49 protein-coding genes and 1 tRNA gene (2 of these 50 only partly in view) are annotated in these 57,671 nt (G+C 69.0%); 31 read left to right on the forward strand and 19 right to left on the reverse strand.

Going from position 1 to position 57,671, the window contains the following annotated elements:
* The 6 genes from whiA to AC1DWH_RS00810 all read left to right on the forward strand — a co-directional run.
* Positions 1-536, forward strand: partial view of a DNA-binding protein WhiA gene (whiA, locus tag AC1DWH_RS00785; protein WP_477092065.1) — the 3' portion only. It extends 445 nt beyond the left edge of the window; 536 of the gene's 981 nt are visible here — the last part of the coding sequence; the start codon falls outside the window, past its left edge; the stop codon is at positions 534-536.
* A gap of 212 nt (positions 537-748) precedes the next feature.
* Positions 749-1,753, forward strand: coding sequence for a type I glyceraldehyde-3-phosphate dehydrogenase (gene gap, locus AC1DWH_RS00790; protein WP_456847442.1), 1,005 nt, complete (start codon positions 749-751; stop codon positions 1,751-1,753).
* 117 nt (positions 1,754-1,870) lie between these two features.
* Positions 1,871-3,070 carry a phosphoglycerate kinase gene (locus AC1DWH_RS00795; RefSeq protein WP_477092066.1) on the forward strand — a complete coding sequence of 400 codons (1,200 nt, stop codon included), beginning with the start codon at positions 1,871-1,873 and terminating at the stop codon, positions 3,068-3,070.
* Between the two features lie 2 nt (positions 3,071-3,072).
* Positions 3,073-3,867, forward strand: a complete 795-nt coding sequence (tpiA, locus tag AC1DWH_RS00800) for a triose-phosphate isomerase (RefSeq protein WP_477092067.1) — start codon at positions 3,073-3,075, stop codon at positions 3,865-3,867.
* Between the two features lie 157 nt (positions 3,868-4,024).
* The gene (gene secG / locus AC1DWH_RS00805; protein WP_456846816.1) at positions 4,025-4,267 is read left to right on the forward strand and encodes a preprotein translocase subunit SecG; all 243 of its coding nucleotides are present in this window, start codon (positions 4,025-4,027) and stop codon (positions 4,265-4,267) included.
* A gap of 11 nt (positions 4,268-4,278) precedes the next feature.
* Complete coding sequence (locus AC1DWH_RS00810) at positions 4,279-4,626, forward strand: RNA polymerase-binding protein RbpA (protein ID WP_370503994.1); 348 nt, start codon at positions 4,279-4,281, stop codon at positions 4,624-4,626.
* Positions 4,627-4,689: 63 nt separating this feature from the next.
* Here the strand turns inward: AC1DWH_RS00810 and pgl are convergent, their stop codons facing one another.
* The 5 genes from pgl to tkt all read right to left on the reverse strand — a co-directional run bounded on the left by pgl (position 4,690) and on the right by tkt (position 11,959).
* Positions 4,690-6,138 carry a 6-phosphogluconolactonase gene (pgl, locus tag AC1DWH_RS00815; RefSeq protein ID WP_477092068.1) on the reverse strand — a complete coding sequence of 483 codons (1,449 nt, stop codon included), beginning with the start codon at positions 6,136-6,138 and terminating at the stop codon, positions 4,690-4,692.
* The gene (locus AC1DWH_RS00820; RefSeq protein WP_477092069.1) at positions 6,135-7,052 is read right to left on the reverse strand and encodes a glucose-6-phosphate dehydrogenase assembly protein OpcA; all 918 of its coding nucleotides are present in this window, start codon (positions 7,050-7,052) and stop codon (positions 6,135-6,137) included. Before AC1DWH_RS00820 ends, pgl begins: the two co-directional genes overlap by 4 nt.
* On the reverse strand, positions 7,049-8,590 hold the full coding sequence (gene zwf, locus AC1DWH_RS00825; protein WP_477092070.1) for a glucose-6-phosphate dehydrogenase: 1,542 nt from the start codon (positions 8,588-8,590) through the stop codon (positions 7,049-7,051). Before zwf ends, AC1DWH_RS00820 begins: the two co-directional genes overlap by 4 nt.
* Positions 8,587-9,723, reverse strand: coding sequence for a transaldolase (gene tal, locus AC1DWH_RS00830; RefSeq protein WP_477092071.1), 1,137 nt, complete (start codon positions 9,721-9,723; stop codon positions 8,587-8,589). The genes zwf and tal overlap by 4 nt, the downstream gene beginning before the upstream one ends.
* A 61-nt stretch (positions 9,724-9,784) precedes the next feature.
* On the reverse strand, positions 9,785-11,959 hold the full coding sequence (tkt, locus tag AC1DWH_RS00835) for a transketolase (protein ID WP_477092072.1): 2,175 nt from the start codon (positions 11,957-11,959) through the stop codon (positions 9,785-9,787).
* 299 nt (positions 11,960-12,258) lie between these two features.
* Here tkt and AC1DWH_RS00840 point away from each other — a divergent pair, with 299 nt between their 5' ends.
* From AC1DWH_RS00840 to AC1DWH_RS00900, 13 genes are all read left to right on the forward strand, one after another.
* On the forward strand, positions 12,259-13,251 hold the full coding sequence (locus AC1DWH_RS00840) for a heme o synthase (protein WP_477092073.1): 993 nt from the start codon (positions 12,259-12,261) through the stop codon (positions 13,249-13,251).
* Between the two features lie 17 nt (positions 13,252-13,268).
* A complete protein-coding gene (locus AC1DWH_RS00845) occupies positions 13,269-14,210 on the forward strand; it encodes a site-specific tyrosine recombinase XerD (RefSeq protein WP_477092074.1) in 942 nt (313 codons plus the stop codon).
* 115 nt (positions 14,211-14,325) lie between these two features.
* Complete coding sequence (locus tag AC1DWH_RS00850) at positions 14,326-15,141, forward strand: ParA family protein (RefSeq protein ID WP_477092715.1); 816 nt, start codon at positions 14,326-14,328, stop codon at positions 15,139-15,141.
* Positions 15,125-16,027: a segregation and condensation protein A gene (locus AC1DWH_RS00855; RefSeq protein ID WP_477092716.1), complete on the forward strand. Its 903-nt coding sequence runs from the start codon at positions 15,125-15,127 to the stop codon at positions 16,025-16,027. The genes AC1DWH_RS00850 and AC1DWH_RS00855 overlap by 17 nt, the downstream gene beginning before the upstream one ends.
* Positions 16,027-16,722 carry an SMC-Scp complex subunit ScpB gene (gene scpB, locus AC1DWH_RS00860; protein ID WP_477092717.1) on the forward strand — a complete coding sequence of 232 codons (696 nt, stop codon included), beginning with the start codon at positions 16,027-16,029 and terminating at the stop codon, positions 16,720-16,722. The genes AC1DWH_RS00855 and scpB overlap by 1 nt, the downstream gene beginning before the upstream one ends.
* A complete protein-coding gene (locus AC1DWH_RS00865; protein WP_477092075.1) occupies positions 16,719-18,134 on the forward strand; it encodes a pseudouridine synthase in 1,416 nt (471 codons plus the stop codon). The genes scpB and AC1DWH_RS00865 overlap by 4 nt, the downstream gene beginning before the upstream one ends.
* Positions 18,131-19,240, forward strand: coding sequence for a prephenate dehydrogenase (locus AC1DWH_RS00870; protein ID WP_477092076.1), 1,110 nt, complete (start codon positions 18,131-18,133; stop codon positions 19,238-19,240). Before AC1DWH_RS00865 ends, AC1DWH_RS00870 begins: the two co-directional genes overlap by 4 nt.
* Complete coding sequence (gene cmk, locus AC1DWH_RS00875; protein WP_477092077.1) at positions 19,222-19,932, forward strand: (d)CMP kinase; 711 nt, start codon at positions 19,222-19,224, stop codon at positions 19,930-19,932. Before AC1DWH_RS00870 ends, cmk begins: the two co-directional genes overlap by 19 nt.
* Positions 19,929-20,612 (forward strand): lysophospholipid acyltransferase family protein, encoded by a 684-nt coding sequence (locus AC1DWH_RS00880; RefSeq protein ID WP_477092078.1) that lies wholly within the window; start codon positions 19,929-19,931, stop codon positions 20,610-20,612. The genes cmk and AC1DWH_RS00880 overlap by 4 nt, the downstream gene beginning before the upstream one ends.
* Positions 20,613-20,614: 2 nt before the next feature.
* On the forward strand, positions 20,615-21,415 hold the full coding sequence (locus tag AC1DWH_RS00885) for a class I SAM-dependent methyltransferase (protein ID WP_477092079.1): 801 nt from the start codon (positions 20,615-20,617) through the stop codon (positions 21,413-21,415).
* 56 nt (positions 21,416-21,471) lie between these two features.
* Positions 21,472-22,947 (forward strand): ribosome biogenesis GTPase Der, encoded by a 1,476-nt coding sequence (gene der, locus AC1DWH_RS00890; protein ID WP_456845665.1) that lies wholly within the window; start codon positions 21,472-21,474, stop codon positions 22,945-22,947.
* A complete protein-coding gene (locus AC1DWH_RS00895) occupies positions 22,944-23,978 on the forward strand; it encodes a hypothetical protein (RefSeq protein WP_477092080.1) in 1,035 nt (344 codons plus the stop codon). The genes der and AC1DWH_RS00895 overlap by 4 nt, the downstream gene beginning before the upstream one ends.
* A gap of 28 nt (positions 23,979-24,006) precedes the next feature.
* A tRNA-Pro gene (locus tag AC1DWH_RS00900) sits at positions 24,007-24,080 on the forward strand.
* A 533-nt stretch (positions 24,081-24,613) separates the two neighbouring features.
* On the opposite strand, the gene AC1DWH_RS00905 is transcribed toward AC1DWH_RS00900, so the two are convergent.
* Positions 24,614-24,913: a hypothetical protein gene (locus tag AC1DWH_RS00905; RefSeq protein ID WP_477092081.1), complete on the reverse strand. Its 300-nt coding sequence runs from the start codon at positions 24,911-24,913 to the stop codon at positions 24,614-24,616.
* Between the two features lie 57 nt (positions 24,914-24,970).
* The gene (locus AC1DWH_RS00910) at positions 24,971-25,435 is read right to left on the reverse strand and encodes a hypothetical protein (protein WP_477092082.1); all 465 of its coding nucleotides are present in this window, start codon (positions 25,433-25,435) and stop codon (positions 24,971-24,973) included.
* A gap of 137 nt (positions 25,436-25,572) precedes the next feature.
* On the opposite strand from AC1DWH_RS00910, the gene AC1DWH_RS00915 reads away from it, so the two are divergent.
* Entirely contained in the window at positions 25,573-26,706 is a 1,134-nt protein-coding gene (locus AC1DWH_RS00915; protein ID WP_477092083.1) for a hypothetical protein, read from the forward strand.
* Between the two features lie 876 nt (positions 26,707-27,582).
* On the opposite strand, the gene AC1DWH_RS00920 is transcribed toward AC1DWH_RS00915, so the two are convergent.
* Complete coding sequence (locus tag AC1DWH_RS00920) at positions 27,583-28,908, reverse strand: phospholipase D-like domain-containing protein (RefSeq protein WP_477092084.1); 1,326 nt, start codon at positions 28,906-28,908, stop codon at positions 27,583-27,585.
* Positions 28,901-32,296: an AAA domain-containing protein gene (locus AC1DWH_RS00925; RefSeq protein WP_477092085.1), complete on the reverse strand. Its 3,396-nt coding sequence runs from the start codon at positions 32,294-32,296 to the stop codon at positions 28,901-28,903. The genes AC1DWH_RS00920 and AC1DWH_RS00925 overlap by 8 nt, the downstream gene beginning before the upstream one ends.
* A gap of 942 nt (positions 32,297-33,238) precedes the next feature.
* On the opposite strand from AC1DWH_RS00925, the gene mobF reads away from it, so the two are divergent.
* Genes mobF through AC1DWH_RS00940 form a run of 3 tightly spaced genes read left to right on the forward strand, consistent with a single transcriptional unit; the run spans position 33,239 to position 37,214 of the window.
* Positions 33,239-35,746: a MobF family relaxase gene (gene mobF / locus AC1DWH_RS00930; RefSeq protein WP_477092086.1), complete on the forward strand. Its 2,508-nt coding sequence runs from the start codon at positions 33,239-33,241 to the stop codon at positions 35,744-35,746.
* Complete coding sequence (locus tag AC1DWH_RS00935; protein WP_477092087.1) at positions 35,743-36,822, forward strand: hypothetical protein; 1,080 nt, start codon at positions 35,743-35,745, stop codon at positions 36,820-36,822. Before mobF ends, AC1DWH_RS00935 begins: the two co-directional genes overlap by 4 nt.
* Positions 36,819-37,214, forward strand: coding sequence for a hypothetical protein (locus tag AC1DWH_RS00940; protein ID WP_477092088.1), 396 nt, complete (start codon positions 36,819-36,821; stop codon positions 37,212-37,214). Before AC1DWH_RS00935 ends, AC1DWH_RS00940 begins: the two co-directional genes overlap by 4 nt.
* A gap of 442 nt (positions 37,215-37,656) precedes the next feature.
* Here the strand turns inward: AC1DWH_RS00940 and AC1DWH_RS00945 are convergent, their stop codons facing one another.
* Complete coding sequence (locus AC1DWH_RS00945) at positions 37,657-38,310, reverse strand: hypothetical protein (protein WP_477092089.1); 654 nt, start codon at positions 38,308-38,310, stop codon at positions 37,657-37,659.
* Between the two features lie 360 nt (positions 38,311-38,670).
* Between AC1DWH_RS00945 and AC1DWH_RS00950 the strand changes: the two genes are divergently transcribed.
* From AC1DWH_RS00950 to AC1DWH_RS00960, 3 genes are all read left to right on the forward strand, one after another.
* On the forward strand, positions 38,671-39,129 hold the full coding sequence (locus AC1DWH_RS00950) for a macro domain-containing protein (protein WP_477092090.1): 459 nt from the start codon (positions 38,671-38,673) through the stop codon (positions 39,127-39,129).
* A 395-nt stretch (positions 39,130-39,524) separates the two neighbouring features.
* Positions 39,525-39,923 carry a hypothetical protein gene (locus AC1DWH_RS00955; protein WP_477092091.1) on the forward strand — a complete coding sequence of 133 codons (399 nt, stop codon included), beginning with the start codon at positions 39,525-39,527 and terminating at the stop codon, positions 39,921-39,923.
* A gap of 222 nt (positions 39,924-40,145) precedes the next feature.
* Positions 40,146-40,937 carry a hypothetical protein gene (locus AC1DWH_RS00960; protein WP_477092092.1) on the forward strand — a complete coding sequence of 264 codons (792 nt, stop codon included), beginning with the start codon at positions 40,146-40,148 and terminating at the stop codon, positions 40,935-40,937.
* A gap of 149 nt (positions 40,938-41,086) precedes the next feature.
* On the opposite strand, the gene AC1DWH_RS00965 is transcribed toward AC1DWH_RS00960, so the two are convergent.
* The 4 genes from AC1DWH_RS00965 to AC1DWH_RS00980 all read right to left on the reverse strand — a co-directional run bounded on the left by AC1DWH_RS00965 (position 41,087) and on the right by AC1DWH_RS00980 (position 43,208).
* A complete protein-coding gene (locus AC1DWH_RS00965) occupies positions 41,087-41,563 on the reverse strand; it encodes a hypothetical protein (protein ID WP_477092093.1) in 477 nt (158 codons plus the stop codon).
* 286 nt (positions 41,564-41,849) lie between these two features.
* The gene (locus AC1DWH_RS00970) at positions 41,850-42,296 is read right to left on the reverse strand and encodes a hypothetical protein (protein ID WP_477092094.1); all 447 of its coding nucleotides are present in this window, start codon (positions 42,294-42,296) and stop codon (positions 41,850-41,852) included.
* A 91-nt stretch (positions 42,297-42,387) separates the two neighbouring features.
* The gene (locus AC1DWH_RS00975; protein WP_477092095.1) at positions 42,388-42,534 is read right to left on the reverse strand and encodes a hypothetical protein; all 147 of its coding nucleotides are present in this window, start codon (positions 42,532-42,534) and stop codon (positions 42,388-42,390) included.
* A 38-nt stretch (positions 42,535-42,572) separates the two neighbouring features.
* Positions 42,573-43,208 (reverse strand): NYN domain-containing protein, encoded by a 636-nt coding sequence (locus AC1DWH_RS00980; protein WP_477092096.1) that lies wholly within the window; start codon positions 43,206-43,208, stop codon positions 42,573-42,575.
* Between the two features lie 384 nt (positions 43,209-43,592).
* On the opposite strand from AC1DWH_RS00980, the gene AC1DWH_RS00985 reads away from it, so the two are divergent.
* On the forward strand, positions 43,593-47,021 hold the full coding sequence (locus AC1DWH_RS00985) for a hypothetical protein (RefSeq protein WP_477092097.1): 3,429 nt from the start codon (positions 43,593-43,595) through the stop codon (positions 47,019-47,021).
* Positions 47,022-47,155: 134 nt separating this feature from the next.
* The gene (locus AC1DWH_RS00990; protein WP_477092098.1) at positions 47,156-47,473 is read left to right on the forward strand and encodes a hypothetical protein; all 318 of its coding nucleotides are present in this window, start codon (positions 47,156-47,158) and stop codon (positions 47,471-47,473) included.
* Between the two features lie 252 nt (positions 47,474-47,725).
* On the opposite strand, the gene AC1DWH_RS00995 is transcribed toward AC1DWH_RS00990, so the two are convergent.
* Positions 47,726-48,859 (reverse strand): hypothetical protein, encoded by a 1,134-nt coding sequence (locus AC1DWH_RS00995; protein ID WP_477092099.1) that lies wholly within the window; start codon positions 48,857-48,859, stop codon positions 47,726-47,728.
* A 538-nt stretch (positions 48,860-49,397) separates the two neighbouring features.
* Between AC1DWH_RS00995 and AC1DWH_RS01000 the strand changes: the two genes are divergently transcribed.
* Complete coding sequence (locus AC1DWH_RS01000; protein ID WP_477092100.1) at positions 49,398-49,712, forward strand: excisionase family DNA-binding protein; 315 nt, start codon at positions 49,398-49,400, stop codon at positions 49,710-49,712.
* Here AC1DWH_RS01000 and AC1DWH_RS01005 read toward each other — a convergent pair.
* The 4 genes from AC1DWH_RS01005 to AC1DWH_RS01020 all read right to left on the reverse strand — a co-directional run bounded on the left by AC1DWH_RS01005 (position 49,709) and on the right by AC1DWH_RS01020 (position 54,579).
* The gene (locus tag AC1DWH_RS01005) at positions 49,709-50,902 is read right to left on the reverse strand and encodes a tyrosine-type recombinase/integrase (RefSeq protein ID WP_477092101.1); all 1,194 of its coding nucleotides are present in this window, start codon (positions 50,900-50,902) and stop codon (positions 49,709-49,711) included. The genes AC1DWH_RS01000 and AC1DWH_RS01005 overlap by 4 nt on opposite strands.
* A 310-nt stretch (positions 50,903-51,212) precedes the next feature.
* Positions 51,213-51,398, reverse strand: coding sequence for a hypothetical protein (locus AC1DWH_RS01010; RefSeq protein WP_477092102.1), 186 nt, complete (start codon positions 51,396-51,398; stop codon positions 51,213-51,215).
* A 26-nt stretch (positions 51,399-51,424) separates the two neighbouring features.
* Positions 51,425-52,669: a tyrosine-type recombinase/integrase gene (locus AC1DWH_RS01015; protein ID WP_477092103.1), complete on the reverse strand. Its 1,245-nt coding sequence runs from the start codon at positions 52,667-52,669 to the stop codon at positions 51,425-51,427.
* Positions 52,670-53,214: 545 nt separating this feature from the next.
* Positions 53,215-54,579: a carboxylesterase family protein gene (locus tag AC1DWH_RS01020; protein WP_477092104.1), complete on the reverse strand. Its 1,365-nt coding sequence runs from the start codon at positions 54,577-54,579 to the stop codon at positions 53,215-53,217.
* Between the two features lie 274 nt (positions 54,580-54,853).
* Between AC1DWH_RS01020 and AC1DWH_RS01025 the strand changes: the two genes are divergently transcribed.
* On the forward strand, positions 54,854-55,393 hold the full coding sequence (locus AC1DWH_RS01025) for a winged helix-turn-helix transcriptional regulator (RefSeq protein ID WP_477092718.1): 540 nt from the start codon (positions 54,854-54,856) through the stop codon (positions 55,391-55,393).
* Positions 55,394-57,626: 2,233 nt separating this feature from the next.
* Positions 57,627-57,671, forward strand: partial view of a hypothetical protein gene (locus tag AC1DWH_RS01030; RefSeq protein WP_477092105.1) — the start only. Its footprint extends 603 nt past the window's final position; 45 of the gene's 648 nt are visible here — the first part of the coding sequence; the start codon lies at positions 57,627-57,629; its stop codon lies beyond the right edge, outside the window.

Below are 57,671 nucleotides of genomic sequence, written 5' to 3' on the forward strand. Positions count from 1 at the left end.
TCGAGGTCACCTGCCCGGGACCCGAGGCCGCGCTGGCGCTCGTCGGTGCCGCCCGTCGCCTCGGGATCTCCGCGAAGGCCCGCGAGGTGCGGGGGATCGACCGCGTGGTGATCCGGGACGGCGACGCCATCAGCGCGATGCTGGCCCGCCTGGGCGCGCACGAGACCATGCTGGTCTGGGAGGAGCGCCGGGTCCGGCGCGAGGTCCGGGGCACCGCGAACCGGCTCGCCAACTTCGACGACGCGAACCTGCGCCGGTCTGCTCGCGCCGCCGTGGCCGCGGGAGCACGCGTCGAGCGGGCGTTCGAGATCCTGGGCGACGAGCTCCCGGAGCACCTGCGCGAGGCGGGCGAGCTGCGCCTCGCGCACAAGGAGGCGTCGCTCGAGGAGCTGGGCAAGCTCGCCGAGCCGACGCTGACCAAGGACGCCGTCGCCGGCCGCATCCGGCGCCTGCTGGCGACCGCGGACAAGCGCGCCGCCGAGCTGGGCATCCCGGACACCGAGGCGGGCCTCAGCCCGGACCTGCTCGACCTCTGAGGGAGTCCCGCGGCGTCTCACCAGGGACCTACGTCGCGGCGTGACTCCGGTCACCTGGTATAGGGTCGTGTCATCCGAACGTCACACGACGGTCACGTGCTGGGCATGTACGACAGCCCGTGCCGTAGGCGTCCGGAGCGCACAGCGGCGTGCGTGACCCCATCACCAAAATGTGTGCGCCGGCCCCCCGTCGGCGCTGCCGAGGAGGGCAAGTGACCATCCGCGTCGGTATCAACGGCTTCGGCCGTATCGGGCGTAACTTCTACCGGGCGATCATCGCGTCCGGTGCCGACATCGAGATCGTCGGCGTGAACGACCTCACGGACAACAAGACGCTCGCGCACCTGCTCAAGTACGACACCGTGCTGGGCCGGTTCCCGCTGAGCGTCGCCTTCGACGACGACAACATCATCGTCGACGGCAAGAAGATCCGTGCGCTCGAGGAGCGCGACCCCGCGAACCTCCCGTGGGCCGAGCTGGGCGCCGACATCGTCATCGAGTCGACGGGCTTCTTCACCAACGCCGAGAAGGCCAAGGCGCACCTCACGGCCGGCGCCAAGAAGGTCATCATCTCGGCTCCGGCGTCCAACGAGGACGCCACGTTCGTCGTCGGTGTGAACCACACGGACTACGACGCCGCGGTGCACCACATCATCTCGAACGCGTCGTGCACGACGAACTGCCTGGCCCCGGTGGCCAAGGCGCTCAACGACTCGATCGGCATCGAGCGTGGCCTCATGACCACGATCCACGCCTACACGGGTGACCAGAACCTGCAGGACGGCCCCCACAAGGACCTCCGCCGTGCCCGCGCCGCTGCGCAGAACATCGTCCCGACGTCGACCGGTGCGGCCAAGGCCGTGGCGCTCGTCCTCCCGGAGCTCAAGGGCAAGCTCGACGGCTTCGCGCTACGCGTCCCCGTCATCACGGGCTCGGCCACGGACCTGACGTTCACGGCCTCGCGCGAGGTCACCGTCGACGAGGTCAACGCCGCGGTCAAGGCCGCTGCCGAGGGCCCGCTCAAGGGCATCCTCGAGTACGTCGAGGACGAGATCGTGTCGAGCGACATCGTCACGAACCCGCACCAGAGCATCTTCGACTCGAAGCTCACCAAGGTGAGCGGCGACCTGGTCAAGATCATCGCCTGGTACGACAACGAGTGGGGCTACTCGAACAGCCTCGTCGCGCTCACCACGTACGTCGGCGAGCGTCTCTGACGGTCCCGTCGCACCTGTAGTGACGGTCATGCGTCCGCGTGCGCCCCGGCCCTTGCGGCCCCGGCGCACGCGGACGCTGCCGTGTCCGGCCCTGCTCGAGTCAAGGGAAGAAGACGCATGAAGACCATCGAGGACCTCGGCGACCTGCGCGGCAAGCGCGTGCTGGTCCGCTCCGACTTCAACGTGCCGCTCGACGGCACGACCATCACCGACGACGGCCGCGTGCGCGCGGCCCTCCCGACGCTCGAGGCGCTGCTCGCCGCCGGCGCGCGGGTCGTCGTCATGGCCCACCTCGGCCGCCCGAAGGGTGCGCCGGAGGACAAGTACTCGCTCAAGCCCGTCGCGGTCCGGCTCTCCGAGCTGCTCGGCAAGCCCGTGGTCCTGGCGGACGACGTCGTCGGCGACTCGGCCAAGAGCACCGTCGCGGCCCTGCAGGACGGCGAGATCGCCCTGCTCGAGAACATCCGGTTCGACCCGCGCGAGACGTCCAAGGTCGACGCCGAGCGCGCCGAGCTGGCCGGTGAGCTGGCGGCGCTGGCCGACGTGTTCGTGTCGGACGGCTTCGGCGTCGTGCACCGCAAGCAGGCGTCGGTCTACGACGTCGCGCTGGTGCTCCCGCACGCCGTCGGCAAGCTCGTCCTCAAGGAGGTCGCGTCGCTGCGCAAGGCGACCGACGACCCCGAGCGGCCCTACGTGGTCGTCCTCGGCGGCTCGAAGGTGTCCGACAAGCTCGGCGTCATCGCCAACCTGCTGACCAAGGCGGACCGCCTGCTCATCGGCGGCGGCATGCTCTTCACGTTCCTCGCGGCCAAGGGCTACCCGGTCGGCAACTCGCTGCTCGAGGCCGACCAGATCGACACCGTCAAGGGCTACCTCGCGCAGGCGAAGGCCGCCGGCGTCGAGATCGTGCTGCCGACCGACATCGTCGTCGCCGACGAGTTCAAGGCCGACAGCCCGGCGCTCGTCGTCCCCGCGGACGCGATCCCGGACGGCAAGATCGGGCTCGACATCGGCCCCGACTCGAGCGCGCTCTTCGCGAGCAAGATCGTCGACGCCAAGACGGTCGTCTGGAACGGTCCCGCCGGCGTGTTCGAGTTCGAGGCGTTCTCGGGCGGCACCCGTGCCGTCGCGCAGGCGCTCGTGGACGCGGGCACCAACGGCGGCTTCACCATCGTCGGCGGTGGCGACTCCGCCGCGGCCGTGCGCACGCTCGGCTTCGACGAGGCCGGGTTCGGACACATCTCGACCGGTGGTGGCGCGAGCCTCGAGTTCCTCGAGGGCAAGACGCTCCCCGGCATCGCGGTTCTGGAGGACTGATCGTGGCGACTCGCACCCCGCTGATGGCGGGCAACTGGAAGATGAACCTGGACCACCACCAGGCCACGCACACCGTGCAGAAGCTCGCGTGGACGCTCAAGGACGCCCGCCACGACTTCGGCAAGGTCGAGGTCTGCGTGCTGCCGCCGTTCACCGACCTGCGCAGCGTGCAGACGCTCGTGGACGCCGACAAGCTCGAGCTGGTCTACGGCGCGCAGGACGTCTCGGCGCACGCGTCGGGCGCCTACACCGGGGAGATCTCGCCGGCGTTCCTGGCCAAGCTCGGCGTCACGTACGTCGCGATCGGGCACTCCGAGCGCCGCGAGTACCACAACGAGTCGGACGAGCTCATCAACGCGAAGGTCAAGTCCGCGCTCGGCGCCGGCCTGATCCCGATCCTGTGCGTCGGCGAGGTGCTCGAGGTCCGCAAGGCCGGCGAGCACGTGCCGCACACCCTCGCGCAGCTGGACGGCGCCCTGGCCGGTCTCACGGCCGAGCAGGTCGCCACCATCGTCGTGGCCTACGAGCCCGTCTGGGCCATCGGCACCGGCGAGACGGCGACGCCCGAGGACGCCCAGGAGCTGGCCGCGGCGATCCGCACGCGCATCAGCGAGCTGTACGACGCCGCGACGGCCGACGCGGTCCGCGTGCTCTACGGCGGCTCCGTGAAGTCGTCGAACGTCGCCTCGATCATGGCCAAGCCCGACGTCGACGGCGCGCTCGTCGGCGGCGCGAGCCTGGACCCCGAGGAGTTCGCCGCGATCGCGCGCTACCAGTCGCACGCCGTCGGTCTCTGAGCACGGCACGGGTGGGTCCCGGGGTGCTCCTGGGACCCACCTGGGCGAGGTGGTGGCTTATCGCCCCACTCGTCGCCTACCCTGTACCGCGGTCCACCGCAGCGTCGCTGGCTACACCACCGTCGACGTGCCCGCCCAGTAAGGAACTGACACCGACGTGACTGGCCTTCGTATCGCCCTCGAGGTGCTGCTGGTGCTGACCAGCCTCCTGCTCATCCCGCTCGTCCTCCTGCACAAGGGCAAGGGCGGAGGCCTGTCGGACATGTTCGGCGGCGGCATCACGAGCAGCGCCGGGAGCTCCGGCGTCGCCGAGCGGAACCTCAACCGGATCACGGTCGGGACGGCGCTCTTCTGGACGGTCATCATCATCCTGCTCGGGCTGCTCGAGAAGACGGTCTGAGGCGGTCGGCGATGGCGAGCGGGAGTGCGATCAGGGGATCGCGGGTCGGCGCGGGTCCCATGGGCGAGGCCGAGCGGGGAGACACCGCACCGCGGATCTGGGTCTCGTACTGGTGCGCCAACGGCCACGAGACGCGCCCCAGCTTCGCTGAGGAGGCGGCCCTCGACGCCCCGGTGACGTGGGACTGCCCCCGCTGCGGGTTCCCCGCCGGGCAGGACCAGGAGAACCCTCCGTCGCCGTCCAAGAACGAGCCGTACAAGACGCACCTGGCCTACGTGAAGGAGCGGCGGTCCGACGAGGACGGCGCCGCGATCCTCGACGAGGCGCTGGCGGCGCTGCGCGCGAAGCGCGGCGGCTGAGCAGACCTGAACGACGAAGGGGCCCTCGAGATCGGGGGCCCTTCGTCGTAAGTGCGGGACGGGTCAGTCGCGGACGCGCAGGAGCGCGAAGCCGTCGTGCCCCTTGCTGCCGACGGTCTGGACGACCGTGCTGTCGTAGCGCGGGTGGCCCGTGAGCAGCTCGACCATCGAGCGGACGCCCTGCACCCGTTCGTCGGGGTGCGACGGCTCGATGACCGCGCCGCCCCGGACCACGTTGTCGACGACGACGACCGCACCGGGTCGAGTCAGCGACAGCACCTGCTCGAGGTAGCCGGGGATGGACTCCTTGTCGGCGTCGACGAACACGAGGTCGAACGGCTCGGCACCGTCGGCGATCAGCCCGTCCAGGGTCGTGGCGGCCGGCCCGACGAGGACGTCCACGAGCTCGCCGACGCCGGCCCGGGCCAGCGACTCCGTGGCAACCCGCGCGTGCTCGGGGTCGATCTCGAGGGTGGTGAGCCGACCGTCGGTGGGCAGGGCGCGGGCCAGCCAGACGGTGCTGTACCCGCCGAGCGTGCCGATCTCAAGGATCCGCCGCGCCCCGATGCTCTGCGCGAGCAGGTGCAGGAGCTTGCCCTGGTTGGGGGCGACCGCGATGTCGGGCAGGCCCGCGGCGACGGCGGCGTGCCGGGTCTCGACCAGCGCCGAGTCCTCCGGGGCGAGGACCGAGAAGTAGTGGTCGACGTGGTTCCAGAGCTCGGTCGGCGTCTCCGGGGCGGCGGGGAAGGCCGAGGACGTCGTCGAGAGCGCGGCGGGCGTGCCCAGACCCTCGGTGGCGGCGATGTCGACCAGCCACAGCGTCCGCTCGGTGCCCAGGGCGCCGGAGGCGGGCGTGGTGGTGACCGGGGCGCCGCGCAGGGCGGACGCGACGGCGGTGGCCTTCTCGGCGCCTGCGGCGACCACCCAGACCTCCCGCGCGGCGCGGATCGCGTCGTAGGTGAGCGAGACGCGCTCGGGCGGGGGCTTCGGCGATCCGTGCACCCCGGTCGTGGGCCGGCCGGTGACGCCGAGCGCCTCGTGGCCGGGGAACAGCGACGCGACGTGGCCGTCCGGTCCCATGCCGAGCAGCAGCACGTCGAAGGCGGGCGAGCCGGCGTCGGCGAGCGACTGCGCGTACGCGTCGGCCGAGGCCTCGGGCGTCGGCACGTCGTCCGAGAGCGCGGGCATCGCGTGCACGTTCTCGACCGGCAGGGCCTCGCCCAGCGCGTCGATGAGCGCGTCGCGGGCCTGCGTCTCGTTGCGGTCGGGGTGCCCGTCGGGCAGGAACCGCTCGTCGCCCCACCACAGGTGCACGCCGGTCCAGTCGACGGCGTCCCGCACCGGGCTGGCCGCGACGGCAGCCAGGGACGCGATGCCGACCGTGCCCCCCGTGAGCACGACGTGCACGGGGGAGCGGTGCGACTGCACGTCGACCAGGTGCGTGAGCAGCCGCGCCGCCACCGACTCCGCGAGCACCCGTGCGTCCGGGTGGACGACGACGTCGCGGGTCACGCGTCGATCCTCGCGAGGCCCTTCTGCAGCACCTCGCCGTAGACCTCGTCCGCGTCGAGCCGCCGCAGCTCCTCCGCCAGGCACTCGCGCAGCTGGCGGATGGGCAGGGCGATCCGGTGCTCGGGCTGGTCGGGCTGCCGCAGCGCGGCCGTCTTGCCGTCCGGGCGGTCGAGCACGATGTCGCCCGACGAGCGCTCCAGGCGCACCTGCGTGATCGCGAGGGCGTCCTTCACCCGCTCGATCTCGACGGGGCACTTCAGTGCGTAGGCGAGCCACGCGGCCATGAGGTCGACCGACGGGTGCGTGCTCTCGCCCACGACGACGGCCTTCTGGACCTGCTCGTACGGCGGCTGGTCGAGGGTCGCAGCGATGAGGCCGCGCCACAGCGTCGCGCGCGTCCAGGCCAGGTCGGTGTTGCCGTCGGTGTGGGCCGCAGCGAGCTTGCGCAGCGCGGCGTTGGGGCGCGCGCACTGCGTCGTGTCGGTGATCCGGCGCGTCGCCATGTGCCCGAGCGGGTGCTCGGCCGGGTTGTCCGGGATCTCGTACGGCCACCACGTGACGATCGGTGCGTCGGGGAGCAGCAGCGGGATGACGAGCGTGTCCAGGTGACGCTCGAGCTGCCCGGACGGCCGCAGCACCAGCACCTCGCTGGCGCCGGCGTCGCCCCCGAGCCGGATCTGCGCGTCCAGGTTCGACGCGCGGTCCTTGCTGTCGTTCGCCAGGACGATGACGCGGCACGGGTGCTCGCGGCTCGCGTCGTTCGCGGCGTCGATCGCCTCGTCGGGGTCGCGGTCGCCCACCGAGATGATGAGCGTGAGCACCCGACCCAGCGCGATCGCGCCGCCCTCGTCGCGCTCCTTGAGCAGGCGCTTGTTGATGTCGCGCGTGGTCGTGTTCGGCATCTCGATGATCATGGCCGCCTCCAGACGCGACCGTCGCGCGCCATCATCTTGTCCGCCGACTCGGGTCCCCACGTGCCGGAGCGGTACTCCTCGGGCTTGCCCCTGTCGGCCCAGTAGGCCGTCACCGGGTCGAGCACCTTCCAGGCCAGCTCGACCTCCTCGTGCCGCGGGAACAGCGGCGGGTCGCCCAGCAGGACGTCGAGGATCAGGCGCTCGTAGGCCTCGGGGGAGGACTCGGTGAACGCGTGCCCGTAGCCGAAGTCCATCGTGACGTCCCGGACCTCCATGGCGGTGCCGGGCACCTTGGCGCCGAACCGCAGCGTCACGCCCTCGTCAGGCTGCACGCGGATGACCAGGGCGTTCTTGCCCAGCTCCTCCGTGGCGGTCGACTCGAAGGGCAGGTGCGGCGCGCGCTTGAACACCACGGCGATCTCCGTGACACGCCGGCCGAGCCGCTTGCCGGTCCGCAGGTAGAACGGCACCCCGGCCCAGCGGCGGTTGTCGATGTCCACCCGGATCGCGGCGAACGTCTCGGTGGTGGACTCCGGGTTGAAGCCCTCCTCCTCGCTGTAGCCGACGACCTTCTCGCCGCCCTGCCAGCCCGCCGCGTACTGGCCGCGCGCGGTGTGCTTGCCGATCTCGCGGGGCAGCCGCACCGCCGACAGCACCTTGATCTTCTCGGCCGTCAGGCTGGCGGCCTCGAACGACGCCGGCTCCTCCATCGCGGTGAGGGCGAGGAGCTGCAGGAGGTGGTTCTGGATGACGTCCCGGGCCGCGCCGATGCCGTCGTAGTAGCCGGCACGGCCGCCGATGCCGATGTCCTCGGCCATCGTGATCTGCACGTGGTCGACGTAGTTGGCGTTCCAGATGGGCTCGTACAGCTGGTTGGCGAAGCGCAGGGCCAGCAGGTTCTGGACCGTCTCCTTGCCCAGGTAGTGGTCGATCCGGAAGATGTCGTCCGGGCGGAAGACGCTCGAGACGATCTCGTTGAGCTCCTGGGCGCTCTTCAGGTCGTGCCCGAAGGGCTTCTCGATGACGACGCGGCGCCACTTGCCCTCCTCCGGCTGCGAGAGGCCGGACCGCGCCAGCTGCTTGCAGACGACGGGGAACGCGCTCGGCGGCACGGAGAGGTAGAACGCGTGGTTGCCGCCCGTCCCGCGGGAGGAGTCGAGCTCCTCGACCGTGTCGCGGAGCCGGTCGAAGGCGTCGTCGTCGTCGAACGTGCCCTGGACGAAGCGGATGCCCTCCGAGAGCTGGCGCCACGTCGCCTCACGGAACGGCGTGCGGGCGTGCTCCTTGACCGAGTCGTGCACGATCTGCTCGAAGTCCTGGCGTGCCCAGTCGCGCCGCGCGAAGCCGGTCAGCGCGAACCCGGGCGGCAGGAGGCCGCGGTTGGTCAGGTCGTAGACGGCGGGCATGAGCTTCTTGCGGGCGAGGTCGCCCGTGACGCCGAAGATGACCAGCCCGCACGGGCCCGCGATGCGCGGGAGGCGGCGGTCGCGCGGGTCGCGCAGCGGGTTGTTTCCCGCGGAGACCTTGCTCGGGCTCACCTGACGTCCCCGGACTCGTTCTGCTTCGCGGCGGCGGCGAGCCCGTCGGTGACCGTCGTGAGCAGCTCCCCCCAGCTGGTGGTGAACTTCTCCACGCCCTCGTCCTCCAGCTGCTCCGTGACCTGGTCGATGTCGATGCCCACGGCCGCGAGGCGGTCGATGACGCGCTGCGCCTCGGCCTGGGTCCCCGTGACGGTGTCGCTGCCGTCGCCCCCGTGGTCCGCGACGGCCTTGAGGGTGGCCTCGGGCATCGTGTTGACGACGCCCGCGACCACCAGCTCGTCGACGTACAACGTGTCCGGGTAGGCCTTGTCCTTGACTCCCGTGGAGGCCCAGAGGGGCCGCTGCGGGTGCGCGCCGGCGGCGGCGAGCGCGGCCCACCGGTCGGCAGCGACGACCTCCTCGTAGACGCCGTAGGCGAGCCGGGCGTTCGCGATGGCTGCCTTGCCGCGCAGTGCGGCGGCCTCGGGTGTGCCGAGGGCGTCGAGCCGCGGGTCGATGGCCGTGTCCACGCGGGAGACGAAGAACGACGCGACCGACGCGATCGGTGCCAGGGCGTGGCCGTTGGCCTGGGCGCCCTCGAGCCCCGACTGGAAGGCGTCGAGCACCGCCCGGTAGCGCTCGAGCCCGAAGATCAGCGTGACGTTGACGCTGATGCCCTCGGCGAGCACGGCCGTGATGGCGGGCAGGCCCTCCAGCGTCGCGGGGATCTTGATGAAGACGTTGGGCCGGTCGACCGTGGCCCACAGCGCCTTCGCGGACGCGATCGTCCCCTCGGTGTCCCGCGCCAGACGCGGGTCGACCTCGATGGATACGCGGCCGTCGACGCCGTACGTCGCGTCGTACACGGGCCGCAGCACGTCGGCGGCCTGCCGGACGTCGTCCGTGGTGATGCGGAAGACCGCGTCGTCCACGTCGGCGCCGACGAGCTCGCGCAGCTGCGCGTCGTAGGCGTCACCCTTCGCGAGCGCGCTCGCGAAGATCGACGGGTTGGTGGTCACGCCGACGACGCCGCTCTCGGCGATCAGGTCGGCGAGGTTCCCGGTGCGCAGACGCTCGCGCGAGAGGTCGTCGAGCCAGATCGCTACGCCGGCGTCCGCCAGCCGTGCCAGGGGGGTGCTGTTCGCTGCCATGGTCGATCCCCTTCTCCCGCACGCCGGCCCCGGAGCCCGGGGCCGGCGTGACCGTTCAGACTCAGACCTGCTGGTCGCCCGTCAGACCAACGTTGTTCGGGAGGCCGGCCGTGGTCGCCGGCCCGACACCGCCGCGCGCGGCGGCGATCGACTCGTGCGCCGCCGCGACGACGGCCTCGGGCGTGAAGCCGAACTCGCGGAACAGCGTCTTGTCGTCGGCCGACGCCCCGTAGTGCTCGATGGAGACCGAGCGCCCGGCGTCGCCGACGAGCTTGTGCCAGGACAGCGCGATGCCGGCCTCGACCGAGACGCGCGCCTTGACCGACGAGGGAAGCACCGACTGGCGGTAGTCCTCGTCCTGCTCGCCGAACCACTCGAGCGACGGTGCGGACACCACGCGGGTGGCCACGCCGGCGGCCTCGAGCGTCTCGCGCGCGGCGACGGCGAGCTGCACCTCGGAGCCCGTGCCGATGAGGATGACGTCCGGCGTGCCGCTGCTCGCCTCGAGCAGCACGTACGCGCCCTTGGCGACGCCCTCGGTCGTCGCGTAGCCGTCCTCGCCGCGCGGGAACGTCGGGACGTTCTGGCGCGTGAGGACGAGGGCGACGGGCCCGCTGGTGTGCTCGATGGTCGCGGCCCACGCCGCCGCCGTCTCGTTGGCGTCGGCCGGGCGGACCACCGTGAGTCCGGGGATCGCGCGGACGGCCGCCAGGTGCTCGATCGGCTGGTGCGTCGGGCCGTCCTCGCCGAGGCCGATGGAGTCGTGCGTCCACACGTAGACCGCGGGGACCCCCATGAGCGAGGCGAGTCGGACCGAGCCGCGCATGTAGTCGCTGAACGTGAAGAACGTCCCGCCGTACGGCCGGGTCAGGCCGTGCAGCCGGATGCCCGACAGGATCGCGCCCATCGCGTGCTCGCGGATGCCGAAGTGCAGGGTGCGACCGAACTCGTCGCCCGCGAACTCGTGCGTGGACCGCTTGGCGGGGATGAAGGACGGCTCACCCTTCATCGTCGTGTTGTTCGAGCCGGCAAGGTCGGCCGAGCCGCCCCACAGCTCGGGCAGCACGGGGGCCAGCGCGCTCAGCACCTCGCCGGACGCCGCGCGGGTGGCGACGGCCTTGCCCGCCGGGAACACCGGGAGCGCGTCGGTCCAGCCGTCCGGCAGGTCGCCGGCGACGAGCCGGTCGAGCAGGGCGGCCTTGTCGGTGTTCGCGGAGCGCCAGGCGTCGTAGGCGGTCTGCCACTCGGCCTTGGCCGGGGCGGTGCGCTCCGACAGGCCGCGGGTGTGCGCGATGACCTCGGGGTCGACCTCGAAGGTCTTCTCGGGGTCGAACCCCAGCAGCTCCTTGAGGCCCGCGATCGCCTCGCCGCCCAGCTTGGACCCGTGCGACGAGTGGTCGTTCGTCTTGGTCGGAGTGGGCCACGCGATGAGCGTGCGCAGGCCGATGAACGACGGGCGGTCGGTGACGGCCTTGGCCGCCTCGATCGCGGCGTGCAGGGCGTCGACGTCCTCGCGGTAGCCGTCGGGGCCACCGGTCCAGTCCACGAACTGCACGTGCCAGCCGTAGGCCTCGTAGCGCGCGACGACGTCCTCGGTGAACGCGATCTCGGTGTCACCCTCGATCGAGATGTGGTTGTCGTCCCACACCACGATGAGGTTGCCCAGCTCTTGCGTGCCGGCGATGGACGAGGCCTCGGAGGTGACGCCCTCCTGCAGGTCGCCGTCGGAGGCGATGACGTAGACGAAGTGGTCGAACGGGCTGGTGCCCGGCGCCGCCTCGGGGTCGAGCAGGCCGCGCTCGCGTCGCGACGCCATCGCGAAGCCCACGGCCGAGGCGAGGCCCTGGCCCAGGGGACCGGTGGTGATCTCGACACCCGTGGTGTGCTTGTACTCCGGGTGGCCCGGGGTCTTCGAGCCCCAGGTGCGCAGCGCCTCCAGGTCCTCGAGCTCCAGGCCGAAGCCCGCGAGGTAGAGCTGGATGTACTGCGTGAGGCTGGAGTGGCCGGCGGACAGGATGAACCGGTCGCGGCCGAGCCAGTGCGGGTCCGCCGGGTCGTGCCGCAGGACGTTCTGGTAGAGCAGGTAGGCGGCGGGGGCGAGGCTGATCGCCGTTCCCGGGTGCCCGTTGCCCACCTTCTCGACCGCGTCGGCGGCCAGGACACGCACGGTGTCCACCGCCCGCAGGTCGAGGTCCGTCCATCCGACCGTCTCGGCCAGGGGAGCTTTCGCGTTCACCGCACCTCATTCCCACCCGCGCCGTCGGCCGGGTGTCGTGTCCGACGAGATCGGGCACCCACAGCGGGATGCCGGGCACAGGTGGGACGTCGCGCCGACGTGGCGGTCGTCAGACCGTGCGATCCGACCCTATAGCGCACCTGGCAGGTGCCGCCGGGCGTGACCACGCGAGCGACGAGCGACAGATCTCACACCACCCGCGCGGCGTTCCGTGGCCCGCGTCGCGCCTCGGCGCAGGTCCAGGCCGTAGCATGGCTGCGCGAGATCTCCCCGCCGGAACACGAACGGAACCGCAGCGCGTGCGCCTCAGCAGCCCCCTGTCAGTCGATGACGCCGGAGCGTCCTCCGCGTCGACCCCGGCAGCCGCTGAGAAGGCCGTCCTGCAGGCTCCCGCCGGCCCCCTCGCACGCGTCCGGAACAAGGTCGGTCCGTACGTCGCGCTGACCAAGCCGCGCGTCATCGAGCTGCTGCTGGTCACCACGCTGCCGACGATGATCCTGGCCCAGGGCGGGTTCCCCCCGTTCGGCCTGGTGGTCGCCACGCTGGTCGGAGGGGCTGCTGCGGCCGGGTCCGCGAACGTCCTCAACTGCTACCTCGACCGCGACATCGACAAGATCATGAACCGCACCAAGCGGCGGCCGATCGTCACCGGCGAGATCTCCCCGCGGGCCGCGCTGGTCTTCGGGCTCGCGCTCGGCGTGCTCTCGCTCGCGTGGCTCGCCGTCATGGTGAACCCGGCGTCGGCGTGGCTGACGGCGGCGGCGATCCTCATCTACGTCGTCGGCTACACCATGATCCTCAAGCGCCGCACGCCGCAGAACATCGTGTGGGGCGGCGCCGCGGGCTGCATGCCGGTGCTCATCGGCTGGTCGGCCGTCACCGGCGGCGTCTCGTGGACCGCGGCCCTGCTGTTCGGCGTGATCTTCTTCTGGACGCCCCCGCACTACTGGCCGCTGTCGATGAAGTTCCGGCGCGACTACGCGGCCGCGGGCGTGCCGATGCTCCCCGTGGTCGCCAAGGACACCAAGGTCGCGCGCGAGATGATCGCGTACACCGTCGCGATGATCGCCTGCTCGCTGCTGCTGGTCCCGGTGCAGGGCATGACCTGGGTCTACGGGGTCGTCGCCCTGGGTCTCGGGCTCTGGTTCCTCTGGGCGTGCATCGGGCTGCTGCGTCGTGCGGAGCACCCGGAGGCCGGCAAGCTGCGCGCGATGAGCGTCTTCCACGCGTCGATCACGTACCTCACGCTGCTCTCCGTCGCGATCGCGGTGGACGTCTTCCTGCCCTTCTGACGGGTGGCGGACCACGGATGAGCGAGACGGCGCTCGGCTCGGCCCTCGAGATCTACCTGGCGCACCTCACCGTCGAACGCGGGCTCTCGACCAACACGCTGCTGGCGTACCGGCGCGACCTCGCGCGGTACACGGCGTTCCTGCGCGACAGGGGCTGCACCGCGCCCGGTGACGTCGACGAGCAGGCCGTCGAGGACTTCCTGCTCGCGGTCCGCACCGGGTCCGACGGGCGCACCGCGCTCTCGGCGTCGTCGGCGGCGCGGACGGTCGTCGCCGTGCGGGGATGGCACAAGTTCCTGCTGCTCGACGGGATGACCAGCCTGGACCCGGCCAGCACGGTCAAGCCGCCCGCCCAGCCCAAGCGGCTGCCCAAGGCGATCTCCGTCGACGACGTCGAGCGGCTGCTGGACGCCGCCGGGCTGGGCGACGGCGCCGTCCCGCTGCGGGACCGCGCGCTGCTCGAGCTGGTCTACGGCACGGGCGCGCGCATCTCCGAGGCGGTCGGGCTCGACGTCGACGACCTGGACCGGACCCCGGGCCGTGCGGCCGTCCGGCTGTTCGGCAAGGGCAGCAAGGAGCGCGTGGTGCCGCTGGGCTCGTTCGCGCTCGACGCCGTCGAGTCCTACCTGGTGCGGGGGCGCCCGGCGCTGGCGGTCGGCAGCAAGGGCGGCTCGCCGGGGATCTTCCTCAACACCCGCGGCGCCCGGCTGAGCCGGCAGAGCGCCTGGGCGGTGCTGCGGGTGGCCGCGGAGCGCGCCGGGCTCGCGGGGGCCGAGCACATCTCCCCGCACACGCTGCGGCACTCGTTCGCCACCCACCTGCTGGCCGGCGGCGCCGACGTCCGGGTGGTCCAGGAGCTGCTCGGGCACGCGTCGGTGACCACGACGCAGATCTACACGATGGTCACCCCGGACACGCTGCGCGAGGTGTACGCCGCCTCCCACCCGCGGGCGCGATGAGCGTCACTCCCGCGCCGGTCTGTCGCGCGGTCATCGGGCCCCCCGCTCCGGTAGGTTGTCCCGCGTGGTGAGCCAGCAGACGACCGACCCGCAGCTCGACGCCGTCGGGCGGCCGATGCCCGTGTTCCCCGAGCCCCCGCCGCTCGCCTCCCACGGTCCGGCCCGCGTCATTGCGCTGTGCAACCAGAAGGGCGGCGTCGGCAAGACGACGACCACCATCAACCTGGCGGCCGCGCTGGCCGAGTACGGCCGCAAGGTGCTCATCGTCGACTTCGACCCGCAGGGTGCCGCATCGGTGGGCCTGGGCGTGAGCCCGCACGAGCTGGACCGCACCGTCTACAACCTGCTCATGGAGCGCGACGCGGACATCCGCTCGCTCATCCACGAGACCGCCTTCCCGGGGCTGCACCTGCTGCCGGCGAACATCGACCTCTCGGCCGCCGAGGTGCAGCTGGTGGGGGAGGTGGCCCGCGAGTCGGTGCTCTCCCGGACCCTGCGCCCGATCCTCGACGACTACGACGTCGTGATGATCGACTGCCAGCCCTCGCTCGGCCTCCTCACGGTCAACGCCCTGACGGCCGCGCACGGCGTGCTCATCCCGCTGGAGTGCGAGTTCTTCGCGCTGCGCGGCGTCGCGCTGCTGGTGGAGACCATCGAGAAGGTGCGCGACCGGCTCAACCCGCGCCTCGAGGTCGACGGCATCCTGGCGACGATGTACGACCCGCGCACGCTGCACGCCCGTGAGGTCGTCGCGCGCGTGAGCGAAGCCTTCGGCGACACGCTGCTGCACACGGTGATCAGCCGGACCGTGAAGTTCCCGGACGCGACCGTGGCCGCCGAGCCCATCACCACCTACGCCCCGACGCACGCCGGTGCGGCGGCCTACCGCCAGCTGGCTCGTGAGCTCGTCGCTCGTGGCGACGCCGCCTGACCGGCGCGCGGTCCCGCCCGAGCAGCCCGTCTCGACGCCCGCGCCCGTCGGCACCCAGGCCTTCGAGGTCCACCTCACCAACTTCAGCGGCCCGTTCGACCTGCTGCTCGGCCTGATCGCCAAGCACAAGCTCGACATCACCGAGGTGGCGCTCGCGCAGGTCACCGACGAGTTCATCGCGCACATCCGGGCCGCGGAGAAGGACTGGGACCTCGGGCAGGCCAGCGAGTTCCTGGTCATCGCCGCGACCCTGCTCGACATGAAGGCCGCCCGCCTGCTCCCGTCGGCCGACGTGGAGGACGCCGAGGACCTCGAGCTGCTCGAGGCGCGCGACCTGCTGTTCGCCCGCCTGCTGCAGTACCGCGCGTACAAGCTGGTCGCCGCGGACCTGGCCGAGCGGTTCGCCACCGAGGGGCGCCGGTTCCCGCGGCTGGTCACCCTCGAGCCGCACCTGGCGGCGCTGCTGCCCGAGCTGATCTGGCAGATCGGACCCGAGCAGCTGGCGGCGATGGCGGCGAAGGCCGCGATGCCCAGGGCCGCGCCGCCCGGCGTCGACATCAGCCATCTGCACGCCCCCGCCGTGAGCGTCCGCGAGCAGGCCGCCGTCCTGGTGGACCGGCTGCGGCACGGCGGCTCGATGTCGTTCCGAGCCCTGACCGCAGACGCCGACGCGACGATCGTCGTGGTCGCCCGGTTCCTCGCGCTGCTGGAGCTGTTCCGGGAGGGCGCGGTCGCGTTCGACCAGGTCACGCCCCTGGGCGAGCTCACCGTGCGGTGGACCGGGGCCGAGGAGGGCGAGGTCGAGGTCTCCGACGACTTCGACACGCTGGACACCACGCTCGACGCCGAGCTAGCCCGTGACGGGGCTCCCGAGGAGGACGCATGATGGACGAGACCGTGTCAGACGAGGCCCTGCCCGACGAGACTCTGCCCGACGAGGCGGCCGAGGGCGACGCGGCCGCTGTGGAGTCCGCCGCCGCCGACGAGCTCGCGTTCGACGTCGACGACCTGCCCGGCGGTGCCCTGGCAGCGCTCGAGGCCGTGCTGATGGTGGCCGACGAGCCGATCCCGGCCGTCCGGCTGGCGACCGTGCTCGCGCTGCCGACCGCCCGCGTCGAGGCCCTGCTGGACGAGCTCGCCGCCGAGTACCGCGGCGACCTCGGTGGCCGGCCGCGTGGGTTCGAGGTCCGCCGCGCCGGGGAGGGCTGGCGCGTCTACTCGGCGCCCGTGTACGCCGACGTCGTCGGCCGCTTCGTCCTGGAGGGGCAGACCGCCCGGCTCACGCAGGCCGCGCTCGAGACGCTCGCCGTCATCGCGTACCGGCAGCCGGTGACCCGCGGGCAGGTCTCGGCGGTGCGCGGGGTCAACGTCGACGGCGTCGTCCGCACCCTCACCACCCGCGGGCTGGTCGCCGAGGTGGGGGCGGATCCGTCCAGCGGTGCGGTCCTGTACCAGACCACGGGATACTTCTTGGAGCGGATGGGGCTGTCCAGCCTGGACGAGATGCCCCCGCTCGCGCCCTACCTGCCGGACATCGACTCCTTCGAGGGTGTCGACCAGGCGATCGGAGACATCAGATGAGCCCGCAGGAACGACGTTCGGGGGGCGCCGGTTCGTCCGGTGGTCAGTCCAGCGGCAGGAGCAGCTCGGGTGGCGCGCCGCGCAGCAGCGGCGGCGGTCAGCGCGGCGGCAGCAGCTCCGGTGCGAGCCGCGGCGGCAGCGCGGGCGGGTACCGGGGCGGCAGCAGCAGCGGCGGTAGCGGCGGGGGCCGCAGCGGCGGGTCCGGCGGGTCCGGCGGCTACCGCGGTGCCGGCGGTGGCGAGGGCTACCGCGGCAGCACCGGCGGCGGCGAGGGCTACCGCAGCAGCGGCGACAGCTACCGCGGGAGCAGCTCCGGCGGCACGCGCGGCGGCAGCACGGGCGGCACGCGCGGCGGCAGCAGCAGCGGAGCTTCGCGGACCGGCGGCGGGTACCAGGGCGGCAGCACGGGTGGCGGCTCGCGCGACAGCGGCGGGTACCGCGRCACGGACTCGCGCGACGGCGGGGGCTACCGCGGCGGCAGCTCGTCGGGCGGCGGCTCGCGTGGCGCCACCGGCGGAGCCTCGCGCGGCGGACCCGGTGCGTCGTCGCGCGGCGGCGCCCCTCGCCCCAAGAGCGGCAGCGGCTACCCCCGCAGCGGCGGCACGGGCCGACCGCGCTCGGACGGCGCATCGAGCCGGCCGTCGAAGCCGAGCCGCACGCCCGAGGTCACGATCGACGTCCACGACCCCGAGGGCACGCGGCTGCAGAAGGTGCTCGCGGCGGCGGGTCTCGGCTCCCGGCGGGCGTGCGAGGACCTGATCTCCGCCGGCCGTGTGACGGTCGACGGCAACAGGGTCGACGAGCTCGGCGTGCGGGTCGACCCGCTCACGGCGGTCATCCACGTGGACGGCATGCGGGTCCAGCTCGACTCGACGATCGTGACGATCGCGCTGAACAAGCCGAAGGGCGTGGTCTCGACCATGCACGACCCCGAGGGCCGTCCGTCGATCGGGCAGTTCGTGGCGGACCGCGAGGAGCGGCTGTTCCACGTCGGCCGCCTGGACGCCGAGACCGAGGGCCTGATCCTGCTGACCAACGACGGCGACCTGGCCAACCGCCTGTCGCACCCGTCGCACGGCGTCACCAAGGTCTACCTGGTCCAGCTCGAGGGCCGCGTGACGCCGTCGCTGGGTACCCGGCTGATCCGCGGCGTGGAGCTCGAGGACGGCCTGGCCAAGATCGACAAGTTCCAGATCGTCCAGACGACGCCGCAGGCCAGCCTGGTGGAGATCGAGCTGCACGAGGGCCGCAACCGCATCGTGCGACGGATCTTCGAGGAGGTCGGCTACCCGGTCACGCAGCTGGTCCGCACGCAGATCGGCCCGATCCGGCTGGGCGACCTCAAGCCGGGTCGCACGCGCGTGCTGTCGAAGACCGAGGTGGGCTCCCTGATGACGCGGGTGGGCATGTGACGCTGGCGACGCGAGGGCCGGTGCGCATCGTCGGCACCGGCCTGCTGGGTACGTCGGTGGGCCTCGCGCTCGCCACGAGGGGCGTCGACGTGGTGCTGCACGACCCGTCGCGCACCGCCCTGGCGCTCGCGCGCGACGTCGGTGCCGGGCGACCGGCACGCCCCGACGACGTCGCGCCCGCCCTGATCGTCGTCGCCGCCCCGCCGGACGTGACCGCGGACGTGGTGCGCGCCGAGCTCGAGGCCTTCCCGCACGCCGTCGTCACCGATGTCGCGAGCGTGAAGGGGTACGTGCTGGCGGAGCTCAAGGCGGCCGGCGCCGACCTCAGCCGGTACGTCGGCTCGCACCCGATGGCGGGTCGCGAGCGGTCCGGTCCGTCTGCGGCCGTCCCGGACCTGTTCCTTGGCCGGCCGTGGGTCATCGCCGACTCCGGGGTGTCGCACCCCGACGCGCTGCTCGCCGTCCGCTCGCTCGCGGTCGACCTGGGTGCCGTGCCGGTGGCCATGGACGCGGACGCGCACGATGCCGCGGTCGCCGCCGTCTCGCACGTGCCGCAGGTCGCCGCCAGCCTGGTCGCCGCGCGCCTGCGCGGTGCGGACGAGGCGGCGCTGGGCCTGGCCGGTCAGGGCCTGCGGGACGTGACGCGGCTGGCCGCGTCGGACCCGGCCCTGTGGACGTCGATCCTGGCCGCGAACGCGTCGGCCGTGCGTGCGGTGCTGGTGGACCTGCGCGCCGACCTCGACGGCGTCATCGGCGCACTCGCGCAGGCCGCCGCCGCGGACGGCCCGGAGACGGTCGAGCTGGGCGCGCTGGCCACCCTCGCGCAGGCGATCGCCGACGGGAACGCCGGCGTCGCGCGGATCCCCGGCAAGCACGGTGGTGCGCAGCGCACGTACGGCGTGGTGACGGTCCTGGTGCCGGACGCCCCGGGCGAGCTGGCGCGGCTGCTCACGGAGGTCGGCGAGGCGGGGGTCAACCTCGAGGACCTGCAGCTGGAGCACGCGGCCGGCCGCCCGGTCGGCATGGCGGAGATCTCGGTGCTGCCCGGCAGCGTGGAGCACCTCGAGGCGGAGCTGACGGCCCGCGGATGGAGACTGGTGAGTTGAGCACGGCGATTGTCGTCGCGATCGACGGACCCTCGGGGTCCGGCAAGTCGAGCGTCTCGCGCGGCGTGGCGAGCGCCCTGGGCGTCGAGTACCTCGACACGGGGGCGATGTACCGGGCCGCGACGTGGTGGTGCCTGCACCAGGGCGTGCCGTTGACGGACATCGACGCCGTTGCCGCCCAGGTGCGCGCGCTTCCCCTGGTCATGGGCGTGGACCCGACGAACCCGACCGTGCACGTCGGTGGCGTCGACGTCGGCGAGGCGATCCGCACGACCGAGATCTCGGCCGCGGTCAGCGCCGTGGCGACGAACCTCGGGGTGCGCGCCGAGCTGGGCCGGCTGCAGCGGGCAGCGATCGAGGCGTCGCGGACGGACGGTCGGGGGATCGTGGCCGAGGGCCGCGACATCACCACCGTCGTCGCGCCCGACGCGGACGTGCGCGTGCTGCTGACGGCCAGCGAGGAGGCCCGGCTGGCCCGGCGTGCCCTCGAGGTGCACGGCACCGACGACGCTGACGCGGTCGCCGCCACCCGGGACCAGGTGCTTCGGCGCGACGCCGACGACTCGACCGTCGTGGAGTTCCACGTCGCGGCCGACGGCGTGGTCACGGTGGACTCGTCGCACCTGGACTTCGACCAGACCGTGCAGGCCGTTCTCGACGTCGTGACGTCGGTCGTCGGCACCCGGCCGTGAGCACCGACGGCCCGTCGCCGCGCGGACCGCGCTGGTCACGATGGATCGGCCGGTTCCTGGCGCGCGTCGTCTGGAGCACCGAGGTCGTCGGCACCGCGCACGTCCCGCTGGACGGGCCCGTGCTGCTCGCCGCGAACCACACGGGCATCATCGACGGGCCGATCCTGCACGGCGTCGCGCCCCGGCCGTCGCACGTGCTGGTCAAGGAGGAGATGTTCTGGGGTCCGGTGGGCACGGTGCTGCGCGCGGCCGGTCAGATCGCGGTGGATCGTGAGGGCGGCCGCACCGCGCTGACCAGCGCACTCGCGGTGCTCAAGCGCGGCGGGCTCGTCGGCGTCTTCCCCGAGGGCAACCGCGGGCGCGGTGACGCGACGAACGCCCGGGCGGGCATCGCGTGGCTCGCGCTGAACGGCCACGCGCCGGTCGTGCCGGTGGCCGTCCTGGGGACCCGGCGGACGGGGGAGTCCGTCAACCACGTGCCGGGCCTGCGACGACGGCTCGCGATCGAGTTCGGGGAGCCGCTCGTCATCGAGCGCGCGCCCGGCACGTCCGGCAAGGTGGCGCTGGTGGAGGCCAACGAGGCGATCCGCGTGGCGCTGGCGGAGCTGGTCGACCAGGCCGTGGCCAGGACGGGGCTCGCCCTGCCGACCGACGACCCGAACCGCGGACGAGACCTCTAGCTATGTCGTGGCAGTGGGACCCGTCGCTGTTCGCGGGAACCGCCGCGCACTATGCCGTCGGCCGGATGGCCTACCCGCCGACGGTGACGGTCGCCCTGCAGGAGGCCCTCGACCTGGACGGCACCGGTCGGCTCCTCGACGTCGGGTGCGGTCCCGGCTCGCTGACCACGCTCCTCGCGCCGCTGTTCGCCTCCGCGGTCGGCATCGACGCCGACCCCGAGATGGTCGCCGAGGCCCGTCGGACGGCACCCACGATCGAGTGGCGGGTGCTGCGGGCGGAGGAGCTGCCCGCGGGGCTGGGCACGTTCCGGACCGTCGTGTTCGCGCAGTCCTTCCACTGGATGGACCAGGAGCTGGTGGCCGAGCGGGTGCGCGGCATGCTCGACGAGGGCGGCGCGTGGGTGCACGTGGCAGCGATGACGCACCGGGGTGCCGGCGGCGACGACCCGCTGCACCTGCCGCGTCCGCCGTGGGACGACGTCGACGGGCTCGTCGCCTCCTACCTGGGACCGGTGCGCCGGGCGGGTGCCGGGACGCTGCCGACAGGGACGCGCGGCGGCGAGGAGGACGTCATGGTCGCGGCCGGCTACCGCGGCCCGCAGAGAGTCGAGGTGCCGCGCGGGGAGACGGTCACGCGGTCGGTCGACGACGTCGTGGACGCCGTCCTCTCGCTGTCGAGCTCCGCCCCGCACCTGTTCGGAGGGCGGCTCGAGGCCTTCGAGCGGGACCTGCGGCAGCTCCTCGGTCCAGGTCCGTTCGCCGAGCGCACGCGGGACGTCGAGCTCGTCATCTGGCGGCCGTGACGGGACTCTCGCCCAGGTCGTCGCCCCGCGGTCGGTGCACAGGGGACAATGGGCGCATGACTGAGCCCGATCCGACCCTTGTGCTGCCCGACGAGACCGGCGACGCCGACCGCGAGCGAGCGCTGCGCGCGGGCCTCACCGAGTACGAGCTCGAGGACGAGGACCTTGCCCTCCTGCACGCCGGCGACGTCGGCGAGCTGGGCGAGGAGCCGGTCGTCGTCTTCCCGGTGCTCGCCGTGGTCGGACGCCCGAACGTCGGCAAGTCGACCCTGGTGAACCGCATCCTCGGCCGCCGCGAGGCCGTCGTCGAGGACAAGCCGGGCGTCACGCGCGACCGCGTCAGCTATCCCGCCGACTGGTCGGGCAAGCGGTTCACGCTGGTCGACACCGGCGGCTGGGAGGTCGACGTCGCCGGCATCGAGGCGCGCGTGGCACAGCAGGCCGAGGTCGCCATCTCGCTGGCCGACGCCGTGATCTTCGTCGTCGACGCCACCGTCGGCGTCACCGAGACCGACACTCAGGTGGTCCGGCTGCTGCGCAAGGCCGGCAAGCCCGTCGTGCTGTGCGCCAACAAGGTCGACGGCCCGGCCGGCGAGGCCGACGCCGCCAACCTGTGGTCGCTCGGGCTGGGGGAGCCGTTCCCCGTCTCCGCCCTGCACGGCCGCGGCACCGGCGACCTGCTCGACGCCGCGATCGACGCGCTGCCCGAGGTCTCCGCGCACGGCACCCCGATCCCCGACGGCCCCCGCCGGGTCGCGCTGGTCGGCCGCCCGAACGTCGGCAAGTCCTCGCTGCTCAACAAGGTGCTCGGCGCCGAGCGCGTCGTCGTCGACTCCGTCGCGGGCACCACGCGCGACCCGGTCGACGAGCTCGTCGCGCTCAAGGGCAAGCCGTGGGTGTTCGTCGACACGGCCGGCATCCGTCGCCGCGTCCACCAGACGTCGGGCGCCGACTTCTACGCGTCGCTGCGCACCCAGGCCGCGATCGAGAAGGCCGAGGTCGCCGTCGTGCTGGTCGACGCCTCGGTGAAGCTGACCGAGCAGGACACCCGCGTGATCACGCAGGTCATCGAGGCCGGGCGCGCCCTGGTGATCGCGTACAACAAGTGGGACCTCATGGACGAGGACCGCCGCCCGTTCCTCGAGCGCGAGATCGAGCAGGACCTCGTGCAGGTCCAGTGGGCCCCGCGCGTGAACATCTCCGCGAAGACGGGCTGGCACACGGACCGCATGGTCCCCGCCCTCGAGCGCGCGCTGGACTCGTGGGACACCCGCATCTCCACCGGGCGCCTCAACGCGTTCCTGGGCGAGCTCGTCGCGGCCCACCCGCACCCGCTGCGCGGCGGCAAGCAGCCCCGCATCCTGTTCGCGACGCAGGCGTCCACCCGGCCGCCGCGCTTCGTGATCTTCGCCACCGGATTCCTCGACCCCGGCTACCGCCGGTACATCGAGCGCCGCCTGCGCGAGACCTTCGGCTTCGAGGGCACGCCGATCTCGATCTCCGTCCGCGTGCGGGAGAAGCGCAAGCGGTGACCTCCGTCGGGCGGCGCCGGCCTCTCTTGAGGCTGGGGCTCCCGCGCGACCCGGCGGCGAGCAGCCACATCACCGGGTTCCTGGTGATCACGCTGGCCACGGTCATCCTGACGCGTCTGCTGCTGAGCCTCACGGGCTTCCCGCAGCTGGGCGGCGGGGGAGTGCACGTCTCGCACGTGCTGTGGGGCGGGCTGCTCATGGCTCTGGCCTTCATCGTGCTGATGACGTTCCTCGGCCCCGTCGTGCGGCGGCTCGCCGTGCTGCTGGCGGGCGTGGGCTTCGGGCTGTTCATCGACGAGATCGGCAAGTTCGTCACCGCCGACTACGACTACTTCTGGGAGCCGACGGCGGCCCTCATCTACCTCGTGGTCATCGGCCTCGGCCTGTTCGCCGACGTGCTGCAGCGTCGGCACCCGCGCTCACCCGCCGAGTTCCTCGCGGCGGCGGCCGACCAGGCCGTCGCGGGCCTGGCGGGCGGCTTCAGCACCCGTGAGCGCACCCGCGCGCGCTGGTACCTGTCCCGCGCGGGCGACGCCCCGGGGGCCGACGAGGTCCGTGCGCTGCTCGACAGCGTCGAGCACGACGCGGCCGAGGTGCCCGACCCGATCGGCGCGACCACCCGGTGGATCGTCGACGCCTCCCGCTGGTTGGTCCGCGCCCGATGGGTGCCGTGGGTGACCGTCGGTGTGCTCGTCGTGACCTCGGTGGTCACGCTTGCGCGCGGCGTCTACGGCTGGCGCGCGACCGACGACGAACCCACCTGGCTCGTCGTCGGCGTCCTGCTCAGCGGGCTGGCCTCGACCGCGTTCGCCGTGGTGGGACTGGTCCGCGTCCGCACCGACCGCGAGGCCGGCTACCGCTGGTTCCGCCGCGCCGTGCTCGTCGCCCTGCTCGTCACCCAGATCTTCCTGTTCCGGCTCTCGCCGTGGGACGCCACCGTCGGGCTGCTGGTCGACCTCGTGATCCTCGCGGTCGTCGCCGCCGAGCTCGACGTGATCGCCGGTGACAGGACCACGTCGCCCGTGGGGTAGAGTTTCCGAGGCTCCTGCGGGGGCCGTTCGGGCTGTGGCGCAGCTTGGTAGCGCACTTGACTGGGGGTCAAGGGGTCGCAGGTTCAAATCCTGTCAGCCCGACAGTGAAAGCGCAGGTCAGGGGCTTCTAGGGTCATCCTAGCAAGCCCCTGGCCTTCTCTTTTTGGCCCGGCGGGAAGCATCTCGGGAAACATCTTCCCGTGGACGCCGGTGGACTGTGGCGTCATCGGCCGAACGATGTCGGCCGTCGGATCCACCCCTGCTCGACGCCGCAACGCGTCGCGAGCGGGAGTTGCCGATGTCCGGGACCACGACGTCCTGACATCCGAATTGCGTTGGGATCGAGGACGAGCAGGCCCACGACGGAGAGAGCGGCGGTGTTCTTGCGGGCCGCTGGGATGCCACCGGCCCGCAGGGTGATCTCTAGTTGCGCCGCCTCCCGTGGGACCGGGTGCCGTATGAACTCGGCGACTTGCCCGGCTGCCATGTGCTGGGCCTCTGCGAGCGGAACGTCGCGCCCGCGTAGATGCGGGCCTGATTGCGAGGGTCGATACCGAAGTCGTCGTGCTGAGGGCTGTCCGTGGCGTCGTGCGGATCGGCCGCGTCGCCTTCGGCGGCCCAGCCGAGCTGGCCGCTCAACGCGAGCTCCAGGCGTCGATCTTGGCCGCGATCTGCTCGATGTTGATGTGCCCATCGCGAAGTTCGTAGTAGCCGCGCTCGACGGCGTCGGGGTCTACGCCAGCCTGGACCGCCATCGTCCGAAGCTCTTGAAGGTCGATCTCGGACTGGAGCAGGCGCTTGAGCGCGGCGATGTCGTTCTGCCCCTGTTGTGACGCAGCCACCTGCTGCCCACGCTTGTAGAGGACGGTGCCGATGGCGGGTCCGCCGATGGTGGCCGCTCCCGCGGCCAGGAAGTAGAGGATGACGATTGGCATGTGAAGGACTCCTGATGCTGGGCTGTAGATGGTGGTGGTTGCCGTGATGGCTCGGGATCAGGCGGCCAGGTGTGTCTCCGCTCCGCTGGTCAGGTAGCTGATGCTGGTGGCGGCAGAGGCCAGGGCGCGGCTGAGGCGATCGCGGTGGCTGACGACATGCAGCCGTACGCAGTGGGCGAGCTCGGCGAAGATGTGGTCTCCACTGACGACCACGAGGTCGGTGTAGCCGCGCTCGACGGCGAACCGGGCGTGCTCCAACAGGACGAGGTCTGCCGCGTCCGGGCCGGGCACGACCATCTCGAGTCCCCAGCCGCGAGGTGCCAGCAGCGGGATGTATGGCCCGAGCAGGGACGGCGCGAGCGCAGCGGTCGTGGGCAGCCCACCGATGTAGCGGTCGATCTCGTCGAAGACCGCAGAGGCCCTCGAAAGTGGAAGCCGACGCCCGTTCCAGATGGTCTGGTTCTCCGGGTCGACCAGCGCAAAGCCCTGCATGTGCCTGGACTTGGCTGCGTTCGGGTTCATTGCTACTCCTGTCGGGTTGACTCGGCCGCACCTTTGCGGCCTCGCCTCAGATAACCTCAAGACGGCATTACCGCTCTACCACGAATCTGGAGGGGTATTAGGTGGATGTTGCTGGGGAGCTCGTGAACGTCCTAGACGTGGCAGACCGTGACGCCCTGTGGCAGGGGTACGTCGAACTGCTCGCGCAGGCAGGCGTCCTCGTTGACGACGCCGACGCCAAGGACGCACTGCGCCAGGCGTGGTTCGGCGAACGGCGCTTCGTCTTCTCGGGTGGGCCGCTGACCCGGGTCCCGTTCACACTCGAGCAGCGCCGGCTTCTTGTCGCGTGGACGTGGCCGAACAAGTGGGGTGTGTCGGTGTGGTCGACATCGATCAGCGAGATCAGCCACAACGAGGCGCACTACGCCGGCCCGGACCCAGGAATGCTGTGGGCTGCCGAGGTGCGCATCCGGGTGCGGGACGTCGCCCGGCGACTGGACGACTGGCTCGTCGGCGACGGCGTAGGGATCTTGACCGCCGCTGCGGGGCTGCGCCCGAACGTCGAGGCGGAGCGTGACCGGATCCGCAGCCTGAAGCACGGCGCCGAGCCGCTGGTTGCCTCGTGGCTGCTTGAGCTGTCGAAGGCCGCGACCGTCGGGTTCACGCCGCAGTTCACTGCGGACGGTGCATGGGCGTTCAACCAGGTCGCCCTACTCGGTGCGCTCGTGAAAGGTCCGGACTGGGTCGAGCTGCGCAACGCCGTCGACGAGATCTTCGAGAGTGCGCCCACCGACGTGGACGTCGCGCACCGCAGCGTTGATGGTGCGTTCGCTGAGCTGACCGCTGCGGAGCGGTACGACCCGGTTCGGTTCCACAAGCAGCTGCCTGCGACACCGCCCACCGATCGCAAGTACTGGCCGCTGTTCCGGCTGCTGGACCAGCTGACCGGGACGCGCGAGTTCTTGCTCCAGGACCTCGCCGAGAAGTTCCCGGCCGAGAAGGCAGCCGGTTCCCGTGGACCCGTGAAGGAACGGCTTCCGGACGGGGCACGCAGGCCGCAATTCTGGGCCAACCCCACTCCCCGGGAGCATCCAGGGCTGGTCAAGAAACCATGGGCGCGGGCGTGGTTGGCGGCCGGCTTTCGTGCGCATCCGCTGGTCACGACCCGACACGGCCAGCGTGTAGTGCACGCGGTGCGGTTCGAAGAGATGGCCAACCGGGACCTGTGGTGGCCATGGCGGGCGCTGCTGCGCGACGACACATACAACCCGCTAACACAGCTCGACTCGTAGCGTCCCTCGCCGGCGCCTCAGGCGGTGCAATCCGGCGGTGACGGTGGCCGAGAGCTCAGTGACGGTCCCTTGAACGTCGGGCACAACGTAGTTAGCAACAGCCCGCGGTCGGCTGGGAGCGGGTCAGCGGCCAACGCCTTCACCACGAGGTCGACGACACCACGCACCGGCGCGTAGACCACGGGGCCGGGTTTTGGCCGCTCAGCGGGCTCTCAGGGTCCCCGCTCGCTAGTCGTCACTTCCTTCATTCTCCTCGTGAGCTTGGGATGGAACCGCGTGGCCCCCAGCCGTCAGTTCAGCCGGCGCGCAGCATGGCCGGCCGTAGACGTCAGGCGGCTAAGCGAGTCGCGGGCCACCGGAGTGCGCAGCACCTGATGGCCTGGACGTGTCACCGCGCCCCCGACGGCCGTGGTGCTGGCGCTTGTCGCCGGCACAACGCGACTACGGGTCCCGTTGAGTGAATCAACGCTCCGCGCCACCGGGTGGCAACCGCCACCAGAGGCGTCCACGGCCGGGGCGGGTCAGATGTCCACGACCGATCATGACCGCAGGACCTGCAACGAGCACCAGCGAGCACACCGGCTCGAGCTCCTGAACCTGCTCAAGAACAGAGAGTTGCTCGTGCACACCTTCCGACCCGCGACCCGATCTTCACTTCCACGACGTGCGCCGCACCGGCGCGGCTTTGGCGGCCTCGACCGGAGCCACCCTTGTCGGCAAAGGCTGAAACTGACCCCTGAGCGGTCGTGTCAGTTCTGGAACGCCGAGGTGTCCCGGCTCCTGCGTCACGCTTCCACCGTCGAAGCCATCCTCAAAGTTGCTGAAGTGCGCGTGGCCGCCCTTCACGCGTCCCGGCAGCCCGAGAGGTCGTCCAGCTCAATCCAACCGCTGCTCCTGGATGAGCTGCACGTACCTCTCGTATTCCTGCTCGACCCGGGCAGGAATTGCCACCAGTGTGCCTTCCTCCATCCGGTAGGTCCGATCTGGATCCCCTCGAAATGACAGCCAATTGAAACTCGTGCTAACCCAATTGTCGTCGAAGATCAGTATCTTGGCGTGAGTGTTCTTCAGCCGCACTACGGTGAAGTTGGCAAAACGAGAGGCCAGATTCTGCAGGCCTCGCAATGCCGCTTCATCCGAGCCGGAGTCGTTGTCGCCGTATCCGTGAGCGATCGTGACCTCGACGCCCGCTCTCAGTCGCTGCTCCAACTTCGCCCGAAAGCCGGTCGTTACTACCGCGTTCTTTATCCAGGGTGCGATAATGAGCAGCCGCGACTTCGCCGAGGTGAGTGCCTCGTCGAGTAAATCCGGATGCTCAAATACGCTGACGCTCCGGACCAGTGCCGTCAGCCCGGAGCCAGGTGTTGCATCCCTATTGATGTCGCCTAAGTCGCTCGCCTCATTCTCGACTGTAACTCGTTGCGCTTCGAGGTCGCCGTCAAGCACTGGTCTCGGGCTTGGTGTACCTACGGAAAGCCCTAGCCGCTTGGCGGCCTCGATCCGGTCCAAGGCCAGCCCATGGTCGACCGATAGTTCGTCTTCGATACATACAGCAAGTTCGAGTTCACCTCGGCCGCGGTCGGCGTAGACGAGAAGTTGCACGGGCAGGTATAGGTGCCTCTTGACGGCGACTTTGTGAATCCTGAGAACCTGGATCCGGTCGCCACGCAACAACGAGTTGAAGGCAGCGGGCGTAACGTCCTCGAGCCCGATTCTGGCGTTCTTTTCGGCGGGAATCAGCATCAAGCCAATGTCCTGCGCCTCGCTCTTTTGGACGAGGTTCGACTCTGAATAGTCGGCGAGCTGCCACGTGAGCCTGTCGAACTTCACAGGCAGATTCTTTAGGACCGGTTGAATCGACGCCGCGTTCCGCACGACCTCGATGCCTTGCGGGGTGAGTGAAAGCCGTCCTGCAGCGTCCTTGCGGCGCAAGTTATTTTGGCTCAACTGTACCGCAATCGCTTCGAGAACGTGAGCGGACTCCAGTCCGAGAAATGCTGCAATCTCTTGAGGCGTGTCGACGCCGCTCTCGACAAACCGCAGCGCAAACTCTTCCGTAATCGGCAGTTCTTTCCGCTCCTGGGCGAGCACGTCGGCGCGAAGGACGGTCACGGGAAGCGCGGCGTCCTCCACGCCGATCAGTTGAAGTCCGGGGCGGGCGCTGCCGAATCGTCGCTGAAGTACCTGGAATCGCCTAGTCACGGGAGGCCGGCCTAATCATGCAATCCTGAGGGTGCATCTCGATGTGCTCAAGTACCTTTCGCAACGCTCCACTCGTTCCGCGGATGAATTCAACATCACCAATTATGATAAGGCCGAATCGAGCACGAGACAGAGCCACGTTGATGCGACGCCAACGGTCCAGGAATCCCAATGTGCCTCGTGGATTGCTGCGCGTCACCGAGATGATCGCGAGGTCAGCCTCTCGTCCTTGTACTGCGTCCACCGACATGGCGACGACTGCGAGGTGTTTGAAGTTCTTAGGCGCCAACCGACGTTGGAGCAGTTCGACCTGACGCTTGTACGGAGCGATTGCAAGTACCTCCAGCTTCCGCCCCGCCGGGGTCTCGATGAGCCCGAAGTCGACACCCTTGTCGATGGACTCGAGTTGGCGGAGGAGAAGATCGCACTCGGCTCGGTTGGCGTAGCTCGTCTCACCCTGCTCGCGTCGCTGGTCGCCCAATCTACCCGTGTCAATCCACGTGACGGCTTTGCCTACGACATTGTCGTAGCCAGTGAGTCCCTCATTGATTGGCGATCGCAATTTGCCCTTGTAGAAGCAGGTCGAGATGAGGTCGCCAATCGGACGGATCATACGGCGCTGCTCGTCGAGCTCGAGCTTCGAGTGTTCCGGAAGGCGGTCGACCAGACGCTGAAACAGAGTCTCCTCGATCTGCGCCTTCGTTAGGTCATGCGCCCCAAGGATGTTCGACGCGCGAAGGAGGTCTTCGTCCGTCGGCGGTAGTTGGTGCGTGTCTCCTACGAGGATCCATCTGTGAGATCGCGCCATGGGAACCAGCGCCTCGGTCAGGGTCGCCTTCGACGCCTCGTCGACGACACAGACGTCGAACTCGAGCTCCGCGACCGCCTTCTCTTTGATGAAGCCCGTACACGTCCCTGCAACTACGGAGGTCCCTGAGAGGTAGATGGCCGTCAGGCTGTCCTCGGCCCCGATCCGCTCGAGCCAGAGCGCTTGAAGTTCAAGCCGCCTGAGGAGTTCCTTCGCGCCCTCTCCTCGGCCGACGAGCATCTCGACGCCGCTTCGGGCCTCTTCAGCGCCCATTTGGCCCGGAATTGTGAGGGCGCCGGCCAAGAGCTTCTGTGCTTCCGCGGCCAGCCCTTGCTTGCGATCACCCAGTTGGTCAATTCTGTCCTGGTATTGCTCCGCAGGATCTTCCCCGGAGAGCGCGGTAGCCAGATCGGAGTTGCGGAGCCAACTCTCCCTTAGCGTTTTTGCATGCTGTTCGACACGCTCGAGCTCGTCCGCGACTGCTGCGAGTTGCTCGAGGGTTAAGGCTGCACGAACGTGGTCAGGGTCCAGCCCGCTTCCGGCGGCAAGTATTGCCACATGGGCTTCAGCTCTTGTGCGTACAGTTTCGGACCATCGCCGTATCTGCTTGTCGAGCAGAAGGTCTCGTACGGCCGGTTGCACAGCCGCCTCGTCACCAGCGAGTCGAACCAGTTGAGTTACGCCCGCCGCACGAATGCGCTCAACTGCGTTGTCCACGGCGACGTGCGTCTGCGATGCGATGAGGATTCTCGCGGAGGGCCGTTTCTTCAGGACTTGTGTAACCGTTTCAGTAATGAAGCGGGTCTTGCCAGTGCCCGGAGGTCCTTGGATGACCAGGATTTCCGGCGCACCGAGAGCCAACTCGACCGCCCGACGCTTCGCGGCATCGAGGTCCGATCCCCAAGTTTCTACTTGCTCGGGTATCGGTCTGCCGTTTGTTGCGGGATCGATGAGCAGCTTTCGCAGATCGCGCGCCGGTGTGGAGCCGTTCTTGATGGCCGTTACTGCCGCTCGTTGACGTTCGAGAGCGATCGCCGACGGGCGATCGTAGGGAACGAGTGTGGCGGACGACTGGACGCCTCGTAACGGTCGATGGGAGAGCAGGGTGAGACTTTCGGTTTCCTGATCGATCACTTCGCCGTGGCCGAACCGGCGTCCCGACTGCAGGTCGATAATTTCCCAATCAGTGCCGATCAGATCGGCTTCGACCGGCTCCGTGAGCGTGAATACTGTTCGCCGGCCATCGGGCTCATGGCTCTTGAAGGTCAGCGGCTCGTGCTCGCCGCGCCCGAGTTCTGCCCTTGCCTCGAGGATCTCGAACCAAAGGTCGAAGAGTTCGTCTCCTTCTTGGACTGACGGTTCCGTGCTTGGTTTGTCGATCCTCTCGTAGTAGTCATCGATCAACTCGACCAACTTGAAGCGTGCCTGGTCAGCCAGCGAGGGGTTCGCTGGCGATCGGATTGCCCAGCTGAAAATGGGGGGGAGCTCGAGCGCATGGCGGCGGCCCCCCTCCAACTTCTCGAAGTCAAGTTCAGGTGCGGCGATGACTACGAATCCTGCCCGGCCCTCATCGAACTTCAGCGTGTACCGGTGCTCCGAGCCGAAGAGAAAGATTGTCTTGGGATCGCGCCGCCCCGTATCCCGGTCCAGCCCGTAATGCGCGAAGACGTGCCCGGACAGGTCGGCGATCATTGTTGACTCTGCAGCCCCTCGATCCGGTTGATCGCCCACGAGGTGCGACTGAGCGCTCAGCGTGAGGGACAGGAGTACCGGATTCCTCGGCTGCTCCGCTCGTGCCACCTGCTGGCGGGCCAATTTGGCCAGTTCCGCCGCCAAGACACCGCCGTTCGCGGGGCGGTCGAGATAGTTCGGACTAACGCAAGCCTCGATGATGGACCTGATGTCCGGAGGTACTCGAAGCGACTCCAGCGCCGGCTGAACATCCGGATAGTCCTTGAGGGATGTCGTGCTGAGGCATTGGAGCAGGACGACACCCACGCTGTAGACGTCCCGAACGTATCTGGCTGGCGCGTCCAACTCCGGTGGCGCGTAGAGACCCGACCGGAAGTGCTGGACAGTCAGCTCGCTGAGCTCATGGTCTCCGCGGAGCTTGGCGATGCCGAAGTCGGCAAGCAGCGGACTGCCAGACGCGTCTATCAGAATGTTACCTGGCTTGATGTCACGGTGGTCTAGCTGTTTGAGGTGTGCAAACGCGAGCCCATCGATGAGCGGCCTCGCGAAGCTCTCGTAGAGTTCGTCCCAGTCTGCCCAGGGCTTCGACGCGAGCAGGTCGATGAGGCTGCGGTCTACCCAATCGAGCACGATGTATGGCGTGCCAGTTTCGTCGATGTCGGCGTCGCGAAATCGAACGATGTTTGGGTGAGTCAACTGCCGAAGCGCACTCACTTCACGCTCGAAGACTTTCTGCGACAACGCGTCGTTCGGTCCAAGCACGAACTTGATCGCGACCGACGATCCGTCGCGCGTGTCCAAGCCCTTACGGACGGTCGAAAGCCCCCCAATTCGATTATTGCCGCTGCCACTTAGGAGCACATAGTGACTACCGACCTGCTCGACCACTGCCGCCTCCGCTCTTTCTGCCGACGACACTACAGATGGTTGAGCGGCGCGCGCCTGCACTCACGCGGGTTGTCTGCATCTCCGTGCAATCGAGTACTGGAGCACAGTGCGTCGCTGGGCTTCACCCTGACCAAGCGCAGTTGCCTCGCTGCCCGACTGGCGTCCTCGCTCCTACCACGTCCACCCGCTGGCCCCGCTGCACCTAGGGCGCCAAGATTCTACGGAGGGTGGGTGCCCGTTGGGTGTGCCACGTGACGAACGGCATTGGGTCCGCGTCCATCGCCCGCACCGTGCGCCTGAGCGCAGGTTTGTCGTGGCGTCGAGACGTCGGGCGGCGATGCGCAGCCTGTCGCGGAACTGGTTCGCGCTGAGATTGGTTCGCCGCCCGGGACAGTTCCTGTTGACGTTCGATCGACGGCTGATCCCACGCGGGGGACGGATTCACTATGGTCACCACCATGGCGAACGAGGTGCTCGTGGAGCCACTCGAGCTCGTCGCGGGCTTCGCGGATGTCCATGGCCGCGAACTTCAGGTCCACGCTGGTGGTCAGCGGGACGCTCAGGCTTAGCTTCACGGTGGCGTGGCTGGCCGCGTAGAGCAGTGACCAGAGCCCTTCCCACCCGTCGGCGACATGCTCGAGCAGCGTCGCGGCCGGTGTGTCCCATGTCGTGCTCATCGCTACGTCCCTCCTCGTCGTCGTACTGGTTCGTTCACCGTGCCCACCCCGCAGATCGGTGTGATCGATCGGCCGGCTGTGTGGATGGAGCACGGTCACAGGAGTAAGTGCGCCAGAAGGTGCGAAACACGCGAGGTCAGTTCTCGACGGCGGTCGCCGGACGGATGAGGGCCATGACACTTCTGGCACCGGTGGATCGGTCACAGGAAATTGACCTCGCGTGTTTCGCACTTTCTGGCGCACTACTTCCCATGGACGAGCACACGTGGGCGCCGGCGGGGTCGGCGCAATGGTGATGACGTTGCACCGGCTGACCGCCGGCGCCGGGTACCAGTACCTGCTGCGGCACACCGCGTCGGGCGACTGCGACCGAGCCGGTGCGACCTCGCTGACGGCGTATTACACGCAGTCCGGCAACCCCGCGGGCCGCTGGCTCGGTTCGGGACTGACGGGTGTCGGGGGTGCCGAGGCCGTTGGCCTGGCCGTGGGGGCGGTGGTGGAGGAGGAGCCGATGGCCCGGTTGTTCGGTCGCGGGTGCGACCCGCTGACCGGCGCCCCGCTGGGGCACGCCTACCCGGGCAGTGTCCCGGTCGTGGAACGAGTTCGGGCGCAGGTCCAGCAGCTGCCGGCCGATATGGGGGAGGCGGAGCGGAAGGCGGCGGTCGCGGTGATCACCCGGGTCGAGTTGGCCCGCGGGGCAGCACCGAAGGCGGTGGCCGGGTTCGACCTCACGTTCACGCCGCCGAAGTCGGTCTCGGCGTTGTGGGCGGTCGCGGACGTGCGAACCCAGGGGCGGGTGCTGGAGGCGCATCGTGCGGCGGTGGGTCAGGCGTTGGGTTTCTTGGAGCAGCGGGCGTTGTTCACGCGCCTTGGGCATGCCGGTTGCCGCCAGGAGCGCACGCAGGGGGCGGTCGCGCTCGGGTTCGACCACTGGGACTCGCGGGCCGGTGACCCGAATCTGCACACCCACCTGGTGATCGCGAACAAGGTGCAAGGCCTTGACGGGCAGTGGCGGTCGTTGGACTCGCGGGCGTTGCATCACGCGACGGTGGCGATCTCGGAGGTCTTCGACGCGCTGGTCGCTGACGAACTGGCGCGCAGGCTGCCGGTGAGGTGGGGGTGGCGGCACCGCGGGGAGCGACACAGCCCGCGCCTGGAGGTCGAAGGCATCGCCGATGCGCTGCTGGGGGAGTTCTCCTCGCGCTCGACCCGCATTGATGAGGCGATGACCGACGAGGTCGCCCGGTTCGCCGCGAGGCACGGGCGCACCCCGAACCGGATCGAGATCACCCGGCTACGTCAGACGGTGACCCGGGCCACCCGCCCGCGCAAGCATGTTCGCCCGCTCGGGGAGCTCCTGACGGCGTGGCGTCAACGCGCTTCCGACCTGACCGGCCGGTCCCCGCAAGAGCTCACAGAGGCGGTCCTGGAGCACGGGCATGCGGTCCCGCTGCGGGTGGAGGGCGTGCCGGCCGAGGTGATCGAGCATGTCGCCGGGGTGGTGCTGAGCGGGGTGATGGAGCGGCGCTCGACGTGGACCCGGTGGAACGTGCTGGCCGAGGCCGCCCGGGTGACCCGCGGGTTCGTCATGGCCACCCCGGACGACCGGTTCGCCCTGCTCGACGCGGTGACGGACGCGGCCCTGTCCGGGGCGGTCTCGACCGCACCACCGGCGTTGTTCGTCTCCGGGCCTGCCTACCAGCGCCCAGGTGGGGCGTCGGTGTTCGAGCGGCCGGGCGAGGAGCGGTTCACCGACCGCAAGATCCTGGACGCCGAAGCCCGTCTCCTGGAAGCGGCGACCACGAACGGCGCCCCGGCGACATCGGCTGCCGCACTGGTCGTCGCCGCTGGCCAAGGTGAGCCCCGGCTCGCGGCGGACCAGGTCGAGGTCGTGCGACGGGTAGCGACCTCCGGTCGGCGTGTGGATGTGTTGGTCGGACCAGCCGGGTCGGGCAAGACCACCACCCTGCGCGGGGTCCGCCGAGCCTGGGAACACACCTACGGGCGCGGGTCAGTGGTCGGGCTCGCGCCCTCGTCGGCGGCCGCCGCCGAGCTGGCCCGCGCGTTGGGGATCACGTGTGAGAACACCGCCAAATGGACCCACGAGTCGACCGGCAAGGGCGCTGGGCGGCGCACCCTCATCCGCGAACGGCTGACCAGCGCCCGAGAGCTCGCCGGCCGCGCCGGCGACCTTCGGGTGATGCGGACCATCCAGACCGCCTTGAACGGGCAAGACCGCGAAGACGCCCGCTGGACGATGCGCCCAGGTCAGTTGGTGATCGTCGACGAAGCCTCCCTGGCCGGAACCCTGACCCTGGACACGATCGTCACCCAAGTCGGGCTGGCCGGCGCCAAGGTGCTGCTGGTTGGAGACCACGGGCAGCTGTCCGCGGTGGACGCCGGTGGCGCGTTCGCGCTGCTCGCCGACCGCACCCGCCCCGCGCGGCTGACGTCCCTGTGGCGGTTCAGCCACCCTTGGGAAGCAGCGGCCAGCCTCGGCCTCCGCGACGGCAACACCAGCGTCCTGGACGACTACCTCGAGCACGACCGCATCCACGCCGGCGCGGCCGAAGCGATGCTCGAGGACGCCTACACCGCCTGGGCCGACGACCTCGACGACGGCGCCGACGCGATCCTGCTCGCCCCCGACGCCGCCACCGTGACGGCGCTGAACGCCCGCGCCCACCGCGACCGCGTCACCGACGGACTCGTCACAGCCACCGGACTCACGACCATGGCCGGGGAGCAGATCGGGGCGGGGACCGGATCGTGACCCGCCGCAACGACCGCACCCTGCACCCCGTGGGGGCCGGCCCACACGGCTACGTGCGCAACGGAGACATGTGGACCGTCACCCACACCAATCCCGACGGGTCCATCACCGCGACCCGCACCCGGTCCGCTGCGGGCACCGCACCCGCGTCGATCCGACTGCCAGCGGCCTATGTGGCTCACGTCGTCGAGCTCGGGTACGCGTCGACCACCCACCGTGCTCAAGGGATGACCGTGGACCGAGCGCACGTGCTGGCCCACCCCGGGATGACCCGGGAGAACCTCTACGTCGCCATGACCCGGGGGAGGCACGCCAACCACGTGTACGTCGCCCTGGACGGTGTCGACCCCGAGTGCGACGACCTGCCCGACGTCCCGACCAGCAGCACCGGACACGAAATCCTCGGGTCAATCATCACCACACCGGGCGCCGAGCAATCTGCCACCGCACATGTCGCCACCGCACAGAACGAGGCCGGGTCCCTGCACCGCCTCGAACCGATCGCACGCACCCTTCTGGCCGAGGCCTCCCGCAACCGGTGGACCGCCGCGTTGACCCGCGCCGGCGTCGGCGACGGTGTCGCCCAAGACCTGATCTCCGGTGAGGCGGGTCGCCTGTTCACGACCCTGGACCGCATCGCCACCCTCACCTCCCAACCCGCCGCCGCCGTGCGCGAGATCGTGGATGCAGTCGACCCAGACGGGACAGTGGCCGCCCTTGCCAGCGAGGCGACCCGGTGGCTCCGCGCGCACGCCGAACACCCCCAGGACGTTCCCGCCACGAGAGGCAGCCACGGGCTCGACCCCGATGGCCTCGCCCTGCTTTCGACGATCGATGAGCTGATCGATCAACGTGCCACCGCCCTGACCAACGCCGTGCTGGATCAGCACCCGGCATGGCTGGACCGGCTCGGCCCCGAACCCCGCGACGCACGCGGCCGGGCAGCCTGGCTCGCCGAGGTCACGGCAACCGTCGCCCACCTCGACCAGCAACGACCTCAGCACCTGCCAACCGGGCCCGGGCTCCCGGTCCATCCCTCCGCCGTCCCCGAGTCGCAAGGAGCGTCGATCCGATGACCCGCCAACGCCGCGGACGCGCGGCCCAGAACCAAGCCTTCTTCCCCAAGCGTGGCCTGACCGCGCCGATCGGCCCGCCCACACCAATCGTCTGGTCCGCATTCAGCAACGCCGACCAGGACCTCCTGCTCGAAGACCTCGACCTGTGGGTTACCTGGCTCGTCGAGCGATACCGCCTCGATCACCGCACCGTGCCCCCGTGCTGGACCCAGCACAGCGAACTCATCGAGGAACTCTCGGCACTCCACCTGGCCTGGCAGGGTGCGTTCTACACCAGCGCCCCCGCAGACGCGCCACTAAACTGGCACGAACGCTTCGCCGCCGCACGACTACGCATCGGCGACTGGCAATCAAGGACCGGCTGCCGACCCGACGCACACCGAGAGCTGTGACTAGGGGTCTGATTCGATGAGCGGAAGTTGCCGACGAGGCCGCCAAACCTTTTTGCATTCCGACAGCAGGAGGGAGTATCGAGATCCACGACAGATTGACTGGTGCTGAGGCGTCGTACTTTGACCGGCGGCGCACTCAGCGGTCGATTCGGTCAAAGCATGAAACCGGGCCGCAGGCTGCACCCGCGCGGATGCTCGGCGCACGGAACCGCTGCGGTTCAAAGCGTCACCTAGCCGTGCAGCAGACTCCCAAGCGCATCGCGAAGGCGAGCGTCATCCGCGTAGGCCGACGAGGAGTTCTTCGAGCCCCACGTCGGTCTGATTGAGCCCCCTTGGCGGCCGCGGTGCACGTCGACACGCCGGGTGCCTTTGCTTCGAGCTGCGCCGCAGATTGACGGGTGTTGAGCGTCCTTCTTGATGGCCTCGCTGGTTGGCGCCAGAACTATCCCAACGTGCAGGCCCGATGACCGCAGGTCGTCCACACTCGGGACGTGCCGCCGGCTCGTCGAGGCGCATCGTTGGTCGCGGAAATGTGTGCCGGATACCAGACCGGTCGCCTAGCGTCGCGCTGGTTCTTCGCGAGGTTGTGCTTGGCGAGCCAGATCGTCGACGGCGTTGGCGTGCGCCCATAGCTCGCTGATGCATCCATGAGGATGCCGGTGCCGTAGAGGTTGAACGTGATCTGCCCACCATTCGCCTTAGCAGCTGCGCGTTCGCGCAAGTCCCCCTTCGGCGGCAGCTGAAGCGTCCGGAAGAGCTCGCCCGGAAGGTACGCGTGCACAGACCTCGTTGCGAACTCCCTGAGGTACGGCTCGTCACGGTCGGAGAGGTCCAGACCCTGCTCATGACGCACCATCAGCTCGAAGAGCACTGCGTCGCGAACCGATACCGTCTGCGTATGTGAGACAAGCTCGCTGTGGTGGTTCTGGGCTACGAGCTCTTTCATGTACTGCGCCGAGCTGCAGCCAGTGATCGCGCGGGCCTCCAGCCACGCCTTCATCACGTCAATCTGCACCTGCGATGGCATGCTCACGTTCGCGGCCTTTGTGGCCTCGCGGAACTGACGACCCTCACGCAGGGCCTGCCTGGCGGTCATGGAGGAAGCGTAGCGATGCCCAGCCTGACGAGGACACCGTCGACCCGTTGACCCTTCCCTGATTCGTCGGGCTTGGGCGGCAGGCAGGTCGACACGAGTGGTGCCTGGTTGGGGCCCCAACCGACTCGCCGGTTGTCGAGATGCACGACAGCTTGACCGCCGCTGAGCCTCGTAATTTGACCGGATGAATCGATGACCGAGCCAGCAGGCAAATTAGGGGTCAAGCTGCGCTATCTCGGCTGCAACGAGATCGGCGTCGACCACACCCGCACGACCGCCGGCCGACATAGGTGGCCGACAACTCGCGAGACGTCGGCGCGTGGCACGGAACCTGTTGTCCGAGCGGGCACAGTGTCATGCATGAAGGTCGAGGTCGTGCAGGCGGACATCACCAACGTCCAGGTGGACGTGATCGTCACCGCGGCGAACAGCCCGCTCATCGGGGGTGGTGGCGTCGACGGCGCAGTGCACCGTGTGGCGGGAGGTGAGCTGCTCCAGGCGCTGCGGCCCCTGTCACCGTGCCCCGTGGGTGGTGCAGCGATCACACCAGCGTTCCGGTTCCCGCCCCCAGTTCGTCACATCGTCCACGCTGTGGGCCCTCGATACGGAGTCGACGAGCGGGCCGCAGAGCTGCTCGCAGGTGCGTACCAGGCGAGTCTTACGCTCGCCGGCCAGGTTGACGCCGAGTCCATCGCGTTCCCGTCGCTGTCGACCCGCGCCTTCTACATTCGCGGCTGGAGGCTGCCTGAATCAGCGTCCAGGCGCTGCGGTCCGCTACGACAAAAGTGCAGCGCTGTCTGCTGGTCGCGCTCGACGTGAAGACCGCCCGCTTCTGGGAGCAGGCCCTGACCCAGTAGCTGAGGCCGACACAGCGGTGGCTGACCGCCGCCGTACTTAAAGTATCCGGGCCCGATTTTCGTACTATCTTGCATCTCGTATCGAGATGCGCGACAGGCTGACTGCGCTCGAGCGTCGTACTTTTGACCAGCCGCCCCTCCGCGGGAGGCGTCGGTCAATCTATCCACTGAGGGTGGGTGCGTGGCGCTCACGGTCCGCCGCCGCACCGTCACGGGCGACTCGAGAAAATCGCCGTATGAGCCGAGATGTAAGGCCTGCATCTTGACCCAAAGCCTGGCTGCGCGGTGCGGCTTCGATCCGCTATTCACCCGGGACGGGTGTTGTCCCTCCCGGCAGCCCGACGCCACTCTGGGGCAATGACGCGACGCGATGTCCGCCTAGCGATGATCGGCCCCTGTTTCGCGCTCGTGCTTCTCACAGTTGCAGGGTGTGGGAGCGATGACACCTCGGCCCAAACCGGCGCGGCCCGGAGCGCGTGCGATGCAATCTTCAAGCTCCGCAATGGCGGAGTCGGTACCGTCGAGGAGGGCGTTCAGCAGGCCGAACTCGCGGAAGTCGCTGCCGGGATCGCCGCGGGCTTCGATGCTCACTTCGCAGCGCTGAGAGACCACGCCGAGAACATCAGAGTCGGCCTAACCGAAGCCGACGGCACGACGCCCGTGGCGCCGGGGCAGTTCGACACCGCGGCGGTTTCGGCCGAAATCGAAGCGGCCGCGCAGGAGTGCGTGAGCCTTGAGGACCAAGGGTGGGTGTAGTCCCGCCCCTGCCACCTGCTGTCAGGATGCAGGTCGTGTCGACCGATGCTGAGCGTCGTACCTCGACCGCTACGGTGCCTCCGACGGCAGTCGGATCGCGGCGGGCGCGCCGCATCGCGGATCCATACGCGTGGTGGGCTCACCCGGCAATCGCGACCCAACAAGTGCCGACGCCAGCTACGCTGCCATTTGCGAATGGCCATTTGGCGTGGGACGGAAGTGATGGAAAAGTACGAGCTGCGCACGGGCGTCCTCTACGCCTTCCAGCCCGGTGACGACCCGGGCCTGCTGATCCCGGTCAAAGTCCTCGACGCGTACCATACGTACTCGCTCCGAGACTTCCAGGTCGGCCACTATCCCAACGCGTGGGGCTACCAAGAGTTCCGGCCGCACGACAGCCAGCTCGACAAGCCAGCGTGGGTCCGCGACGAACACTGGACGATCGAGAAGAGCCCGTACGGGGAGTGGCTGACGCATGGTCTGCTGGTCGCCGGCCCGACCTTCTCGCAGGGATCTCAGCCGTACTACTGGTTCGACGGGTCCATGACGGAACTCGAAAAGGCTGCGCGCGTCGACAAGGTCGACCTCGCGATGGCAATGGCGGAGACATACTCCGACCACAACCCGAACGGCTGGGTGATTGACGGTGACGGCAAGTTCGTTCCCGTGAGGCCCATCCGGCCCGAGCAGCTCGTCGGGGAGTGGGAGGAGCTAGTCGGTGAGCCCCTGCGGCAGGAACTGGCTGCCTGGGAAATGGAACGAAAGGTGCAGGACCGCGAAGCCGAGCGGTATTGGCAGCGGCGGCGCAAGGCGAAGGTGGAGCTGGAAAGGCTCGAGAAGTCGATGATTGGCCTGAAGTGGTGCATGGCGTTGTGCGCCGTCTTCATCGTCATGGCGTTCGGTTCGGGCAGTGCCGACAACTTGCATCGCGCGTTCTGGGGCCTGGTCGGGTCAGGATCTGTGACAGCGTTGACCGCTGCTCGGATCCGCACCCTGGAGCGGCAAGAGTGGTAGAGCACCGCACCCCGCGGCCTCAGGGTCTGATGCACTCAAATCGGGGCCACACGCTCGCTCCCTTGTAGCCCTCAACCTCGGCGAGCCACCCGATGGCCGCCAAGACCTGGGGCTGGGGTGCGTCCCACAGGGTCATCAGGGCCACGAAGTCAGCAGCGTCCACGGCCTCTTCGAGGCCGTCGGCAACCGTGACGGTTGCGGACTGCACAGCGGCGGCGTCCCGTCGGCGATCGGCACCCGCCCGGCGCCGTCGTACGCCACCCGCTCCTTGATTCAGCGCGGCCGTCGGCGGCGTCGGGGACCCCGATCGCGCGGGCGACGGTGAGGACTTGGGTGGCTGATTCGCGCAGTCTCTCGGGGTGGCCGTCGGACCAGCAGGCCAGGTAGGGCAGGGAGTAGTTGGTCGTGTCGAGTCCGGCGCTGGCGGCGACGAGGTAGGCGATCGACTCGGCTTCGAGTTCGGCCTGTCCGTGGCAGTACTCGCTGGTGGCGTAGTCGGGGAATCGGTGGTCGTGGTCGGCGCGGATGTGCCCGAGTTCGTGGGCGAGGGTCTTTGTCGCCTGTGCCGGGTCGACGTCGTCTCGGACATGCACGGTCTGTGAGAGGAAGGGGGTGTAGCCGTTCACGCCGGGTGGGCAGGGACTTCGGTAGAGAAGATAGGAGTCTGCTGCGAGGAGTGCAGCGACACGGTCGCTGACTCCGCGATGTGATCCGTTTGTCTATCGATCACGGCAATCGATCACATCCGGGCCCCCGGTCCGGCGTCACATCGGTCGCTCGCTATGGCGCGGGTTTCATGCGGCAGAGGGCGCGGTGCCCATGGCGCACGGTCACAGATCCCAGGATGTCTCCCTCCGCCCCCGGTGATAGACAACGTTGAGGGAGCTCTTCGTCGCCGATCGTTGAGTCACGTCAGGCCAATCCCGTGTGAGGGCAGTTGCGCATCTCGTGCCCGCGGAAGCCACAGATGCTGCACGGCTCGGCATCCAGAGGTACGCCACAGGACCGCTTGTCGTGGCCGAGTTCATCGCACCAGCTGCATGTCCCGACTCCTGTACCCGTCGTCGTTTGCTCCAGGTCGTCGACTGCGTTGTCATCCGGCCGAACCGAGGTCAGGGAGTCCCGGGCGGCGCCGGCAGCCTCCGCGAGTGCGCTTCGCGCGTCGATCCGGCGCTTGACCTCGAGTGCCACCGCCGCGATCCCGCCGACCGCCACGAGTGTCACGACTGCTCCCCGTACGACGAGCCTTGGCGCGGCGTTCGCCACCGCGTTCGCCTCGATCAGGTTCAGGTAGTTCTCGACGCCGCCGAGGCTCTTGGCTTCGGTGACGAGTTCTTGGTACCTGCCTAGGTTGCTCACTTGATGACCGCCTTCGGCGTGGAGGTTGTGGTGTCCGCGACTGCTGCCTGTCCGGCTTCGCAACATGGTGGAGTGCGTCGTGTGCCGGCCATCAGTCGTCCTCTCCGAACCCGTACAGGGTGGTGTCGTGCCCGCAACGAGGACACGTGGCGTACCCGTAGGGATTGCTGCCGTCCTCCCACGGCGCGGTCAGTGCCGCGCCGGCCAGCGAACCCTGGCAGTTCTCGCACTCATCCATCTCCAGCAACCTTTCCTTGTCCCGATCAGCTTGATTTGTTAGGCGGCGACGGACTCGAGACCCCGGCTGCGCCACGAGGCCGACATCGCACGTGCCGCCTCGATGGCCTGCAGGTGCTGTGAGTGGGCGCGGAGCCTGACAACGGTGTGGATGTCTGCCGCTTCGGCCAGTTCGCGCGACAGCATCGAACGGTTCTCGGGGTGCTGCGCCGTGATCACCTGGACGGACAGCCCGGACGCCTTTGCACGACGCGCGAGATCCGCGAAGGCATGATCCCCGCTGATGATCACGAGCTCGTCGTAGTCGCGGGCCACTCGGCGAAGATCGATCGCGGCGAGCAGTGCGTTGTCAGCTGCGTCGGGTGCGTTCGCTCCGACGATCCACCTCACGTTGGTGCCATGGATGGCCGCCCGATACTTGCGTGCGACGCTGCGGGATGCGCCGACCACGACGTGGTCATGCTGCGCGATCCCAGGAGCCTGCTGCTTGAGAACCGCCCAGAACGAGTTGACTTGATCGCAGTTCGCCTTGGCTCCGCGAGTGGGGTTCTCGATGTCGACCAGGAAGTACCGACGCTTGCGATCGGCCAGCGATGCGGTGAATGCCCTGTTGGGCTCGATCGCAGTACCGACGTGGGTCGCCGTCGCCGGTTCGCGGACCTCGTCCGCTTCCACGTGCCACCCACGGCAGTCGGGGCACGCAAAAGGGCTGACGTGACGATCAGGGGCGGCATCAGCGAGCGCCCTTGCGCCGTCGCGCGCCTGGTGACGGTCACGGAAGCGGGCGAGTCCCGTGGACGCGCACTGGGACAGCGCGTGCTTACAGGCCCTCGACTTGGTGTCGCCCCTGCGAACGGCAGGGTGAAAGTTGATCTCGGTGTGCATCTCAGCGGTCCTCTCGATTCGGCCACGGGGGCGGCGGTGGACCCAATCCCACACGCCGACTACGCGAGGCATCCAGACCGGCACTGCCTAGCGATGCCTAACCGGCCACCTCGGCATCGGTGGGCAGCACGCCGAGCGCGATCTCGAGCCCAGTCCCGACCCTGCGCTGGCAGGATGAAGGGCATGTCGCAAGCGCGTTTTAGACTGCACCGGGATCTGCTGGAAGCCCTTGACCAGGTCGTCGGCAGCAAGGTGATGACCGCGGAACCGGTCGTCCTGTTGGCTGGCTATTTGTACGACCTGGCGGAGAGCTATGGGCTCTCCGAGAGCGATCAGATCGCCGAGGATCCGCTGCAACGTGTCGACACCCCGGTACCCGCGGTGGATCTGCTTCGCCACTACCTGGCAGGCGGTTCAGAGTTTGCCGACGTCGATCTCCGAAACCGTCTCTACGCCGCGCTTGTCGAGATCTCCCAAGATCCGCTTGCTCGCAAGGCTCTCAACAAGACACAGGCTTTGACCGACGTCGAGGTGCTTCGGGTCGCGCAGATCTACTGGAACCTCGAAGGAAACGAGGACCGACCGCTATTGCCGATTCGCCCAGGTCAGATCAGCAGAAATGGGCGCACGGTCAAGGGCGACATCCCAACCGAGGACGCCGACGACGACTTCGCCACCATGAAGATCACCGACCGCCGAAACACGAAGGCCTCCTACAAGGCAACCGGCCATAGCTTCGCGAAGCAGGGCGCCCGCCTCGCCGCACTGACGGCCCGACACATCATCGCGACCAGCGCCGGTTCCGCTCCTCGCGTGGACGGGGCGTTACTCCGGCGCACCGAGACGGAGATCGCGATCGTTTGGGGCGATCCCGATGGACCGGACGCACCGATCCATCCGCCGATCGCCAAGAACAGCGAAAGGTCAACCTGGATCTCACCCATCACGTCGCGGGCACGCGCCTACCACGCCATCGACAGTCTCGAGCAGGACCTGCGGTCGGCGATCGAGCAACACTTGCTCGGCCGCATCCCGCCCGAGGAGGCGTTCGGCCCCGACTACGAACGACTCAACGCCCGGCGCGCCAGCGCCGATCTTGTTGGCACCGACTCGCTCACGATGTACCTGTATCCCCAGGAGGCCTATGACGCGCTCCTGCGGCACCCGGCCGCTCTCCCTGCCGAACTCGGCGAGTTGCTGCAGTCGAACTTCGCGGCGTTTGACGCGTTCCTTCCCGTGCGCAACCGCGTGATGCGTGGTCGCCCTCTTCAGCCCAACGACCTCGAGGAGACAGGGGCGTTCGTCGAACGGTTCCGATCCGAGGCCTTCGGACTCACCAACAGAGCGCTCGAAGGCCTCGGCCGCGATTCCGGTTGGCAGCCTCGCCGGCGACCTGGATCGGAGCCACCCGAACCCGTCTCGCACAACCTTCCCGATGCAGATTTCAACGAGACCGGGCTGTTGGGACGTGACCAGCAGATCGACGAGGTCGTCGCGAAGATCAAGGGCCGGCGGACACCAATCACCCTGATCGGCGAGGGCGGCATCGGCAAGACAGCGCTCGCTCTGGAAGTCTGTTACCGGCTCGTCGACGAACCCGAGCCCGTTTTCAGCACCGTCTTGTGGACCTCGCTTAAGACCGAACAACTGACCCCTTCGGGCGTTCAGGCACTGACCGACTCCCTACGTGACATCGACGGCGTTACACGTGCACTCGGGCGGGAGATCGACGACACCTTCCAGGGCGGTGCGGAAGAACTGGCTCAACTGCTCGGCGACAGGTCGACGCTCGTGATCATCGACAACCTGGAAACGGTGCGAGGAGTCGAAGTCCTGAGCCTGTGGGAAGTGCTTCCGTCGACGGTCACCTTCCTCTTCACGAGCAGGGTCGGGCTGGGCCAGCTTGATCGTCCTGTCGAGGTAGGGCCCCTAGATGAACCGAGCGCCGAACAACTGTTCCGGATGTTCGCAAGCACCAGCGGAGTCACCGCTCTTGCCCGCACTCCTTCAACAAAGCTAAGCGACATCCTGCGCGAACTTCGATACTCACCCCTGGCGATCCGGTGGTACATCCTGAGCGTCGAGGCGGGCAAGACCCCGACCGACGTCCTTCGCAATCAAGACGAACTGCTGCAGTTCTGTGTCGCCAACGTCGTCGACGCGCTCGGCAAAGATGAACGGGTGCTCCTGGACGTGCTACGAGTCCTTGACCGCCCAGTGTCGTTCGACGAACTCGCAGTGATCTCTGAACTAGACATCGACACTCTCCACCGTGGCGCACAGCAGCTGACGCAGCGGTCGCTGCTCGTTCGCTCGCAGGTGGCGGCCGCTCTCGACGAGGCTGAACTCCTGGCTCTCTCGTCGACTGCGAGGGCGTTCCTGCCGACGGTCTCAGAGTCGGCGATGATGGAGGACATCTTCCGACGGGAAGTCGCCTACAAGAAGGATCGCGACTACGAGCGAAAGTGGCTCGCAGATCACGGACTCTACTTTGACCCCAACATGATCTTTCCGCGTTCGACCAGTGATGAACCAGTGCAACATCTTCTGCGTCGGGCACTGCGGGCGAACAAGGCTGGCGACCCCGCTGCTACCGCAGCAGCAATGGCGCGAGCGCGAGCGCTCAACCCCGGATACTTCGAAGTCGACCGCATCGATGCGTTCTTCGCGAGTATCCGCAAGGCGGCCGCAACTGCAACGACACTCTACCGCTCGGCGCTGAATAACTGCCGAACCGAAGAAGAGCGATGCTGGGTCAGCTACTTCTACGCGGCCCATCTGGCTCGCGACGCTGGTGAGGCGCGCGACATACCAGAGGCAATTAGGCTGGCCGACGCGGCTCACGCATGCTTCGACACCCACGAGACCGCCCACCACCTGGGGCAGTATTACTTTTGGGACAACCGCCACGACGACGGCCGGCGACTGATCGAATGGTCAATCGAACGCTCTCCGACAGCCGAGTTCACGCGAAAAGCGACAACATCGCTCGTCGAGTGCTTCCGCCAGTGGGGTGACGCTGACCTTGCGGTTGGCGCTCCGAGCACGGCGCTGGAGCGCGTGCTCCGTGGGCTGGCCATCGGCATGGAACTTCATGAATCGGGTTCTACCGACGAGAAGCTCATGCGGTCGATTGTGCGGGCCGCCAACTCCGCGATGAACGCCGTTCACCGTCTACCTGAACTGGACTTCGAACAGGAAACGGAGTTGGCTCAATACCTACAACGGCTAACTGGGGACGGGGCATTCCAAACAACCGACTCGTGGCGCAACTTGGAGTACTCCGTGTCGTTCCTGTCTGACGACAGGCGGGCCCGGCTCGCGCCCGGCATTGCATCACCGACGATCGATGCGGCGCCCAAAGAACGCGTTCGCGGAACCGTTGTCAATTTGGGCCCAAAATATGGGTTCATCGCTCACCGGGATTTCCCAAACAATGTGTTCTTTCAGGCAGGGTGGCTCGTTCCGCCGACAAGAATCGACGAACTCGCCGTTGGTTCCATCGTTGAGTTCACGCCGGGCAAGAACGACAAAGGCCAGGCCCAGGCTGAGCACGTGACACTCTGTCCAGTCAACGGAGACGAAGCTCGTCAGCGGGCGTGACCATGTCGTCGAAGGTGCCCAGGTAGTCGACGATCGGGCCGTGGGTCTTGCTCGACGAGCAGTCCAATCTGTCTCGCGTGATCGCCCGGCAAGAGTGCCCGCTCCTATCGTGGGTTGTCGATCAAGGGTGCGTGATGCTGACCCTCACCGGGTATCGTTCGAACGTGCGTTCTAGTCGAGGCATCGAGCGGGTGCCGACCCATGAGCAACCGGTCGACGCGCCTGCCGATGCTCGCGCCGGCGAGCGCATGGTGCAGCCCGAGACGCCATTGCCGGTTGTGGTTTGGGTGACGAGCGGTCGTGGCAAGTCGTTCGCGACCGACGGGCACGCCGTCGCCTGGACGAGCTCTCAGGTCTGGGTGCGTTACCTCGACCCGGGCGGACGCGAGGGGTTCGCGTGGGTGTGGGCATCGGCGGTTGCTCGGAGGAACGTTGTCGAGCGGGGTCTTTGATTGTGCGAGACGGAAGCACTGCCTGTTCGCTGAGGTCGACCCAACCGACCGATCGGGCCAGCGCTTCTGGGGGGCGCTGGCCCGATCGTCTTGGGTGTGCCCGGCTCAGGTCGAAGGGCATACCCCAAGGAGTCGGCGGTGCGTCGCCATCAGCTTGTATGTCGGCTTCGGCCTGCTCTGGTGCTTCGTCGTACCTGCTCATAGCTGTGGCTTCTCGGGATGCTGGTGATGGTCGACGGCGGACTTGGCCGCTTACTGGCGGTGGTCCCAGTGGACGAGGGCGTCCCAGTCGAACATCTCTCGGGCGACGCGCTCGGCCAGGTCGAGGGTGGCGACCGTCGCATAGGGGTGGAGGGTCGTGCCGGGGAACGCCGCGAGGGCCTCATTGACCGCATTCGCGTCGACCCTGAGCCGGCCGAACGTCCGCTCATGCGCCGGCGGGCGAGGTTGCCACGATGCGGTGCGCGTCCAGGTCGCGAACGACGTCGCGAACGCAACGACGGCCGGCCACAGCCTCTCGTCCACCGCGGTGACGCCAGCGCGTTCGGCGACGCCCCGCAAGGTGATGCCGCGCTCGTCCAGGTTTCGCAGGAGCGCGCCCAGGCACGCACCCGTGTCGCGGTCCGGCAGGACGTCGGGCCGGTTGACGGCCGGCGGCAACCACAGGAACAGGTCGTTGGGGGTGCGCCAGAACTCAGCGGACTCCTCTTCGAGCAGCTCGGGGATGAGCTTATTCATCGTGGTGCCGATGCTCGCGGCCGCCACGTTCAGGAACGTGATCAGTCCTGCCCATGTGCCGTCGATGCTGAGGTCGGCGCGCATCCGCCGGTCGAGCTCGACCGCCACGTGGGCGACGTCTCGACCGGGGTGCTCACCGGTTCCACTCAGCCAGCACGACGGGCACACCGCCGGTCCCGTCTCCTGGATGGGCAGGAGGTTCTTCGGTCGGTACAGGTCACCGCAGCCGGGGCACCGGCGATCAGGGGCAGGCCCGTCGCTGCTGTGCCGGCGGTTCATCGCGGTGCGGATCACGTCCCATGCGCGCGGAAGCTCGGGTCGCGGGTCGTCCGGTGTGAACAGAGCTCCGGGGAAGGGCCGGAAGTCGTCGTCGTCGTTGAGCGGCTCGAGCATGACCGACCCCCGGGGGGCAATCCCTTCGGCGAACACCCACACCGTTCCCGCGACAGTGAACATGAACGACTGCTCGCTGATCTGGGTGATCTTCGCCGGTGTGCTGGTGAGGTCCGCCTCGTACGCGGCGCGGGCGAGGTCCAAAGCCCGCTGGTAGGCCGGAGTGGTGGTGAGGCGGGCGGCGTCCGCGTATCGGCGGCCAGTGGCAACCTGGGTGGTGCGGACGGCGTTCTTGCGTGCCTTGTTCTGGGTCACTGATGGTCCTGTTCCTCGGCGGCGGTCCCATGCCCTCCGCCGGTACTAGGGCACCGGTGGTCAGGGGTGTTGCCGTACGCGAGTCGTAGACCCTTGTCCTCGACGCTGGGTGCTCATGGGAGCGGTCCAGCTCGGGTCGGGCAGTCGTACCTGCCACTGGCAGGAAACCTACCCCGTCGTGGGATGCGCGAGGCGTCTTGCGGCTGGGCGTGTCTGCGGATCGCGGCGACGAGCGGAGACTGGACCGCATTCCCTGACACCGAGTCCCAGGCGTGGTGGCGGGTAGGTGCCTACTCGCGTTCGCGAGCCATGTAGATGTGCACGACAGCAGCCCAGTCAACACGGGGATGGTTCTGCAGCTTGCCGGGCACGGGATGCTCGGTGACGTCGAGCGCGCCAGCAGCCCTGGAGGATCGGCTGCGCATGTGATCGTTTTGTCTAGCAGTTGGGCCTTTCGGCGGGTCCGGCGATCGACGGTGTGATCGATCTGTCTATCCAGACTGCAGAAGATGGCTGCACCAGCGAGGGGAGTGCGGCCATGTCCAACGACGTTCACGCTCAGTTGTTTGCAGTTCCTCCAAGGCTCCGTCGACGAAAGCCGGCGGGGGAGAGGCGCGTCATCAATGTCACGGTGCAGTCAGACGAGCGGCTACTGCTGACCGTGGCCGAAGCGGCTGCCCGACTCGGCATCGGCCGCACCTTCATGTACCAGCTCCTCAGCGGAGGTGAAGTCACGTCGGTCCATGTGGGCCGGCTCCACAAAGTGCCGGTCTCGGCGCTCAAGGAGTACGTCGAACGTTCGGCCGCGAAGTCCGCCGAGGACGAAGCCGAAGCTGGGGACGACGTGTCCTAATCCCCGTCCGAGCGTCCGGCGACGCGCTTGGGTGGCGCACCCAGCCTTGCCATGGCCGCCACGTGTCCGGACCGGACCGGGGCGATCGGATGGCGGTAGATCTCGGCGGTGACGGTCACGGAGCGATGGCCGAGGGTGTCTGAGATGTCTTCGATTGGCACCCCGGCGGCCGAGAGCAGCCTTGCGGCGGCGTGCCGGAGCATGTGTGGGTGCAGGTGGACGAGTCCTGCGTCGTGTGCGAGCCGGCTGTAGGTCCGGCGCACGTTGGACGGGTCCAGGGGTGTGCCGAGTTCCGTTGTGAAGACGAGGTCGTAGCGGTTCCGCCAGGCAGAGCCGGCGAGTTCGCGGTCGTTCTTCTGGGCTGTCCGCTGTGCCTTCAGGGCGTCGACGACGGGCGGCGGGATCTCGAGTGTGCGGTTGCTGGTGGGGGTCTTGGGAGGCACGAGGACGAGAGCTCCCATGGGTGTGCGCCGCAGGCTCGCTGCGACTCTGATGCTGGGCCTCTTGCCCTTGAGCTTGACCTCGGGCCAGGTGAGTCCTGCAGCCTCGCCGGGTCGCAGGCCGAGCATCAGGGACACCGTCACGAGGTTGCCGAGGCGGTCGTCGGCGGCGGCCGCGAGGAGCTTGCGGGCCTGCTTGCTCGTCAGGCCATAGCGATCTGCTTTCGGGCCAGGGCGGGTATGGACTGGGTCGGCCACGTTGCGAACGACGAGATCGCGAGCCATCCCGAACCGAAGCACACGCCGGGTCAGGTTGAGTGCATGCCGCATCGTCGAGGCGGCGAGGCCAACGTCAGCCATCGTGTCGAGCATGAGTTCGACGTGTTCGGACCGAAGTTCGGAGAGGCGGTAGTCGCCCAGCGTCGGTACGACGTGTGCAGTGAGCATGTGTTCGTAATTGCTGATCGTGTTATCAGTGATGCCCGGCGGCGCTCCCCGCTCCAACCACATCCGAACCAGGTCGGTGAAGTTGGTCGCGCGTTGCGACAGATCGATTCCCAGTGCCCGCTGGGTCACCAGCTCGTCGAGCTTGGCCCTTGCGTCGGCGCGAGAGGTGCCGCGGACCTTTGTGCGTCGCCGCTTGCCCGATGGATCGACTCCTAGGTCGACGATGCCGATCCAGCAGCGTGCGTCCTTGTCGTAGCTGATGCTGCCGCTACCGTTGTCGCGTCGGCGCGCTTTCTGAGCCATGTCTCACCACCAGGTCCGCGCACCCGTCTGAGCAGGATGATCCGGGAAACATCTCGGGAAACATCTCTGAGCGTATGCAGCCGTACAGACGCGGTGAAGTACGACCGGAAACCCGGTCTGACCTGCACATACGTGAACGCGGGCGGACGCTGGATGTCCCTGGGGGTCAAGGGGTCGCAGGTTCAAATCCTGTCAGCCCGACAGATCCGCGAGGCACGGAAACCGTGTCTGACGTGCGGAAACAGACCGCGAGGGCCGTACCCGCTTAGTCCCGGGTACGGCCCTCGCGCCGTTCGTGGTCACACGGTGGTCACAAGCCGCCAGGAACCTGCCCCGGTTCGGCCGGTCCCGCGGCATCGGCACCGTCGTCCCGGCCGGTCTCGGCGGCGTTCGACTCGTCCTGGTGCGCCCACGGCGGATACCCGAACCCCTGCTCGACGTACTGCTCCACGGTCATGCCCTCCGGGATCGGCGGCAGGTTGAGCCCTTCGGTCACGTCATCACCTCCATCCTGGGGGCGGTTCACCGGACAGCCGCCGGTCGGGCCGCGGTGAACACCGACAGCCGCGCCGCCGCGGCGGCGATCCTGGTCGGCCCGGACTGCGGCAGATACGTCGACAGGTAGACCTCCACCCGGTGCCCCAGGAGGGCCGCCGCGTCGGCCGCGATGACCCCCTCGGCGGACAGGATGAACGCCAGGGAGTGCCGCACCGCGTGCAGCCGGATCCCGGGGACGCCCGCCGTGACGCACAACCGCCGGAACCGGTCGCTGTAGACCTCCGGACGGATGCCGCGCCCGAGCGCGTCCACCACGACCAGGCCCGAGTCCGTCCACGCCCGACCGGCGGCGAGTCGGTCCGCGGCCTGTCCGGCGCGCATGGTCCGCAGCAGGGCGACGGTGCCTGGGTGGATCTGCTCGACGGGGATCGTTCGGCGCCGCTGCTCGGACTTCGGGTCGTCGATGGTGTCCCCGGACCCGAGTGCGACCCGGCCCTGAGCGATCGTGACCTGCCCGGCGTCCAGGTCGACGTCGGACCACCGCAGGCCCATGACGTCCGACCTGGTCATCCCGGACAGCGTCAGCCGCCACGCCCCCGCGAGCGGGTCCCGGTCGGCGGCGTCCCGGAACGTCATGAGTTCGGCGGGCTGCCAGTGCGGCAGGTCCGTCCCGACGATGCGCCGTTGCCGCGGCCGGTGGGCGAGCCGGACCACGTTCCGGTCGACCACGCCGTCCCGGACGGCGACGTCGACGGCCTGCCCGAGCGCGACCATCGCGGCCCGCACCGACCGGGGGGACAGCGGCTGCCCGCGCTTCCCACCCTCCGTGGAGAGCCACCCGATCAGCGCGTCGACGTCCGCCCCGGTCAACGACGTGACGGGCCGGTCCCCGATCCGTCGGAGCGTCGACGCCAACGCACCTTCGTAGCCCTCCCTGGTGACCTGCCGGACGTCCGTCCGGGACGCCAGCCACCGGGCGCACAACTCGCGGACCGTCTCGGCCCGGACCGGTGCGACGGGCGCCGTGTACGTGCCCGCCCGGACCGCGGCGACGACGTCCCGGGCCTCGGTGAGCGTGTCGACGCGCCGCTTGACCTGCCGCCGGGACTGCCCGGTGACGCGGGGTTCGGCGACGACGACGACGAACCGGACCCGGCCGGACCCGGTGACCTCGCGGCGGATCGGTTCGTCCCACCCGGGGCAGTCGGGGCAGGTGTACGCGACCAGGGCGCCCGCCTGGAGGATCGGTTCCCTCACAGGCGTGGGCACAAGTCGAGGGTGAACCGAACCCACACCCGGCCGCACCGCACCGCACCCGAGGGGACGGACGTCACCCGGTCCCCGCACGATCCCGGGCCACGACCCACACCAGGCCACACCAGACCGGACCCCGCCGGACGTCAAGACCGGACTGGGGGTCAAGGGGTCGCAGGTTCAAATCCTGTCAGCCCGACAGTGAAAGCGCAGGTCAGGGGCTTCTGGGGTCATCCTAGCAAGCCCCTGACCTTCACCTTTTGGCCCGGCGGGAAACACCTCGGGAAACATCTCGCCGCGAATACGGGCGGACGTCCCCGGCCGCGGAGGGCTGACCACGACCGGATGGCCGCCGCCGAACCAATCGCGGAGCGGACGTGGAGCTCGAGTCCTCGGCTTCTTGCGGCCCCGGTCGCTCGGCGCGGCCGGTGGCCACGTCGTCTGTCAATGACTTCACTTAGGCTGCGATGCGCTCCCACTGCACCCGCAGCAGGCAGACGGAACAGTCGACCCGTCAATCGATCCAGACGAGACAGCCGCCCTCGCCCGCCGTGTTGGGGTCACGCCTTCGGGTGCGCGAGCATCCAGCCGTAGATGTCGTCGCCGAACTGGCCGGAGTACGCCTCGTCCCAGCCGCCGTGCAGCAGGTTGTGGTCGTAGATCGTGAGCTTCGCCGTGTCCTCGGTGAACCCGCACTGCGAACGCAGGTCCCCGATCGGCTCGATGCTGCCCGCCGGGTCCACGGTGTCGTCGTCGGCGCTGTGGAACGCCCACGCGGGGGCCGTCGCCATCGTGCAGCCGACGTCGTTGAACGCGGGCCGCCCGTCGCCGGCGATGGGCACCACAGCCGCGACCACGTGGTCGCCCGGGAACGCCCCGAGGTACTCCCACGCGCCGTAGGCGCCGCACGACAGTCCGGTCAGGTAGACCCGGTTCAGGTCCACGTTGTAGTGCTCCACGGCGTACGCGAGGAAGGCGTGCACCTCGCTCGGCGTCGTGCACCCCGACTCCGGCGGGTTGCCGAGGTCGTGCTGCTGCTGCATGAAGCAGGAGCCGCCGCGGTACTCCGGGCAGTCGATGGCCGGCAGACCGCCGGGCGCGGGGACGTGCTGCGTGGACAGCACGACGAAGGGTCGGTCGGTCGGCCAGCCGCCGACGGCCTGGAACCGCGGGATGCCGGTGTTCTGCAGCCAGCCGAGCGCGTCGGCCGAGCCGTCCCCGTTCTCCCCGTAGCCGTTGAGCGCCACGAGCAGCGGCGACGCGGCGCCGCCCGGCGAGTAGGACGGCGGCAGGTACTCGTAGTACCCCATGCCGCCGGCCGTCGCCTCGGGCGAGCCCAGGGGCCGGGGCGTCAGGTAGCGGGCCGAGTCGGTGCCGAGATAGGGCGCGACGACTCCGCACAGGTCGCTCGCGAATGTGGGCTGCGAGCCGACGACGCGGACGTCGACCGTCTGACCCTGACCGGTGTCGCGGTCGAACTGGTAGGTGTACCGGATGTTGCCGGCGTTCTTGGTGATGACGGCGCCTCGCGAGTCCCGTACCACGAGCGGCTGCCCGGACACCTGGTACACGCCCTGGTACAGGCTGCCGCCGAGCGACCGGAAGGGCAGGTCCTTGGCGGTCTGGTTCCACGACACCGTGACGGGCGCGCGGCCGGGCACGGACCAGGTCTCGGTGTACGCGCTGGTGGCGGACCACCGCTCGAGGCCGGTCTTCTTGTCGGCGCGGATCGTGAGGTTCGTCGTGCCCTCGCCGTGCACGTCGATCGGGTAGCCGCAGCCCCAGACCTGGTCGTCGTAGACGTCGGCATGCTTCTCGTGCGTCACCGACCCGGCGTGGGCCGGGGTAGCAACGAAGAGCCCCGCCAACAGGACCGCGGCGCCGACGACGAGACGGGCGGGGCGAAGGCGGACCGGTGCGGACATGGTTGTGCTCCGATGGACGACGATGACGCGGAGTGACCAGCACCAGTGAACTCCTGGCTCCGGAACGCGGTCAACGCAAAACCGACAAATACGTCGAAACCGGGGTGTGTCGCGACACTTAGGGCGTTGGTGCCGCTCGGGTTGTACCCGGCCGTACAGCACCTGGCCCGCCTCGAGCTGAACAGTGCTCGACGCGAGCACTTCCGCGAGTTCGGCCGGGCGCTCGAACTCGACCAGGACTCCTTCGTCTACCGCCGTGAAGCCGTAGTTGCCGATGCGGAATTCGGCACCCCAGGTCTGCTCGATCGCCCGAGCCCTCGCCGTGGTCAGCACCCGGTCGGCGATGCTGCTGCTGCGGGAGGCGCTCTACGGCACCCGCCGCTTCGACGACTTCGCCGAACGAGTCGGCATCAGCGAGCCCGTCGCCGCCGCTCGCCTCGCCGAGCTGGTCGAGCGCGGGATGCTCGAACGCACCCCCTACCAGGACCCGGGACGGCGAACCGGGTACGAGTACGCCCTCACCGTCAAGGGCAGTGAGTTCGCGCCTGTGCTCATCGCGCTGCTGCAGTGGGGGAGCCGGTGGGAATCGCCGGACGGCGCGCCCACCGAGCTCTTCCATGCCGGCTGCGGAGAGGTCGCCACCGCGGAGGTCCGCCGCCGCGGCGGCGATCCTGGTCGGCCCGGACTGTGGCAGGTACGTCGACAGGTAGACCTCGCTCGCTACGTCAGCCCCAGGCTAATCACGGTGAGCGGTCACGGTCGTCACCGGAAGCCCGAATACCCGTTCGACCTTGCTGGGCAAGTCGATATGTAGCCAATGGGAAACTCTTCTCGGGAGCGTCGACACAATGACCTCGTCGAAATGCTGGCGTGACAACACATCGCTCACCGCGCTGAAAGGGTCCTTGTCACTCACCTCGCCGGCGGCGGGGATGCCAAGGTGTTGGAATCGGTAGAGCGCATCCCGAAGGCGCCCGTCGGCCACCTCGGCGGCACTTCGGTCCGGCGCAAGATGTGCCGGGCCAACCGCCGCGTCGAACCCTCCGACCATCCCATTGTGTGTCTGAGTGACAGGCACCACGACCCATAGCTCCGTCTCGGCGTCTCTGGCTCGTTCTCGGACGGCCGCGGTTAGTTCCTCGCCACCGAGCGTTTCGTTCGCGACGAGAAGTATTCGGTGCTGCGCCACAATGCCCTCCCTGAGGATGACCACCCGTGTACTCGATGGTTCCGCATGGCAGCGGCATCGGGTGATATGCGTGACAGCCGTTCGCGCGGTCAGCGAACACGATCCTCGTGGACCTGAGTGATGACAAGAGCGAGGGCGGCTCCAGAGCGACCCGGCCCTGGCAGCCCGGCGGGCGCCGCCTCGTGCAGCGGGTCAGGGGAGCGCTCGCTCATCGGCATGAGCGTTTAGCGCGTCAGCCGTTCGGGCGCGGCGATCGACGCGAGCCGGATCGGCGTGCGGCGGCCTACCGGGCGGGGCGCCTCCGCACGGACTCGAAGGCCGCGAGAGCCTTGTCCTCAGCGTCGGGGAGCGTGTGCAGGTACCTTTGGGTCGTCACACCGTTTCTGACCCGCGGAAACAGACCGCGAGTGCCGCCCCACTTAGTCCCGGGAACGGCCCTCGCGGTGTCTGCCTCTCACGAACCTCTCACGAGTCGCCGGAGGTCATCCGCTCCCGGGCCGAGCCGGTCGGGCCCGTGCCCGTGACCGTGCCGATCAACGCGGACGACCGCGCCGCCGCTGCTGCGATCCCGGACCGCTTACCATGCGCCATCGGTTCCGTTCGGAGGACATCTCGCATGCCTAGCCTGTTCCGGGCACGCTTCACCGCGTTGTTGACGCTTGTCACGTTGTTCGCGGCCGGCTGTGCCGCTAGTGACAGGCCCATCGCCCCCAAAGATGAGGGGACAGTTCGCGCGGCTGTGGCGGAATTGACGCCGCCACCAGGATATGAGCAAAGCAGCGACTGCCCCGTCCAGGACGCGAAGTGCTTCACGAGCGAGGCGCATATCGACGGACCCCTGGACGCCAGTGCCCGCTCGCTACTAGATGCTTTTGGGCTCCATGTAGATACCGACAGCGTCACGTGCTCGTCCGTGGCAAGCGGGCCGTCGTCGATCGCCGATTGCGTCGCCTTTGGCCGGATCGACAATGTGCAGTTTGCTGTCACGATAACCTCAACAACGAGGAGGCCTGGAAGTTCGATGCCCCAAGGCACGAACATAATGGTCGCACCGTCTCGAATCGAAGACTGAAGCGATACTCACGCGCACCATTCGCAGAATGAACGGCGCACCCCGCGATTCCCACTTGAGCGTCGGGACGGAACCTCTCACGAGCGACCGAGAGTCACCCGTTCGACTTCGGTTCGTCCACCGTGTCGCCGCCGGACGTGAGGGGCCAGCGACCAAGGATTGCAGCGAGGCTTCTGCCGGGCGATGCGCTTCTCCTCCTAGTCGAGCAGCTGGTCGAGTCGCCGGCGGTCGGGGTGGGTCATGACCGGCGGCAGTGACCTCGTCCCTGGCCGAGGCGTGGGACCACGCGTCCCAGCTGGATACGTCGGCCCAGGCGTCATGTACGCGCACGATCGTCGGGCCGGTTTCAGTCGGCGTTGTTGTGGTCGTCATGTCGCCTGTCCTGTCGCTGGTGGTGAGCGTTCGGTGGGAGTCCCTCAAGCGTGGATTGGTCCAGGTCCCGCGAGAGGACCGGACGCGCGAGCCTCCTCCCGCGGGGACGATTCGCACGAGAGGGTGCTCTCGTGGCGGGAGGGTTACGCGTGTGGGGTGTGACCAGGTAGAACGTGGGGAATGAGCGCCGTTCTCGATGAGCCGGGCGGGTCTGTGATCGCGGACCTGAGCCCGGGTGTGTGGGTGGTCTTGGGCAGCGCACCGTCGGGTGACGCGACGAGTGCGCCCGTGGACGCCGCGGGGGCCGTTGTCGTCCCGGTCGTGGTCGGTGCTGGTGTTGCGCCGGGGGTACCGCGGACGTTGTCGCGGTCCGCGGTGTGGCTCGAAGGACGCCACGACGGTGCGGTGCGGGTCGTGGCTGCGCAGCGGCACGGGAAGGTGCTGCTTGACCGGCACCAG

Source organism: Cellulomonas sp. P2_F12 (assembly GCF_056403775.1).

Bases quoted from the DNA above. Each gene is read 5' to 3' on its own strand.
- AC1DWH_RS00910 (WP_477092082.1), bottom strand. From the start codon at position 25,435: ATGAACCCGAACGCAGCCAAGTCCAGGCACATGCAGGGCTTTGCGCTG.
- AC1DWH_RS00845 (WP_477092074.1), top strand. From the start codon at position 13,269: ATGAGCGAGACGGCGCTCGGCTCGGCCCTCGAGATCTACCTGGCGCAC.
- AC1DWH_RS00810 (WP_370503994.1), top strand. From the start codon at position 4,279: ATGGCGAGCGGGAGTGCGATCAGGGGATCGCGGGTCGGCGCGGGTCCC.
- AC1DWH_RS00940 (WP_477092088.1), top strand. From the start codon at position 36,819: ATGACCCGCCAACGCCGCGGACGCGCGGCCCAGAACCAAGCCTTCTTC.
- AC1DWH_RS01025 (WP_477092718.1), top strand. From the start codon at position 54,854: ATGCGGAATTCGGCACCCCAGGTCTGCTCGATCGCCCGAGCCCTCGCC.
- AC1DWH_RS00905 (WP_477092081.1), bottom strand. From the start codon at position 24,913: ATGCCAATCGTCATCCTCTACTTCCTGGCCGCGGGAGCGGCCACCATC.
- cmk (WP_477092077.1), top strand. From the start codon at position 19,222: ATGGAGACTGGTGAGTTGAGCACGGCGATTGTCGTCGCGATCGACGGA.
- AC1DWH_RS00960 (WP_477092092.1), top strand. From the start codon at position 40,146: ATGGAAAAGTACGAGCTGCGCACGGGCGTCCTCTACGCCTTCCAGCCC.
- AC1DWH_RS00885 (WP_477092079.1), top strand. From the start codon at position 20,615: ATGTCGTGGCAGTGGGACCCGTCGCTGTTCGCGGGAACCGCCGCGCAC.
- AC1DWH_RS00955 (WP_477092091.1), top strand. From the start codon at position 39,525: ATGACGCGACGCGATGTCCGCCTAGCGATGATCGGCCCCTGTTTCGCG.
- AC1DWH_RS01020 (WP_477092104.1), bottom strand. From the start codon at position 54,579: ATGTCCGCACCGGTCCGCCTTCGCCCCGCCCGTCTCGTCGTCGGCGCC.
- AC1DWH_RS00950 (WP_477092090.1), top strand. From the start codon at position 38,671: ATGAAGGTCGAGGTCGTGCAGGCGGACATCACCAACGTCCAGGTGGAC.
- scpB (WP_477092717.1), top strand. From the start codon at position 16,027: ATGGACGAGACCGTGTCAGACGAGGCCCTGCCCGACGAGACTCTGCCC.
- AC1DWH_RS00850 (WP_477092715.1), top strand. From the start codon at position 14,326: ATGCCCGTGTTCCCCGAGCCCCCGCCGCTCGCCTCCCACGGTCCGGCC.
- AC1DWH_RS00945 (WP_477092089.1), bottom strand. From the start codon at position 38,310: ATGACCGCCAGGCAGGCCCTGCGTGAGGGTCGTCAGTTCCGCGAGGCC.
- AC1DWH_RS00985 (WP_477092097.1), top strand. From the start codon at position 43,593: ATGAAGGGCATGTCGCAAGCGCGTTTTAGACTGCACCGGGATCTGCTG.
- AC1DWH_RS01000 (WP_477092100.1), top strand. From the start codon at position 49,398: ATGTCCAACGACGTTCACGCTCAGTTGTTTGCAGTTCCTCCAAGGCTC.
- AC1DWH_RS01005 (WP_477092101.1), bottom strand. From the start codon at position 50,902: ATGGCTCAGAAAGCGCGCCGACGCGACAACGGTAGCGGCAGCATCAGC.
- AC1DWH_RS00795 (WP_477092066.1), top strand. From the start codon at position 1,871: ATGAAGACCATCGAGGACCTCGGCGACCTGCGCGGCAAGCGCGTGCTG.
- AC1DWH_RS00990 (WP_477092098.1), top strand. From the start codon at position 47,156: ATGCTGACCCTCACCGGGTATCGTTCGAACGTGCGTTCTAGTCGAGGC.
- tal (WP_477092071.1), bottom strand. From the start codon at position 9,723: ATGGCAGCGAACAGCACCCCCCTGGCACGGCTGGCGGACGCCGGCGTA.
- AC1DWH_RS00820 (WP_477092069.1), bottom strand. From the start codon at position 7,052: ATGATCATCGAGATGCCGAACACGACCACGCGCGACATCAACAAGCGC.
- AC1DWH_RS00975 (WP_477092095.1), bottom strand. From the start codon at position 42,534: ATGGATGAGTGCGAGAACTGCCAGGGTTCGCTGGCCGGCGCGGCACTG.
- der (WP_456845665.1), top strand. From the start codon at position 21,472: ATGACTGAGCCCGATCCGACCCTTGTGCTGCCCGACGAGACCGGCGAC.